The organism is Neobacillus soli NBRC 102451 (assembly GCF_001591665.1).
GTDB classification, from domain to species: domain Bacteria; phylum Bacillota; class Bacilli; order Bacillales; family Cytobacillaceae; genus Neobacillus; species Neobacillus soli.
The window spans coordinates 1-48,447 of the sequence record NZ_BCVI01000046.1 but is presented as its reverse complement, the minus strand read 5'-3'; the positions used below and the strand labels follow the sequence as shown (position 1 = coordinate 48,447).

Below are 48,447 nucleotides of genomic sequence, written 5' to 3'. Positions count from 1 at the left end.
CCGTGTTTCCTTTATCTCAGTCGAAGCGCTCCAGTCCATACGCCGCTAAACGGACGCTTCCGCTTTTCTATATTAAGATTTTTGTAAGATTAGATTAATAAAAAAGAAAAGTCTGCTGACTAGAATAAGAGTAGTTAGAGACGAAGGGGAGCTGAAAGTTATGAGCTACATTATCAAAACAAACCAACTGACCAAGACCTACAAAGGCAAGGAAGTTGTTTCGAATGTCAATATGAAGGTGAAAAAGGGTGGAATTTACGGATTTCTTGGACCGAACGGTGCCGGTAAAACAACCATCATGAAGATGCTGACAAATCTAGTGAAGCCGACGAGCGGTGAAATTGAGATCTTTGGTGAAAAACTGACGAATACCTCCTATGAAGTGTTAAAGCGGATGGGCAGTATTATCGAATATCCTGTTTTCTATGACCGGCTAACGGCACGCGAAAATCTAGAGCTGCACTGTGAGTATATGGGCTATTACGATAAAAAGGCAATTGATGCAGCCCTGGATTTAGTCAAATTAAAAAATATCGATGATAAGTCAGTAAAAGACTTCTCACTCGGGATGAAGCAGCGTCTTGGGATTGCCCGCGCCATCATTACTAAGCCTGAACTATTAATTCTTGATGAACCAATTAACGGCCTCGATCCAGTCGGGATTAAAGAACTGCGCGACCTCTTTCATATGCTCTGCCGTGAATATGGAATAACTATGCTAATTTCGTCCCATATCCTTGGTGAAATGGAGCAAATTGCCGATACGATTGGTGTTATCAGTGAGGGAAAATTAATCAAAGAGGTTTCGATGGACGAAATCAGTGAGCAAAATACGGAGTACGTTGAACTCACAGTCGACGATGTGAAAAAGGCCTTCTATGTCCTTGATGAAATACTCCACCTGACGAATTTTAAAGTGGTCGACACAGCACGCTTTAGAATTTATGATACTGGAGTATCACAGTCAGAAATTTCTAAGACTCTTATTCTAAACGGTGTCATGATTGAGGGAATCAATAAAAAGAACCATTCACTTGAAGATTATTTCTTAACATTAATCAATGGGGGCGGAATCAGTGCGTAAATTAATCAGTCTGGAAATAAAGAAATTTAAACTATTTTCCTATTTAAAAGGTGTGGGCATCGCGAATGTAGTCATCATGGGGTTCCTTTGCTTGATTTATTTTGCGGAAAAAAGTGAAGGTACAATTGCCTATGGCAGCTATGAAATGGTATTTGCTGCGTTTGGAAGTATCATCCGGCCGACATTTATCATCTTTGCAGCAGTGTTGATTTCCAGACTGATCATTGATGAGTATAAAAGCAATTCAATCATGCTGATGTTTATGTATCCAATTAGCCGTAAAAAGATAATGGTTTCGAAGGTAATAATTGTAGCAAGCTTTACTTTTTTAACTATCTTCCTTTCCAATCTCTTGATTGGCAGTGTGTTTTATGTAGTCGATTCTTATTTACACTTTGTACCTAAGGCGTTAACAGCAGAGGTCCTGAGGGACGGTTTGCTTAGCATGACCCTTGAAGCGATTGCATCTGCTGGCATGGCATTGATCCCGTTATATTTTGGCATGAGGAAAAAGTCGGTTCCGGCCACTATCGTTTCCGCGATTGTCATGGTTTCGTTAATATCATCGGCAATAGATGGCGTTTCTCTTTCTGCCTTAATTGTAATACCGATTGCTCTCGCCGCGATTGGCTGCTTAATCGCTTATTTTTCGATTAGGAATATTGAGAAAGTGGATGTTAACTAACAAAAGGGCTGCCCATTAAATTTGGAGTAGCCCTTATTGTTAGTTTTTCTCAAGCAGCTTAAGCAATAAATCCGGGCGATTGGTCAGAATTCCATCCGCGCCTGCATCAAGCAATTTCTTCATGGTCTTTGGGTCATCAATTGTCCAATAATGCATTTGCATACCGCGGCGGTGCGCTCCGTCAATCAGCTTTTTATCGGTCAAATCAAAGCCGCTGTCTTCTGTCGGAAGTTGAAAGGAATCCGTATACGGTTGATAAAGGTCCCGTAAAAAGAATTTATGGAAGACAACAAACTTTGTTACTTCTTGTTTTCCACCACTAGTGGCAACTCTGTCTTTTGAAAAGTTGTTAAAGGTATCAAGGATATCCTGATCAAAAGAGGCAACCAAGATCTTATCCTCCATCTGATATTTTTTAATAAGAGTCCATAGTTTTGAGGACATCTCATCAACCCGTTCAGGGGGATTATCATCCTTAATCTCCATCTCAATTCTCATATCCCCAAACGTTTGAAAAATCTCTTCAGCAGTAGGGATATAAACGCCTTTCCCGCGATAACTATCATTCCCTTGTAAGTCTTTAAAATGGTAGCCGGCATCAAGCTTTTGGATTTCCTTCAGTGTCATGTCGGCAACTCTGCCATGGCCATTGGTTGTCCGGTCCACAGTAGGATCATGAATGGCAACCAAGTGCCCATCTTTTGTAATATGAAGGTCTGTCTCTAAAACATCCACGCCCATGTTCGCGGCGTTCGTAAACGCCGCCATCGTATTCGATGGAGCAAGTAGCTCGCCGCCTTGATGGGCAATGACCAGAGGCCGGTCATTTTTGAAAAAACTCTTTTCGTTGATTTGTTTAACAGGAACAAAATTAATGGCCGCTAGGGAAATAAGAATGGCTGAAATCAGATAGATGAATACTTGTAAACCTCGCTTCTTTTTCAGCGGTTTTTCAATTGTAACTTGCTGCATAGTAGTACTCCTTTATTAATATCCTTTTGAAAAATCAACAAGATTAATCAAAGGGTTCCCACTAGAAATATATTCTTTTAGGTTAGGAATTAAGATATTTTCAATCAGACGCTTATTATAATTTTCAGTTGAGCCAGAGGTGTGCGGGGTAATAATGACGGTTTCCAGTTCCCATAACGGACTTTCCGTGCTTAACGGTTCTTTTTCAAATACATCCAGCCCCGCACCAGCTATCGTTCCATCCTTTAATGCCTGAACGAGGTCTGCCTCAGCCACAAGCTCACCACGGCCAATATTAATGAAAAAGGCAGAAGACTTCATTTGCCTAAATTGTTCTGACCCAAATAATCGATGGGTTTCCTTTGTATGCGGTAACGTAACAACCACATAATCACACTTTGGCAGCAGTAAAGATAATTGGTCTAGAGTGTACATTTCATCTACATTGTCAACAGGCTCCCCTGAGTTTCTTACACCAATTACGTTCATTCCGAAGGCTTTGGCGATTTTGGCTGTTTCTTTGCCGATGGCTCCAACGCCAATAATCCCAACCGTTTTTTCATGCATTTCTAGTCCCATATGTGCATGATGCCATATTTTCGCTTGTTGGTTTCTTACGTATGTATGGATTTTTCTGGTTAAGCCGAGCATTAATGCAAAAATGGTTTCGGAAATTGGATAAGCGTGCACACCATTGGCACTTGTTAAGGTGATATTTCTCGCTTCCACCTGCTCAAGCGGTAAGCTGTCCACTCCAGCACTCCATGTTTGCAGCCATTTAAGCTGTGCCTGCGAGCCAAGGCAATATTCTTCCAACCCGTTATTCCAACCGGCAATGATTTCAGCATCCTTGGCATGCTCCTGCCATATGTCCTTATCTTTGCTAACAATCAATTCCCAATCAGGAATGACGTTCTTTATTTGCTCAATTTGATCCTGTTCCAATTTACGTGTGATGACCATTTTCCTTTTTTTCATACAATTACTCCTCTCAAACGGTGTTTATCTACATTAATGATAACAAAAATAGTACCCTTTTTGGAAAAACCTTCTGATTTTCCTTTTTCCGACTTCTGTGCTATTATTTAGTGATACGAAATAGGTTAAATTGAAGCGAATCTTCTTGACGAGGATTCTTTTTTATTGGACTGAGGAGGAGGAATTTCATTGAAGGAGCCATTATGGACAAAGTCCTTTATCATGCTCATGGTGGGAAACTTGTTTGTGTTTATGTCATTTCAGATGCTTATTCCCACTCTGCCGCCATATATCAAATCAATTGGAGCATCCGGTTTAGAAATTGGCTTAGTGACCGCATTGTTTTCCATAGGCGCCGTACTCAGCCGGCCATTTATTGGCTTTATGCTCGAATACAAGCCAAGGAAGTCGCTTGTAATAACTGGAGCTATCATGCTCTTGCTCATTACCATTCTTTATCCAATATCACAAATAGTTGTCATTTTTCTATTATTCCGCTTCGTCCATGGCCTGGTTTGGGGCTGGTCAACAACGGTTAATGGCACAGCTGCCGTTGACGTCATACCCAACACTCGTCTTGGTGAAGGGATGGGCTATTATGGACTTTCGATTACAATCGGGATGATTATTGCCCCAAGTCTAGGAATCTTTTTATATAAAATTACTTCTTTCACTAATCTAATTTACATTTCAGCCTTATTAGGGGTCATCGCAGTTATTTTGCTTACTACTGTACACTATCAAACACCTAAAGTTGTAATAAATACACGAAAAGAAGATCTTAAATTTTCCTATTTCGGGTCACTGGTTGAAAAATCGAGTTGGTTCCCGGCTTTGATCACGATCATTATCAATCTTGGTTATGGATCGATTGTTACGTTTATTATCATTTTTGGTGAGGAACGGGGAATTGAACAAATCTTTCTATTTTATATTTTTAATGCGATTATGGCCACAATTGCGCGACCAATCGCAGGTAAATGGTTTGATGAGAAAGGCCCGAAAGGACTTGTACTGTTCTGTACATTCGCTACTTTTGTGGGAATGTGGGTACTTTCTTTTGCGCATTCGGGACTACTTATTGCGATTGCCGGCGTATTGTTTGGTGTTGGTTTCGGTTGCTTGATACCAACACTTCAATCATGGGCATTAGTAATGACACCTACACATCGGCGCGGTGTCGCCAATGGGATGATTTTCTCCTCCATCGATTTGGGAATTGGACTAAGTGGTATTATCTTTGGTGTACTTGCACAATTTGTTAATACGGCATCCATCTTCCGGATTGCGAGCCTTTTTCTGATTGTCGCCATTGTCCTAGTGGTAATAATGGAAAGAAAGAAACGGGTAGCTTCGCATGAAAGCGGGGTTGCGAAGAAAAAGGTCAGGACCTCATTTTAGTGAAGTCCTGACCTTTCTATATTTCTTATGCTTTTTGTCTTCTTCGATACTGTTGAATTTGCATGACAGCAAATCCAGCTAAAATTAAGCCAAGACCTGCAGCCATATAGTTATAGGTTGTTGATGCCGTGACAGGTAATTCATTGCCAGTATCGGTATTTTGGTTGTCCGTTGTTGGTGCTGGGCTGTCTGTTTCAGTAGGATTAGGAGCTGGATTGTCTCCATTGCCCCCTGGATCGGTACTAGAATCGCCTGGATCGGTATTGGTATCTCCAGGGGTAGGATCCGGATTATTTCCGGTGTCTCCAGGATTAGGATCTGGATTATTACCATCGTCTCCAGGGTTAGGTGTTGGATCTTCATCTTTAATGTTATCAATCTTTATGGTTCCAACCGCTTTAGCACCTTTGCTATCTCGGACATAAACAGTGTATGTCCCATTTTCGGTTACTTGGAATTTGTTATCTGTGATGTCGGTTCCTGCTGTTGCAAAATCAGCAATCGTCTTTTCTCCATCAAGCCGCTGCATAGCTAGAACTTTTTTTGCAGTTGTGGTAACAGTGATAGTCACAGGTTCCTTTGTTGTCTCAGTTGTTGAAGGAGTTAAATCAACGGTAATATCCCCAGGAACTTGTGCCGCTAATAGTTCTGTTGACAAGTTAGCAAGCACTTTTTGGCCTTCTTCGTTCGGATGAACGTCTCCATTTGGAAAAATTAAGTCTGATTGTTTACCTTTAAAGGCAGCATAGGAGTCAGATAAAAGGGATTGAGTTTGAGCAGCAAAACCCTGGATTCCTGTGTTAACTAATGGAAGAAATTGCTCCCCAAGCGGATAAAGAGCTGCAAGGGTATCGGAAAATGGATTGTAAATATTGTATACGATAATATGAGCATCATTATTTTGAGCTCTGATTGTGCCCATTATCAGACCTAGGTTGTTAAATAAATCAGTAGAAATTTGCGGAATCAATGCATTAAGTTGATTCAGCAATGTAGGACCTACTATAGGGTCATTAAGTAGTGCTGGGTTACTACGAATCTGTTGAATCGCAGGATTCTGTAAAAAATCATTACTGCCAATATTTAGTGTGATAACATCAGCATTTTTAATGGCTTCAAGATTTTCAGGTTTACTTATTTCTGCTAACAAATTGGCTGAAGTCCAGCCCCCGCCACTGATATTTTTAGCAACACTGTAATTCCCATTCCCGATAAGATAGGGATACGCTTTCAAGGATTGTTGTGAGTTAGTAGGATCACTATCCTTTTCAAGATTCCATCCGTATGTAATTGAATCCCCAAGTGCTACAAGATTTGGCTTGACGTTACTTTCTGCAAAAGCAAACGAAGAGAAGAATGTGCAAAACATCAGCATTAGTGCAAATAGAACGGATAATCGTTTAAACCTCAAAAAAATTCCCCCTTATTATGAAACTATTTCTACCAAATTCTATTATAATCCTATGTTTTTTGAATATTTAATAAATATAATTCTACAAAATACGCAAAAAGTCCTATGATGTATTTGGAAGGAAGGTAGTTTGGGATTTTCTTAATCTGTTCATTATCTGGGCACTTTTCTATATTGAATGTCCAAACTGGAAACACATTTGGTTTTAGTTCTATCTGCAACATACTAACTATAGTGAATTTCCTTTGGCATCATACTTGCAAGGTACTTTAATAGGATTTCATTTTAGGAGGTAAATCGAATGGAAATTAAAGTATGTCATGCAATTGTTACGGGCGGGGCATCTGGGTTAGGAGAGGCAACAGTTCGTAACATCGTTGGAAACGGCGGAAAGGCAGTCATTTTTGACCAATCAGAAGAAAATGGGAAGCGCCTTGAACGTGAATTAGGAGAAGCCGTTTTATTTTTAAAAGCAGATGTAACGAAGGAAGGAGACATCCAAGATGCAGTCAATAAAGCGGCGGAATTTATGGGCGGGGTAAATACGGTCGTGAACTGTGCTGGGATTGGAATAGCGGAGAAGGTGCTCGGACGAAATGGTGCCCATAACCTATCCCTTTTTTCAAGAGTTATTAATGTTAATTTAATCGGCACCTTCAATGTGATTCGGATAGCGGCTGAAATAATGAGCAGCAACGAAGTGAATGATCAAAACGAACGAGGCGTCATTATTAATACCGCCTCGGTTGCAGCCTACGACGGACAAATTGGCCAGGCTGCATATAGTGCCTCCAAAGGTGGAATTGTTGGAATGACCCTGCCGATTGCCAGGGAGCTTGCCCGCCATGGGATTCGGGTAATGACGATCGCCCCAGGACTTTTCCATACACCAATGTTCGATACACTGCCGAAAGAAGCAAGGGATTCACTTGGAAAAATGGTACCGTTCCCTTCAAGACTCGGATATCCAAGCGAATACGCCCAGCTCGTCCAAAGCATTATCGAAAATCCAATGCTGAATGGGGAAACGATTCGGCTCGATGGGGCGATTCGGATGCAGCCGAAATAATGCGATAGAAAGGGAAGGTGCAGGCCTTCTCTTTCTTTTAAGGGCTTTTTTCTAATGGATTGTTGCTTTTTTCGATTCGCTGATAAAATTGAAAATTCGCTGTTCTACAGCAACGTAGACAGAATACGATCGCAGAGTGCCATTGTATTTACATTATCACGTCCATTTGATGTTGGCGTTTCACCACTATTACAACAGTCAATAAAATGAATCATTTCTCCAACGAAACCTCGTAAATAAAGGTCTCTGTAAGCTCCAGACATAGGTGTAGCAGAGGGTGTAAATACCATGCCTGCCTCTTTAAGCGATTTCCATGGTAAATCATCAAATGTTTGTGACTCATGAACTGTAAGCGTATTAATTTCGTCAGCCAAGGCAAATCCATTATCAAACGTCACAAGTAAATTTTCACTTTCACGCGACCAAGCCGTCATCCCTGCCAAATAAAGGCTACCAACGACGCCATTTTCAAACTTTAAAGAAATACTATGAGAAACAAACTCATTGTCACTATTTTTAAAACCAGTAACTTGTATAACTTCTCCAAATAAATAGCGTACTAGATCAATAATATGTATAGCGGCAAACTTCATAAATTGTTCTTCATTTTTGCAAAATGGTGTGCTATCCACTGCAAATCTTGCTTGAAAGGAACGCACAGTACCTAGTTTACTGCTCGTAATTAGTTCTTTTAACTTTGTATAGCAAGGAGCATAACGTTTCATAAATCCAACCATTAATGTTACACCCGCTTGTTCAGCAGCATCAGCAATTTCTGCCGCTTGCTCAGCACTCATCCCGAGAGGCTTATCCACATACACATTTTTACCAGCTTTGATACAATCTAGCACTAGAGAAGGATGATCTTCAGCTTGAGCAACCACAACAACTCCGTCACAATCTTCATTTTGTAACATCTTTTTATAGTCATCGTAAGGTGTCCCACTGCTTCCAAAGCGTTGAAGAGCAGCTTTGGAACGATCGATATTTCGTGTAGAAATCGCTTTTATATTTGCCCCTGCTTCAATAACAGAAGGGTAAATGTTTGTTGATGCATGAAATCCTGCACCGATAAAACAGAGATTGGCTTTTTTCACTATCATCGCTCCTATGTGTTTAATCGAATAATGGATACTTCTTTGTATCAAATCAAAAATAGCATGAATTTGAAATATTTGTCCATTAAAGCAAGAATTTATGAACATCTGAAAATTTTTCTAGTAGGTAAAAATTTCAAAATATCAAAGTTGAAAATTACAGACTTTTCCGAACGGGAAAGCCCATGCAGGGCATTAGCCCGTCTTTAAACATGGGATGAGAGTGAGGTCAAATGCGGAGTACCATTAGAAACCGAAAGATTTGTGTACTTCAAGCATTTGAAAATATCACAATCTTTATTTCCGAATAATTGTTGTAGAAATTTATTAAAGTTGATACAATTAAGGTATAGCGAATATATGTTCCTATCTCGTATTCGCTACTGGAAATGTGTCGAGCATTACGATAAAGTGACGTTAAAAATCAGAAAAAGAGTAACTAGAAAGGAGCTGGTACCGATGGCAAGAAGGTCAACACCAACCTATACAATCGAATTTCCGCTACATATTCCTGATTGGCAAAAACACCGATTAGAGAAAAAATTCAAGATTGCACGCTCAGTCTACAACTCTTGCCTGGGTGAAGCTATTAAACGTCATAAACGTGTGAAAGCCGATAAGGAATATCGCGTGTTGCTGAATGAATCCAAGACCAACGAAAGAAGGCTATCCACCAACAAAACGGAATCGAAAAGCTGCAAATGATGAAACCAAACGTGTAGGGATCGACATTGGTTCCTCTACTATTGCAGTTTGTAGCGAAACTTCTGTTGAACTTCGTGAACTCGCACACCAGAGTGTAATGTAAATCACTCAAAAGTAAGACGTATTCAGCGAGCAATGGATCGGTCTAAGCGAGCGACGAATAACGACAATTTCAAAAAAGATGGCACGATTAAGAAAGGCCGCTTGCAATGGAACTACTCCAACCAATACAAAAAACTTCGTACGATACGGAAAGAACTGTATCGGAAAATCGCTGTCCAGCGAAAAATATCGCATGAGAAACTAGCGAACGATATCCTTGCATTAGGTTCGGATGTGCGAGTAGAAACGATGAGGTTTCAATCGCTTCAAAAGCGAACAAAGAAAACAACCCGCAACAAGAAGAATGGGAAGATCAACCACAAGAAACGGTTTGGAAAATCAATCGCAAACCATGCCCCAGCCATGCTCCTCACAATTATTGACCGAAAACTAGGCTATCAAGGACGCTTCGTTAAGAAGATAGATACCTACGTCACAAAAGCAAGCCAGTTTAATCATATCACTTGTGAATACACCAAGAAGCAGCTTTCGGAACGATGGAATGACTTTGGAACATTTCGTATCCAGCGTGATTTATATAGCGCTTTTTTGATAGGAAACACCACTGAAACGCTAAACTCCGTTGATGTAAACTTATGCAGCGCCGGGTGGAATAACTTCGTTAAATTGCATAATCATGAAATAGAACGATTAAAACATTCGCCAAATAAAACATTGCGTTGGTTTGTAGCTTAAACACAAACCTGATTGGTCGTGACAATGCCCAAAAGAAGTCGGAATGATAAACACACAAGGAGTCCAAAAGGGCTTGCTTGGAGAAGTGTCTTGCATACGCAATACGTCCGTTAATGTTCTAGGAGAACGTGCACCAGTGCTCCGATAGAAACTCTATCCGCAAGGAAAGATAAGGGTATCGTTGAGAAGTGTACTAGGTAGCAAGTTTGCCGCTATACCCTAGAACCCCACTGCTTTAGCTGTGGGAGTTGTCAGTAGATGAATGAGAGTACCGTAACCGGGGAATCATTTCGGGAATTCCCCAGTTACTACAACCAATCACCCGCCAAAGAACAGGTCTGCGATATTGGAAGCTGTGGATGTTTTCTTATTATAAAACTCGGAATACCCACATTTTTTGCAAAAAATGACCGTGAAGGTGTTATGTTGAACATCAAACATTTTTGATAGACCCGTGCCCGTCATTGCCACATCCTTCGTTCCAGTCTCTGTACCTCCACATTTAATACAGCCTTTTTCACTCATAAAAATCACTCCTCTAAATTGATTACTCTAATAATTACGATTTTAAACTATAAAAGTTCCCACAGATGTTTCAATACTGTTTAAATATTCAAAAATGTTGCTTATTTTTGCTATAATATAGGTATGTAAATAGTTAGGAGTGACGAGATGCTCCAATTTAAGGATATCATTACACTAGTGGACTGTATAGTTACCGAGGAAACGACTTTAAAAGAAGCAATTGGGCTCATGTACCGAAAGAAGTGGAACCTGCTGCCTGTATCGGACTCCGCCGGTAAACTGGTTGGTGTTTTTACTCGAAGCAGCTTGTCACACATGGTTTTAGACGAGTGTCCCCTCACAAGCCCAATCAAAAAATACATAAAAAAACAGGTTGAAACGCTGCCAATTGATACACCATACGAAAAAATTGAAATGATCGTGAAAAACAGCCCTGTCGGAACCGGTGTGATCATCGATGAACAGGACCTAGTCGTCGGCATTCTAACGAAAACAGATATGGTGATGTCATTGCTGCAAACGTCCCAGGAATTACAAACGATAAAAATCTTAAAAAGAACGCTGGAAACAGTTTTAGACCATGCCTTTGATGGGATTGTTATGACGGATGAAAAGAAAAACATCCAGATGGTCAGCCCTCCACTGCTTGAATTATTCAATCTTCAATTAGAGACAGTTTTATATCAACCTGCCTCAAAAGTATTGCCGCAGCTTCACTTAGAAAATGTTTATGAATCAGAAACAGCTGAGGTGAGCGGCTTTCTAGAAATCAATGGCATAAAGTATATTGTCCACCGAATTCCTATTATGGAGGATGGAAAAGTCATCGGAGCGATTGGTAAGGTGGTGTTCCGGCAACTAAATGAGGTGAGCGAACTATTTAAAAAGCTGCAGAAAGCGGAAAATAAGGCGGACTTTTATCATCGGCAATTTCAGAAGTCGGAATCTGCCAGGTTCACCTGGGACCATCTTTCAACCGTCGACCCCTATATGGAAAAATTGAAGAAAAGTGCTGCCAAAGCCGCAAAAGGCAGGTCGACCATCCTTATCCGCGGCGAGAGTGGAACAGGGAAAGAGTTATTTGCTCATGCGATTCATAACAGCAGCGCAAGAAACCTTGGGAAGTTTATTGTCGTGAATTGCGCGGCAATACCAGAGGATTTGCTAGAATCAGAGTTTTTCGGCTACGATGAAGGGGCCTTTACCGGAGCGAGACAAAAAGGGAAGCTTGGCAAGTTTGATTTGGCCAATGGAGGCACGCTTTTTCTAGATGAAATTGGCGATATGTCCCTTGCGCTTCAAGCAAAGCTGCTGCGGGTTCTTCAAGAGAGGGAGTTTTACCGGGTAGGTGGAACGGTAAGAATTCAGGTTGATGTGAGGATTATCGCTGCCACCAATCGAAACCTTGAAGAAATGGTTAAAGGGGGATTATTTAGGGAGGATTTATATTACCGCCTGAATGTAATTTCGTTAAACATACCGCCGCTCCGGGAACGAATCTATGATATAGATCATTTAGTTGGACAGTTCATGATTGAAATGAACAAAATTTTAGGAACAAGCATCACTGGGATTGAGGACCTTGCACGAGAAATATTACTAGATTATAATTGGCCCGGTAACGTCCGCGAACTAAGAAATGTCATGGAACGAGCGATGACATTTGCAGAAAGTGGAAAAATCAAATTCGAAGATCTTCCCGATTATTTATTGAAGCAGGTTACCAGTAAGGAGCCAGCTCATAATGTATCCCTTGTAGAAACTGCTGAACGTGAAGCAATCAAAAAGGTACTCGTTCAAGTGCAAGGGAATAAAGTAAGGGCAGCAAAACTACTAGGAATCAGCCGGTCGGGTTTATATGAAAAAATAAAAAAATATAAACTGTCGATTTAGGATAGAAGGTGTCCAATTACTGGACACCTTATTGGTCTTTGTGTGTAATTGAAAAACATACAGTGGCTTAATAGAGTAGCTTTACACCCAACAAAACTTATATAACCTCTTTTCTGAATATTGGCATAAAAATTGCATATTAAAAGATGGAGATCATTTTTTATTAAGGGGGTCCTTGAATGAATATCGGAAGTCTCTTGTCGCAAAGTGCCCGTAAGTTTCCCGAATTATTAGCTATCGAATGTGAAGGCAGAAGCTACACGTACCGTGGGTTTAATGAAGAAGTAAACAAGCTTGCCCATGGCCTGTTAGAGCACGGTGTTAGCAAAGGTGACAAACTTGCCTTGATGATGAAAAACTCAGACCACTTTGTGTTTGCTTTTTTTGCCGCTGCCAAAATTGGTGCGATTGCCGTCCCCGTAAACTTCCGATTAACTGCAACTGAGGTTCATTATATATTAGAACAATCAGACGCAGCCATTGTTGTCTGTGATAAAGAATTTGAACAAACGATTGCTGAGGCGAAACAAGGTACGGGGGTCGGGTTGGTGATTACCGTTGGTGAACCTGAAACAACGGGCTACTATTCATACCAAACGATTTTGTCGGAAAACATAAATGAGCCTGCCGTTGAGGTTTCCGAGCTGGATGATTTAGAAATCCTGTACACCTCCGGGACAACGGGCCAGCCTAAAGGAGCACTTTTTAATCATAGTCAAATTTTTAAAGTGGGTATCTCCGTTGTAATTAATATGGAGATTAGTCAGCATGAACGTATTCTTCACCTCGCACCGCTGTTTCACTCGGCCCAGTTGAACCTTTTCCTTATTTCCGGTGTGGCACTAGGTGCCACCCATATTATCCATCGTGATTTTCATCCAGTTAAAACACTCCAAGCGATTCAAGAGCATAAAATTACCCATCTTTTTGCTGTTCCCGCCATGTATAACTTTCTTCTCCAAGTGCCGAATGCAGGCGATTACGATTTATCTTCTATTAGGAGAGTCGGTTACGGCGCAGCACCAATGGCTCCTGAGCTTGTCAAAAAAAGCATACAGCTCTTTAAAACCGACCAGTTTTACAACTTGTGCGGCTTGACTGAGGCAGGCCCTGGCGGAATTCTTCTTGATCCGGAGGGACATAAACAACATCTCGGCAAGGGTGGAAAACCAATTTTCATGACAGAAACAAGGGTTGTCAATGAAGAAGGGATCGATGTGTTGCCAGGTGTGATTGGGGAATTTATCCTGCGCAGCCCGATGGTGATGAAGGAATATTATAAAAAGCCAGAGGAGACCAGGAACACGTTGAAGGGCGGCTGGCTTTATACCGGTGATTTAGCGACGATTGATGAGGAAGGCTATATCACACTTGTTGATCGAAAAAAGGACATGATTATCTCAGGCGGGGAAAATGTTTACTCCGTTGAGGTTGAAGGTGTTCTTTTCGAGCATCCGGATGTACTCGATGCCGCTATTATTGGGATACCTGATGAAGTTTGGGGCGAGGCCGTCTGTGCAATCATCGTCCCAAAAGAAGGTGCAGTGATTGACGAGCAGGAATTGCGGAACTTCTGCCGGCAAAAGCTAGCAGGCTATAAGGTGCCAAGACGAATCTTTATTGAGGAGCAGCTGCCAAGGAATGCCTCTGGGAAAATACTAAAATATCAACTGCGGCAGAGGATGAGGGAAGTGGGAAGTAGTAAATTGGACTAAGGAATTAGTTTTGGAAATTGGCTTCCAGGAAATGTCGTAAAAGTTGAGATATATGTAGTAAGTAACTGAATATATGTAGTAAGTCCTAGACGATAGGTCGTAAGTACCCGAAAGTGTTGTAAACATTAGAAGTTTTCGGAAGAGACTCTCAAAGCAGCAGAAATAGACCAAGTAGCCTTTTAAAATACTATTTTCGAAAGCGTCTCCATTAAAAAGTGAGGTAATGTAACATGAAACATCCATACCTAAACGAAGACCACGAAATTTTTCGCCAGTCACTAAGAAAGTTTTTGGAAAAAGAAGCATATCCCTTTTATGATCAGTGGGAGGAGCAACGGATGATTCCCCGCTCCTTTTGGAAGAAGATGGGGGAACAAGGCTTTCTATGTCCGGATATCGATGAGAAATATGGCGGAAGTGAAGTAGATTGGGGATTTGCTGTTGTTATCAATGAGGAGCTGGAACGGGTGGGCTCGGGGTTAATTGGAATTGGGCTTCACAATGATATCGTTGTTCCTTACATCACCTCTTACGGGACAGACGAACAGAAACATCGTTGGCTGCCAAAGTGTGTCACGGGTGAAATCATTACCGCCATCGCGATGACGGAACCTGGTACAGGCTCCGACCTCGCCAACATTAAGACAACCGCCAAGCTGGAAGGCAGCCACTATATTGTCAATGGGGCAAAGACATTCATCACAAATGGCATCCAATCCGACCTTGTCCTTGTCGCAGTTAAGACGGACACAAATGCCGTACCGAAGCATAAAGGTGTCAGTCTGCTCGTCATCGAAAGAGACACTCCCGGATTTTCCAGAGGAAGAAAGCTAAACAAGGTCGGTCTTCATTGCCAGGATACAGCCGAATTGATTTTTGAAGATTGCAAGGTTCCGAAAGAAAACTTACTTGGAGAGGAAGGCAAAGGCTTTCTTTATTTAATGGAAAAACTCCAACAGGAACGGCTCCTTGTTGCGATTGGGGCGCAAACGGCGTCGGAAGTGATGCTGAAAATGACTCTTGACTATGTAAAAAGCCGGGAAGCGTTTGGAAAACCTATCGGTCAATTCCAAAATACCCAATTTAAAATTGTCGAAATGGCTACCGACATTGAAATGGGCAGAGTATTCTTGGACCAATTAATTGCCGAGCATATGGAAGGGAAAAATGTCGTTACGAAAGTCTCGATGGCAAAATGGAAACTGACTGATATTGCAAAAAGAATCGCGGCGGAATGTATGCAGCTTCATGGCGGCTACGGCTATATGGAAGAATACGAGATTGCCAGACGCTTCAGGGATATACCTGTTTCCAGCATTTACGCCGGAACCAATGAAATTATGAAAACCATTATTGCAAAAAATCTAGGTTTATAGAAAGTAGGGAAAATTAATATGCGTGAGGTAGTAATTGTCGAGGGTGTTCGTACCCCAGTAGGAAGAAGAAATGGCGTATTAAAGGATATCCGTCCCGATGACTTGGCAGCTCTGACATTAAAAGAATTGGTTAACCGCGCCGGGATTGACCCCGCGGTTGTTGAGGATGTTATTTTAGGCTGCGTTACCCAAGCGGGCGAACAGGCAGGAGATATTGCCAGGGTTGCGGCGTTAATTGCCGGCTTCCCAATTGAAGTTCCGGGGACTACGATTGACCGCCAATGCGGCTCCAGCCAGCAGGCGGTTCATTTTGCTGCCCAAGCGATTCTTGCCGGTGATATGGACGTGGTGATTGCCGGTGGTGTGGAAAGCATGTCCCGTGTTCCAATGGGATCAAACTATAAAGGCGCAGAAGAACCTTTTAGTCCAAATTTAAGGTCGAAGTACGAAATGATTCATCAAGGACTATCGGCTGAGCGGATTGCTGAAAACTACGGCTTTACCCGTGAAGAGCTCGATCAATTTTCACTAGAAAGCCATCAAAAGGCATTAAAGGCACAAGAGGAAGGTTACTTTGCGAGAGAGATTTTTCCACTGGAAGTAACACTGACTGATGGAACAACTGCTGTTATCAAGGATGATTCCGGTCCAAGAAAAGGGACATCGTTGGAAGCGTTGTCAGCCCTAAAGCCCCCTTTTAAAGAAGACGGAATCATTCATGCCGGAAACTCCAGCCAAATAAGTGATGGGGCAGGAGCATTATTACTCATGTCCCGCGAGAAAGCAGAGGAGCTTGGTCTTAAGCCGCGCTTCCGTGTCCATACCCGCGTAGTCGTTGGCTCAGATCCAACCTTAATGCTGACAGGACCGATTCCGGCGACACAAAAGGCGTTGGCAAAATCAGGTCTCTCTATGGACGATATCGATGTATTCGAAGTCAATGAAGCTTTTGCACCTGTCCCGCTTGCCTGGTTGAAAGAGACTGGTGCTGACCCTTCAAAGCTCAATCCGAACGGCGGGGCGATTGCACTCGGTCACCCATTAGGCGGCAGCGGCGCGCGGTTAATGGTAACAATGATGCACGAACTTGAACGCACCGGCGGACGTTACGGATTGCAAACGATGTGCGAAGGCCACGGCATGGCAAACGCGACGATTATTGAGCGTTTGGACTAATATTGTTTACCCACTTAGATTGGGTTGCCTGCCTGATAAAAACGGATTCGCGAATAAAATGCTGAAATTCGCGAGTAAAATGGTGAAATTCGCGAGTAAAGAGTTCAAATTCGCGGGTAAACCGAAAAAATTCGCGAGTAAACCGGAATATGGCTGAAAACTATCAGAAATTGGTACGGATTAGCGGTTCCAATCGGGTTTGGCCGTAAAAAGAAACAAATTCCTAATAAGTGAGTTTATTTTAAGCAAAACTCGTTCTTTTGCTCGAGTTTTTTCTAAAAATACTCTTCGGAATTAATGAAGGCATTCGACCACCACCGATTGCCCTCAAATCAAAAATTGGAGGCGATTCAATGACCACGACAATCGGTAAAATCTTTGATTTAACGGTGAAAAAACATCCAAACAAGGAAGCCATCTATGACGTACGAAAAAATGTCCGCTATACGTACAAAGAGTGGAGCGAACAGGTCAACCGGCTTGCCAATGCCCTTTTAAATGAGGGCGTGAAAAAAGGCGACCGCGTTTCCACATTTATGTTTAACACCGAAGAATTAGGGACTGCCTTCTTTGCCTGTGCAAAAATCGGTGCTGTCTTCAATCCGATTAATTTTCGCTTAATGCCTGAGGAGGTAGCCTATATTTTATCTGATGCCGGCCCAAAGGTGGTTCTTTTTGAAAAAGCATTGGAGCCCGTCATCGCGGCGATAGAAAAGCGCTTTGATAAAATCGCCTTCTGGTTCATTGATGAGGAAAAACCGGAATACGCCGCCAGCTATCAGGCAAATGTCACTGCCGCATCAACTGATGATTTGAAAATTGAAGTTCATGAGAACGATATCTACGCGTTTATCTATACAAGCGGGACAACAGGAAGGCCAAAAGGAGTCATGCATAGCCATCGCAATATGGTGGACCAAAGTGTCCTTTGTATTGCTGCTGAAAAGCTAGAAGCAGAAGACGTTGGTCTTGTGACGGCACCAATGTTCCATTGTGCAGAACTTCATTGTGCCTTTCTGCCACGGGTGCATGCAGGTGCGAGCAATGTCATTTTGCATCAATTTAACCCAAAAGCCATCCTCCAATTATTTGAACAAGAGAGAATCACAAAATTATTTGCAGCACCAACGATGTGGAATATGATTCTTCAAGAGGACCTAGGTCAGTATGATCTTTCCAGTCTGAAGCTTGGTTTATACGGAGCAGCACCCATGGCACCATCGCTCGTTCATGCTCTCCATGACCGCCTAGGCATCTCCTTGATTCAAGCCTATGGGATGACGGAAATGGGTCCAGCGATTACCTTTCTTTCGGAAACTGATCAGCTGAGAAAAGCAGGCTCCGCTGGTCAGGCAGCTTTAAGTCATGATATCCGGGTTGTTCGCACAAGGGAAGATGGTCCATCGGAGCCCGACGATGTTGTCGCAACCGGGGAAACGGGAGAAATCATCGTTCAAGGCCCATGTATGATGATTGGTTATTTCAATCGCGAAGAAGCAACGGAAAAAGCACTCTATAAAGGCTGGTACCATTCTGGGGACATTGGTTACCTCGATGAAGATGGTTATCTTTTTGTCAATGATCGTGTCGACGATATGATTATTAGCGGAGGGGAGAACATTTACCCAAGGGAAGTCGAAGACATTTTGCATGGCCATGAAGGTGTCCTAGATGTTGCTATTGTTGGTCAGCCTGATGATCGCTGGGGCGAAACCGTGACAGCATTTGTTGTGAAAAAGGACCCGAAAATAACGGAACAAGATTTGGATGAATACTGCAAAGACAGTGATAAGCTTGCAAATTATAAACGTCCGCGGAAATACGTTTTCTGTGAGGCATTGCCGCGTAATGCGAGTGGGAAAATTATGAAATTTGTCCTAAGGAAACAACTCGAGGAGCTTTTTACCCCAGGCTCAACCAATGCGTAAGGAAGGGTTTTGATTATGTTAAAAGGTGTTAAAGTCATTGATTTTACAAACTATCTTCCCGGTCCGTATGCCACGTTACGACTAGCAGAGTTGGGTGCGGAAATCATCAAGGTTGAGCCGCCCAGCGGGGACCCAGCCAGGAATACAGGGATTTCAAAAGCGGGAACAGGGCTTGTCTTTCTAGCAAACAATCGCCAGAAAAATAGCATTGCTCTAAATTTGAAGGAAAAAGAAGACTTAGAAATAGCGCTAAAACTAATTGCCACTGCCGATGTGGTCCTTGAAAGCTTCAGACCAGGTGTCATGGAGAAACTGGGACTGGGATATGAGGCGGTTCGAAAAGTTAAGTACGATATCGTCTACTGTTCCATTTCCGGCTATGGCCAGACGGGGTCTTTAAGTAAGCTTGGCAATCATGACCTCAATTATATGGCTTTAAGCGGAGTTTTGGCACAACTCAAAGATAATCTAGGAAAACCAATTCATCCATCAATTACAATGGCAGATTATCTGGGTGGGTTTGCTGCTAATGAACGGATTCTTGCGGGGCTTGTTTCCCGATTTTTGACCGGACAAGGAAGCTATCATTCTATTTCTATCACAGATCAGTTGGTATCATTGCTTGGTAATCACGTTATGGTTGAAAAAGAAACTGGCGAGGGGACCGGCATTAATGTCCTAAACGGAAGCATTATTTCATACGCCATCTATGAATCAATGGAAGGCAGATATATTAGCTTGGGAGCACTGGAGCCAAAATTCTGGCAAAATTTTTGTATGGCACACGGACGCGAAGATTGGATAGAGGCTCATTTTTCCAAAACAGCAGAGTCCAACCCTGTTTTTCAAGAAGTAACAGCCCTTTTTAAAAGTAAAAGCTTCTATGAGTGGACTGAGTTTGCGCAAAAGGTAGATTGCTGCATGGCGCCAGTGCTTGAAGTAGGGGAACTAAACGAGAATCCCTATTTTAAAGAGAAGGAGCTTATATTTGCTTCTTCCTGGGGTGATTACCAAGTCAAAATGCACAGTGACCTAGAACTGCAATCAATGGCAGCCCCGCCCAAAAAAGACGAGCATAAAGATGAGATATTAAATAATATCCTGATATAATAGAGAGATCAGACTGCCGAGGAGAAATCGGCAGTCTACTTTTTGGGTGGCGCTTTTTCCGGGTTTTAATTTATCTGTTTAAAGCTAAAATCACCAAATGTTTCAGACCGAATTGTTTTTTCATGAAAGTTTAAAAAGGCTGTCACTTGATTCGGGATAACGATGCATTTGATCCCCGCATCAATCGCTGCGGCTGCTCCATTTAGCGAATCTTCGATAGCTAAGGCCTCATGCGGTTCAACTTGTAATGCTTCCAAAGCCTTTAGATAAAGAGTAGGATCCGGTTTAACCTTATCCACATCTTCGCTTGTTTTAATCACGGAGAAATAATCCCAAAGTTCAAATTGTCTAAGGAACCCTTCTACCCACTCCCTAGATGAACTTGAAGCAAGCCCAATCTTATATCCAAGGTCCTTAGCTTCATCCAATTTTTCCTTTACTCCCTCACGAATCTCTAAAATGCCTCTTTTTTCTAAAAAGCGTTCATTTGCTAATTGATTTATTTCTTGAGGATCTATTTTCATTCCAGTTTGTATTTCAATGTATTGAAAAAAAACTTCATCAGTCGTGCCGATACTCTTCGCAAATTCCTCTAGAGGCAAATCTATTTCGAATTCCTCCTTTACCAATTCCTTAAAAACGTGGAACCAAATTGTTTCTGTATCAATAATGGTTCCATCGAAATCAAATATCACTGCCTTAATCGCCATAATTACCTCTATTCTATAACTTTTTTGATTTCGTAGCCATTTTTCTCAAAGAGGGCGAGTATGCCATGTTCACCCTCTAAGTGTCCAAACCCGACGGCCACAAAATAAATATTACCGCTGCTTATATAGGCTTCAAACTTTTTCATCCAAGTTTTATTTCTATCCTCAACAAGAATTTTATTTTGCTTCTTTTCAAAGTCATCTGCTGATTCATCATTAATTATTTTTCCTCGGACATAATCCATATATAATTCCGAAAGCTGCCGTTTGGATTCTTTTAATGAGGGAATTTGCTTGATCACCTTATCTGCTTCATTCTCGGAATAAACCCGTTGTAATGCTTCAATTTGGAATTTTGGTGTTTCAAGATATTTGTTTGTTAAATAATTGGTATTCGCTAACTCAGTTATTTTTTGATCAACACCATTAGCTGCTGATAAATCATCAATACCTGCGTTTAAAAATAAACTTACCACAAACCACAACTTATATTCCTGTAGTGATTGATAATCAAGGTTATACTCTTTTGCTCTCTTTTTCAAAACAGCCTGTGCATCCTTAGATAAATAATCATTTAAGCTTTCATTATCTTTTAGAAAATACATATCTTTATTGACTGATTGTTGATATTCTCCATCGTTTAAGCCAATGGCATCCGTTTCTGTTACCAGAAACTCTGATTCCTTGACAGCCTGCTCAATTTTTTTAGAAAAGGGGTACATTTCATTTTTTCCAATATGAATGGTACCTAGCAAATACATATAGTGATGGTTTTTTTCGATTTTGTAAAAGGGCCACTTCACATCAATCGTTGCTTCTTTTCTTGCTTGATTTGCTGTAATGGAACAACTAACAAGAAATAAACATGTACAGACCGTAAACGTGGTGATTAATAAACGTTTCAAGGCAAAATGCACACTCCTTTATTCCTTCAATATTTCCTCGAAATAATTCTATTATACTTCTTTTGTTTTCAAACAATAGAATGAAAAGAGGTATAATAGAGGTAAGTTTTGAAATTGAAAGGAGGAAGTATCTTGTTTGAAAAAGCACTGCCATTATTAGAATCACATTTCGGTTATAGCACCTTTCGTACCGGTCAAGAGCAGGCGATCCGTTCCGTTTTATCCGGAGAAAACACAATCACCGTCATGCCGACCGGCGGGGGGAAGTCTATCTGCTATCAAATTCCTGCGCTGGTTCTTCCAGGTACCACAATTGTTATTTCCCCATTAATTTCTTTAATGAAGGACCAGGTAGATGCCCTCAATCAAGTTGGTATTCCAGCAACATTTATCAATAGTTCGCTAACTTTCAGCGAGGCAAATCAGCGCATGCATGAAGCGATGGAGGGAAAGTACAAGCTTTTATACATAGCGCCGGAACGATTGGAATCACGCGAATTTCTTGAAGACCTTTATAACATGGATATCCCTTTAGTTGCTGTCGACGAGGCGCACTGTATTTCGCAGTGGGGGCATGATTTCCGGCCAAGCTATCGGCATATTAAACAATTAGTTACCAGTCTGCCGCAAAAGCCGACTGTTCTGGCCTTGACAGCCACTGCCACACCAAGGGTGCGCGAGGATATTTGCGATTCCTTAGACATTGATGAAGAGAATACAATTATCACCGGGTTTGAGCGCGTTAATCTAACCTTTTCTGTCGTTAAAGGACAGGACCGGCTCAAGTTTTTAAATGATTATCTCAAAAAGAATGATAAAGAAGCAGGCATTATTTATGCTGCTACAAGGAAGAATGTCGATCAGCTTTATGAAAGATTGATGAAAGCTAACATCAAGGTCGCTCGGTATCATGCCGGGATGGGAGATGTAGAGCGGAATCGTGAGCAGGAACGGTTTTTAGAAGATAAAGCGACAGTAATGGTCGCAACCTCTGCCTTCGGGATGGGTATCGACAAATCAAATATCCGCTACGTCGTTCACTTTCAGCAGCCCAAAAATATGGAGAGTTATTATCAAGAAGCAGGCCGTGCGGGACGGGATGGTCTTCCTAGTGAGTGTATTCTTATCCATTCCTCCCAGGATGTTCAAGTTCAGCGCTTTTTAATTGACCAGTCGAGCGATCGAAGCCGGATTACACAAGAGTTAGAGAAGCTCCAGCAAATGGTCGATTACTGTCATACAGAAGGATGCCTGCAAGAGTATATTTTAAAATATTTTGGTGAAACAGAGACAGAAGCCTGCGGCAGGTGTGGCAATTGCTTGGATTCCCGGGCAAGCATTGACGTAACAAAGGAAGCACAAATGGTGATGTCCTGTGTGATTCGGATGGGGCAGCGGTTTGGAAAAACAATCACGGCCCAGGTGTTAACGGGTTCAAAAAATAAAAAAGTAACAGAAATGCATTTTGATAGGCTCCCAACCTATGGAATCATGAAGGATAGGAGTTCAAAAGATGTCAGTGACTTTATCGAATTCTTGATTTCACAGGAATTAATTGCGATTGAGCAGGGGCAGTTTCCAACTCTATTTGTTTCTCCAAAAGGAAAGGATATTTTGTTAGGCAAAGCTCAGGTTCACCGCAAAGAAACTGTCCAGGTCAAGCAAGTTTCCAAGGATGACCCATTGTTTGAGGAATTAAGAGAAGTACGGAAACGGGCAGCAGAAAGTGAAAAAGTACCGCCGTTTGTGATTTTTTCCGATGCTGCCTTAAAGGATATGTGCGCAAAGCTGCCAAGGTCGAGCGAGGAATTTTTGCAGGTTAGCGGTGTGGGAGAACTTAAGCTAAAAAAATATGGCCTTGAATTTATACATGCCATTCGTGAATTCTGCGAAACCAATCCGGACTATCAAAGCGAGCAGGTAACTGTTGAGAAAGCGGCAAAGAAGCCAGCCAAGAAAACTGGGGTCACCGATTCGCATATGGAAACATTGAAACTGCACCAAAACAATTTTTCGATAAACGAAATGGCCACCGAGCGAGATTTGGCGGTCAGCACGGTGGAAGGTCATCTAATTCAATGTGCCCAGCAGGGGTTAGAAGTTGATTTTTCAAAGCATATTCCTGCTGAATTCATGCCGCTATTAGCCCAGGCTGTAGAAGAGGCTGGCCGTGATCGCCTAAAGCCAATTAAGGAGCTCCTTCCTGATGAAGTTAGCTATTTCATGATTAAAGCCTATTTGTATTTTGTGAGTAAAAGTAAATAAAAGAATGACTGGCTTTAGGGGAAACCACATTCGTCAGCCATACTTTTAATAGAAATATAGGAAGAATATGTTAATATAAAATTACTAATTGTGATAGAAGGTGACCATCATTGAATCAAATGAAGAAGTTGTATTGCGCATTAAGGATTTAGAAAAGCACTATGGTATGAAAAACGTCCTCAAGGGTATTGATTTAACAGTCTATCGTGGGCAAATTATCGGCTATATTGGACCGAATGGCGCCGGTAAAAGTACGACGATTAAGATTTTGCTTGGGCTTGAAGGTGATTATTATGGTAAGGTTGAGGTTTTTGGCGAAGAAGTGACCGAGAAGAATATCGATTATAAGAGAAGGATTGGCTATGTACCGGAAATTGCTGAACTCTATGATAATCTCACTGCCTGTGAATACTTAACCTTTGTTGGAGAATTATATGGAATGGACATTAAGAGGACGGATGAAAAGGCGCAAAGGTTGATGAAGGTATTTGGCTTGGAAGAGGTTTACCACGCTAGAATTGCATCCTACTCGAAAGGAATGCGCCAAAAAGTACTAATTATCTCAAGCTTGCTGCATAACCCGGACCTATTATTTTTAGATGAGCCGTTAAGCGGTTTGGATGCCAATAGTGTGATGGTCTTTAAGGAGATATTAGCGATTCTGGCGGCACAAGGGAAAACGATTTTTTATTCGTCACACATTATGGATGTGGTCGAGAAAATTAGTAACCGGATTATTCTTATTAATGATGGAAAAATTGTCGCAGATGGCAGTTTTAATGAGTTGAAGGAGCAAAATAAAGAAGGGACACTGGAGCAGATTTTTAATCAACTGACAGGTTTTAATGAATATAAGGGCTTGGCAGAGGAATTCGTGTCCATCGTCGAAGAGGGTTGAGCGATGAAAAACTTTCAAACGCTGAGATTCCTAGATCTGTTTCGCGGCCTTTTTGAGTGCTTCGGCATCAATTATCCCGTCATGAGAAGAATATTGACGGTCAAATTAACAATGGATGGGCGGAGGACCCCGACCATCTTTAATCAAAATGCAAAAAAGAAGAAAAAGCCAGAAGAAAATGGCTTTATCAAGTCGTTAGGGATGTACGTATTATTAAGCGTCATGCTCATTCCTTTGGTGATTTTTGGAGAGAACTATCTTTATCAAATGAGTATCTTTTATGGTATCGTGATGTTTTTAGTGATGACATCAATGATCTCTGACTTTTCCAATGTGCTTCTTGATGTCAGGGATAAGGGAATTCTACTGACAAAACCAGTCGAAAAAAAGACACTTAATGCCGCCAAAACGGTTCATATTTGTATTTACTTGTTCTTTCTGACCGGTGCACTCACGGTAGCACCGGTAGTGATTGGAGCATTTAGACATGGGATTTTATTCTTACTTCTTTCCTTGATTGGGCTAATTTTAGTCAACCTATTTATTGTCGTTTTAACGGCGATTATCTACTATTTTATTTTGCGCTTCTTTGATGGTGAAAAACTAAAGGATATTATCAATTATGTTCAAATCGGCTTATCCGTTTCGATAGCGATTGGATATCAGGTTTTGGCAAGGGCCTTTAGTATCGTCGATATGAAAATTTCCTTTTCACCGAGTTGGTGGCAATTCTTTATACCACCAATTTGGTTCGGCGCGCCCTTTGAGTTGTTCCTATCACACCATTCAAACGTTTATCTTATCGGGTTTTCACTTTTGGCCTTGCTCGTACCGATTATTGCCATTGTGATTTATAGCCGGATGATGCCTGCTTTTGAAAGAAACCTGCAAAAACTAACCAATAATAGCGGGGCTGGAAAACGGAAGGAGCGTCAATGGAAAAACGGGCTAATCAATATTATTTGTAGAAGTAACGAGGAAAAGGTATTTTTTCGCTTTGCCGATAACATGATGCGAAACGAAAGGGAATTCCGTTTGAAGGTGTATCCATCATTAGGAATGTCACTCATTTTACCTTTTGTTTTTATGTTTAATGAAATTCAAATGAATTCCTTTGCTCATTTGGTGTCGAGTAAATGGTATTTAGCGATTTACATGTGTAATTTGATGATTCCGAATGCAGTGACAATGCTGAAATACTCAGGCAAATATAAAGGGGCATGGATTTATAAAACCGCACCTATACAAAGCCTAGCACCATTATATAGTGCCGCGTTAAAGGTGTTTATTGTCAACCTTTTTTTACCTGTTTATATTATCTTAAGTGCAATTTTTATCGGGATATTCGGAATGAAAATCATCGACGATTTATTGGTCATGTTTGTGACCGCTATTTTATACACAGTAATTTGTTCGAATTATCTTAAGGGAACACTGCCATTTTCCGAATCATTTGAGGATGCCCAGCAGAGCGGGGGATTAAAAATTATCCTTGCATTACTGCTGATGGTTGTTTTTGCGGGTATCCATCTTGCCGCTACCTTTATTCCATTTGGTGTGGTGATTTACTTTATCCTGCTCATTATTGGCACTATTTTTGCATGGAAACTGGCCAATAGGACGGTGTGGAATTTTTCATGAAAATCAGTAGGTATTTTTTGAATATTCATAATAGTTGTCGATATCCCGCTAATATTGTTGGTATTTCCCCGGGAATTTGTCGATAAAAAAAGAACAGGGCGTATCTGAAATTAGCTGCCCTGTTCTTGTTCATACTCATCCAAGAATAGCTTATTGCATATTGGCGATGCTGTTAGGCCGTTTTTTTTACCAGCTTGGGATGCCGGTGCATTGAAACAAACAAGATGATCCCGCTTATGATGAGAAGGGCACTTGTGCTGATAAAAACAGCGGAAAAACCGTAGTAACCGGAAATGAATCCGCCCAACATCGGACCGATAATATTCCCAAGGAACCGTAAACTTGTATTGTAGCCCAGTACCTCGCCCTGCATCGCAATCGGTGCTTCTTGACGGATATAGGCAATTCGGACAGGAATAATCCCCCCAATTGTGACACCGAGCGCGAAACGGATGATGACCAGCTGCCAGAAATTTGTAACGGCTGCCCCGGGGAGGTAAACAATGCCTGCAAAGAAAAGAAGGACGACTAATATTTTGATATAGCCGTATTTATCAGCAATTTTTCCCCAATTCCTTGACATCATCAAATTCCCAAGTCCGGCTGCGGAAAAAGCAATGCCTGAATAAAAAGCGACATTTATGGGTCCGTGTAGGTTACTAACAAATAAAGACAAAATCGGTTGGATACTAAAATGAGCAATTTGGACAAGAGCAGAGATTAGGAGAACGGTTAATAATACGGGATTACGAATGATATGATTAAGCACTTCTTTGCTTGAATAATGTGTTTTTGTGCCTTTTTTAACTTCAATCACAAATTCCTTCGTGGCGATGACAAGCAGGGCTGAAATGAATATGGAAATAGCTGTCCACTTAAAGGTGGTGGAATAACCAAGCGAATCTGCTAATATTCCGCCTAACATTGGCCCAAGCAATGAACCTGTAATACTGCCTGTTTGCAATGTGCCAAGGACACGGCCGGCAATCTGCTTTGGGGTTTGTGTAGAGATAAAAGCTTGTGACATTGGGATAAAGCCTGAGAAGAATCCCATGAAAAAGCGCAGCAACAATAGTTGCCAGACGGAATGGACAAAGCCCATTAGAAAAATGGAGAAGGCCATCCCTAATCCTGAAAAGATGAGAATTTTCTTCCTTCCATAGCGATCGCCAATTCTGCCCCAGATAGGCGAGAAAAGGAAGGCGGAAACAAACGTAATTGCAAACGTTAATCCAGACCAATGCTGGACATATTTTTCAGAAAAGTCCCCAAACGTCTCAATGTATAACGAAATAAACGGCATAACCATCGTCATACTCCCGGCAACAAAGAAGTTGGCAAACCACATAATCAGTAAATTACGTTTTGCACTTTCCTGCTGATTCACGGTAAATTACACTTCTTTCTATAACTTATTTCGTATTACTAAATATTATCATACCGAAAATTCATAAGTTAATAAAGTCAAATCCTTTTAATTACATTTTTTTATCTTTCCAGGGTTTTGCAGGTAGAGAATAAAATATTTATTAATAATATTCGAAACACTATTGACAACTTGTTAATGGAAGTTTAAATTAAGTTTAATACTTTAAATGAATAATATGTTCTCTTATCAAGAGTGGCAGAGGGACTGGCCCGATGACGCCCAGCAACCGTTCCGACAAGGAATTGGTGCTAAATCCTGCAAAACAAGTATTTGTTTTGAAAGATAAGAGAGGAGTAATCCTTCTATTTGTGATGAAACCTCTCTTTTCTGGAGAGGTTTTTTATTTTACATAAAAAAGAACCTTTCCGATGGGAATAACATGAATTGGTAAGAATCAAAAGGGGGAGCGTCAAAAATGAAAAGAAATATCTTTAAAAGCACACTCATATCAGCATTAGCGGCAACACTTTTACTATCAGGCTGTGCATCCGGGGGAGAAACGAAACAAGCAAGCGGTAATAAAAAGGTTTCCCTTGAAGGAGTACCGGAACAATTTGCGAAAGGTGACCAGTTAAAAATCAAGGTCATTCGTAAAATTGGCGGGGATGATCATACCGCTCAATTCCTAGCAGGTGCAAAAGAAGAAGGTGAAGCATTAGGGGTAAAAGTAGATGTGTTTACTGCAAATGGAGACACGGCGAAATTTCATGATGCCATCAATCAGGCTCTAGATCAAAACTATGATGGATTTATCATTTCCCATGGTGACGATGATGCCACTGTAAATGATGTAAAGAAAATCGTTGAAAAGGGAAAATTTGCTGTTGCCTTTGATTCCAATCCAAATCTAGCCAATGTGGAGGGAGTGACGCTTACTTCTCAGGATGACGAAGCGTTAGCAACGTTAGCACTTGACCAGCTTGTGAAAGAGACGGGAGGTAAGGCCAATATTGCTTACCTTTGGGTTGATGGGTTCCCGCCAATGGTTCGCCGTAACAAAGTCTATCAAGATGTACTTGCGAAAAATCCTGGGCTAAAAGAAGTGGAACGGTTTGGCGTTGCCGCTGCAGATACCAGCGTTCAAACGCAAAATGCCGTAGCCGCGATGTTGAATAAATACCCGAAAGGTAAATTAGATGCCATTTTTGCTACTTGGGATGCCTTTGCTATTGGCGCCGCCCGTGCTTTGAAAGAGGCTGGACGTGAAGAAGTGAAAATCTATGGTATTGATGTATCTAATGCGGATCTTCAGGAAATTCAAAGAAAAGGCAGTGCGTGGAAATATACAGCCGCGGTCGATCCTAAATTAATCGGTGCTGTCGACATGAGATTGCTTGCGAAAAAACTAGCTGGTGAAGATACACCAAAGACCTATGATTTAGAAGCGTCTCTTGTTTCGCAAAAAAATCTTCAGGATTCAAAGGATCCAGTGAATATGGTTAATCTTGCAAAAATCACTCCGGGCTGGGGGGAGTCCACGGCATTTGAAGAAGATTGGATAAAAACGTTAAAGAAACATTATAAGAAATAATCGGCTTGTAACGCGGCACTCTCTTTTTCAAAAGATTAAGAGAGTGTCGTTTTGATAGGGGGGAGCAATTTGACGAGTTCAACATTAGAAATGAAAAATATCTCCATTGAATTTCCGGGTGTAAAAGCATTAAATCAGGTCAATTTTTCAATGGAAACGGGAAAAATTCATGCATTAATTGGAGCAAATGGTGCGGGGAAATCAACGTTAATGAAGGTGCTCTCCGGGGCCTATAACCACTATACCGGTGAGATATCGATGGAAGGAAGAAGCCTGAAAATTCGTTCCCCGAAAAATGCTCAGGACTTTGGAATTCAAATTGTTTACCAGGAGGTAGATACGGCCCTCATCCCGTATTTAACTGTAGCAGAAAATATTATGCTGATGGACACCGTCCATAACATGGGAAAAAGGCAATGGATGAAATGGAAGGAGCTACATCTAAAAGCGGCTCAAATATTGACGAAGATGAATATTACGGTTTCAACGAAGAAACTTGTCAGCGAATTGTCACTCGCAGAAAAACAAATGATTTTAATCGCAAGAGCTGTTTCAAATCAGTGTAAATTTCTTATTTTAGATGAACCAACTGCTCCATTGAGCCATACCGAAACGAGCGAACTTTTTCGGATTGTGCGAGATTTACAAAAGCAAAATGTAGGGATTATCTTTATTTCCCATCGTCTGCCGGAAATTTTCGACGTTTGTGACGAAATAACCATCATGCGAAATGGTGAATTTGTTGTCAAAGAAAACATTGCTGAGATTACCCAAAACAAAGTGGTTGAGCATATGCTTGGGCAAAAGCTAGAAGAGCAGTTTCCAGAGAAAAATGCGACGATTGGAAACACAGTCCTTGAAGTGAAAGGACTTTCAGATAAAGAAAAAATTAAAGATTTACATATACATGTGAACGCAGGAGAAATCGTTGGGATTGCGGGGCTTGTTGGTGCGGGGAAAACAGAATTGTGTAAAGCGTTATTTGGTGCTGAGAAACTTACTGGAGGAGAAGTCCTTCTTAATGGAAAGAAAATAACATTAAAGAGCCCATATGATGCCGTTATGAAGGGGATTGCCTTAGTTCCAGAGGAAAGGCGCAAGGAAGGGATTCTTGTCCTTGAATCAGTAGAATCCAATTTGACAGCCGCGAACCTAGGGAGCTTTTCAAAGGTGTTTAGCTTTTTAGATCGAAAAAGAGAAAAAGAGACGGCAAAGCACTTGATTAACCGTCTTGGAATTAAAACACCTTCAGAAGAAACGAAGGTCCAAAATCTATCGGGGGGAAATCAGCAAAAGGTAGCCATTGGGAAGTGGCTTGTTGCTGAAGCGGATATCTACATCTTTGATGAACCGACCAAAGGCGTCGATGTGGGGGCAAAGAAGGATATTTTTGAATTGATTGCTGAATTGGCGAGCCGGGGGAAAGCAATCATCTATGCCTCGTCGGAGCTTTCGGAGATTATCGGGATTACAGACCGGGTCTATGTTTTATATGATGGGGAATCTGTGAGAGAACTAGAAACAAAGAACACGAATGAAGAAGAACTATTATTTTATTCAGCAGGGGGCAGGTAATATGGAGGCAAAGATTTCAGCGAAGAATCAGGGAGCCCCGGCGAAAAAGGCATTTGAACTATTTCAATTTTTATACAAATACGGGACGATTATCACCATTCTTGTCCTTATCATTGTATTTGCAGCAGCCAATCCGGTATTTATTCAGGGGAGTAACATCGTAAATATTTTACGCTCAATCTCGATTGTGACGATTATTGCGATTGGCATCACGATTTCGTTGTCAGTGGATGGCTTCGATCTTTCGGTCGGCTCGGTGGCATCGCTCTCTAACGCAATTGTCATTTCAATGTTTGTTTGGTTTTCACAAAATACGTTGTTGGCGATTATTTCCGCAATTGCGGCATCTTTAGTGGTTGGAGCATTAAACTCGTTCATGATTGTGAAGCTTAGAATCCCCGATATGCTGATGACGTTAGCAACAATGTTTATCATTCAGGGGACGGCACTTACCTATACAAAAGGGGCAACCGTTTCGCAAAACATGGTCATGCCTGATGGCTCGATGGCCAATGGTCTAATTAGTCCATTTTTTGCAAAAATCGGCGAGGTGCCATGGATTATCCTTATTATGATAGTGGCTGTTGTGTTTGTGCATATCTTTTTGACGTACACAAAGCATGGACGTTATATGTATGTGATTGGCGGCAATAAAGAAGCGGCGAGACTTTCTGGAATTCCTGTGAATAAATATAAGGTAGCAGCTTATTTGCTTTCGGCTCTATTTGCAGCGATTGGCGGGATTGTGTTAGCTTCAAGGGTCATGACTTCAGAAATCAATTCAGGTGCGCCTTATTTAATGGATTCAGTTGCTGCTGCATTTATTGGCTTTTCTGTCCTAGGAGCTGGCAAGGCTAATGCGTTTGGAACATTTGTCGGGGCAGTGTTGATCGGAATTTTGCAAAACGGTCTCGTGATGATGTCTGTACCTTACTATGCAATGGATATTGTCAAAGGGGCAGTACTGGCCTTTGCGCTGGCGATAACGTATTACAAGCAAAAATAAATTATTATAGGATGAAACCTATTCACATTGTGGATAGGTTTATTTTTTTGCTTATTTAATTACTCCAGAGGGTCAATAGTTAATTCGCAAATAAACTGTCACGATTCGCAAATAAAACCTATATTTTCGCAAATAAACTGTCATGATTCGCAAATAAATCCCTATTTTTCGCAAATAAACTTCTTAAAGTTGGAGTTTTAATGAAAGATTATTAAAAAAAACATTGTTTATATCCTTGTAATTGGACCCTAAAGTTTGCATGTTGTGTTTTATCAGCGGATTTCAGCTATTTTTCGGCGAATCCAGCCTGTTTATCAGCGAATTGCCCCATTTATCAGTGGAAATCGTGATTTTATCAGCGAATCAAAAAAGTGAGTAGTTGGGGGTTACACTTACTTAAAAATGAACGGAAAAAATATCCATTTTACATATTGACAACATATATATTATCATTGATAATATAAACATAAATAATATGGAGTTGAAACGAAATGAACATACAAGACGTAATCCTTGGCTTTATCTATGAGGAACCGATGAGCGGCTATGATATCAAGCAAATGATGGAGAATTCCGTCTCATACTTTTTTGATGCATCATATGGAGCAATTTATCCGGCATTAAGGAAGATGGAAAAGGAAGGACTGGTGGAAAAACAGGTGATCCTGCAAGAGGGAAAACCGAACAAGAATTTATTCGCGATTACAGAAAGTGGGAAGGAACAATTTCAGCAGTATCTTAGCAGTCCCATCACCCCAACCATTACAAGGTCAGATGTCCTCATCCGTATCTTTTTTGGACGATTTACTACCAAGGAAAAAATTCAGGAATGGCTGCTGGAGGAACGTGAAAAAAGCCAGGCAATGTATGACAACTTAATAGGAATTGCTGATTTGTATCCAGACATGGAACCGCACAAAAGGTTCACACTCGAGTTTGGCATCCGCCAGGCAGAGATGATATTGGGCATGGTCAACGAAGAACTAAAAAAATTGAATGAACAACAAGGGGAGTAATCAAAATGAAGGGTACGGGTGGAATGAAGGTTGTTTTGCTCATGTGTTTAGGGATATTTGTTTGTATGCTTGATTCAACAATTATGAACATCACACTGCCGGCTATTCAGGACAGCCTCCATACGACATTGGAAACGAGCTCGTGGATGCTGAATGTCTACACGATGACGATTGCCGTTCTAGCGATTCCGATGGCAAGGTTTGCAGAGATGTTTGGCAGACATAAATTTTACATTGCGGGGCTATTTGTTTTCGGGTTAGGTTCGGCCTTATGCGGACTTGCAAGCAACGGGGATTTCTTAATCGCTGCCCGGTTCATTCAAAGCTTTGGTGCCGCGATTTTAATTCCCTGCAGCATGGTCATCGGGATTGCTGCCATGCCGATTGAAAAACGGACGCTCCCACTAACCTTGCTAGGTGCTACACAAGGTTTAGCAACCGCGTTAGGGCCGACGGTTGGCGGAATCATTACTGAAAAGTTAAGCTGGCATTGGGTCTTTTATGTTAACGTTCCAATCTGTTTCATTGCCATTGTCGGTGCATTCCTTATACTGAAATTAAAGAAAGAAAGTCGTGTAAAGTCAAAAATAGACTGGTTTGGATTGCTGTTCTCTGTTACGGCTATTTTTCCGCTTAATCTCGTGTTAATCAAAGGAAATGCTTGGGGCTGGGATAGCACTCAAGCGATTCTTTGCTACATTGTTACCGTCGTTTCGATTGCGCTCTTCATATTTGTCGAGAAAAAGTCTAAGGCCCCGATGGTTAATCTAAATCTTTTTAAAGACCGCTTGTTTACAGGCTCAGTTGTAACAGTGACAACCGGTTTTATCTTCCTTATCGGTGTCATGGTCCTCCTGCCTCAGTTCTTAACTAACTTCCAGCATAAGACGGAGCTTCAAGCCGCACTTCTCGTCACACCTGTATCTGCCTCCATCTTTGTATTTTCCAACTTCGCCGGTTTGCTTACCAAAAAGATTGGCTATACAATTCCCGTCATTTTTGGGTTTGGAATAATGGCTATCGCCTATTATTTGTTACACAATTTAAATATCGATAGTACCTCAAAAGAAATTATCCTGCTTTGCAGTTTGCTTGGCTTAGGGTTTAGCTTTGTTATTTCTTCAGCCACCATTGCGAGCACATCTTCGTTTGAAGGAGAATTACTCACAGCCTCCCAGGGAGTTTTTTCGATGCTAAGGCAAGTAGGGGTAGTGTTAGCCGTCGCTATCTTTGTTGCTGGACTAACGAATAATATTCAGGCTAAAAAAAGGGATGTTGTCCATTTTGCCGCCCAAACACTTGGAAAACTGGAAGTACCGCAAACGGAAAAAGAGAAAATTTCAAGTGAAACGAGAAAATCAATTAATGCTGGCGAAACTTCCCGCCAAACGAATCCGAACTTAGTGTCGGCAGCGGAACGTCAACAAATCATTAATCTGAACGTCCAAAAAACCCTAGCTTCTATTCCCGAAGGACAAAGACCAAAGGCAAAGGGACAGATTTATCAAAAGGTTGAAAAACAGGTGGATGAGGACATTGCCAAAAAGGGAAAATTGGTAAAGGTTTATGAAAACCAGGTGGCAGGTTATGCTCAAAAAACGATCGCCTCCAGCTTTGCTGACTTGTATAAGGCAAGTATTCCATTTGTATTACTTTCCTGCTTAACTGGAATTATCTTTTTAGAAAGAAAGAGGAAGTCCGCTGCTCCTTTTGCGAATACTCCTGCAATAGAGTAAATAAATAATATAGACCTAGTTCCTATAAAGCTGGTTATAAAAAAGGGAGTGGAGCCAATGGAGGCATTAAAATTAATGAACCTAGGGGTACGGTTTCTGTTAGAAATCATCGCATTAGTGATAGTAGGATATTGGGGATTTCATATCACACAGGGAACAATCATGAAGTTCCTGTTGGGAATCGGGTCACCACTAGTAGTAGCCGTAATTTGGGGAATGTTTGGAGCACCCAAGGCTCCGTTTGTATTAAGTGGCTTCCCCTTTCTTTTATTAGAAATTGTCATTTTTGGATTGCTTGCCGCTGCCTTGTTTTTTATCGGGAAACCAACGCTGGCCTCTATTTGCGGGCTGATTGTAGTGATAAATCTAATTTTCATGAAGATTTGGCACCAGTAATTAAAAATAGACAGCATTCAATAGTTACTGGCTGGTTTGTTTAATATTGCTTCCATGGCTTGTTTTGATTTACACTAAGTAACAAATGTAGAAATAATGTGGTGAAATAGATGGAAAACCAGGTAGAAGCAACATACGAAATTATGGAAGTGTGTTTACTTGCGGGGAAAATCATGCTCCAAAGCGGTGCAGAGACATATCGGGTGGAAGATACCATGATGCGAATAGCCTCATCCTTTGGCATTGAGAAAACACATAGTTATGTCACCCCAACCGGAATTATTTTTTCCGCTGAAGGGACGGAGCCGACGAAGACTAAGCTGATTAGAATTTCGGAGCGATCCACCGACTTGAAAAAGGTTGCCATGGTAAATAGCATTTCTAGAAGAATCAGCAGCGGCGATGCCAATCTTAAGGAGGCCTTGGAACAACTGGAGGAAGTGGACTCTTTAGATGTGACCTTTCCCTTTAGAATTCAAGTGGCTGCTGCATCATTAGCCAGCGGCTGTTTCATGATTATGTTTAGGGGCGGGTGGAATGATTTTATTCCGGCGATGATTTCGGGGGGGATAGGTTATCTTAGCTTTGTATACTTCCACCGTTTTGTCCCAATTAAGTTTTTCTCGGAGTTTTTGGCATCGTTTATGATTGGCCTTCTTTCCTTCCTATTTGTAAAAATAGGCGTCGGGCACCAATTGGATAAAATCGTTATTGGCTCGGTTATGACCTTAGTTCCCGGCTTATTAGTAACCAATGCAATCAGGGATTTGATGGCAGGACATCTGGTTTCGGGATTATCAAAAGGAGCGGAAGCGTTTCTGACAGCCTTTGCGATTGGGGCAGGAATTGCGGTCGTATTATCATTCTTGTGAAGTAGAGGTGGATAAGGTGGCTATTTTAGCACAGTTAGTTACAAGTTTTATTGCTACTAGTGCCTTTGGTATTATCTTTAATGCCCCGAAACAAACGTTAGTTAAATGCGGTCTGATTGGAATGGGCGGCTGGTTAATTTATTTTCTCCTCGAAGATTATTCGGATAATGCCATTCTTGCAACATTGGCTGCGACTATCTTTATCGCTGTCATCAGTCAAGTGTTAGCCAAATATTATAAAACACCAGTGATAATTTTTAGTGTTGCAGGAGTTATTCCGTTAGTACCAGGCGGTTTATCTTATGATGCGATGCGGAATTTTGTTGAGAATGATTATAATACCGCGATAGGATTGGCAGCAAAAGTCCTCATGCTTGCCGGAGCAATCGCTTTCGGCTTAGTCTTTTCTGAGGTAATTAACCAGGTGATACAAAAGATTAATCGTTATAGGGCACGAATATAAATCCCCTTTTAGCGGACGGCGCTAAAAGGGGATTTCATTAAGGAACACTTAAGGAAAAAATAGGACATTAGGGGAGTGGGAGTAGATACTTACCAAAAACTTGTGAATAATCTATTTGGAAAGGAATTCCCTTTATCATTCTAGAATTATTTGGTATGGTAATATAGTAGTATATTACTATAACTTACTTTTCAGCAATGTCAATGATAAGGAATGAATATTTTCTATGAAAAAGATGTTAATGGTCATTATTATTCTCGCAATATTGCTAATTAGTGCAAATACAATTTTTGCTGATAAGTTTAATTGGTCTGCTGTCGTTCAACTGAAAGATGCTGCATTAATGAAGACTCGTGAAGTCGCACTTCAAAAAGATGTCGAAGCATTAAAAAAACGAGAAGCAATACTAATAAAAGAAGGGTCAATTTTACCAGATAGTAAATTGCTTGATGTACCATTATTAAATCAAATGGACCAACCATTGCTTTACAATGGCTGTGAGGTAACAAGCTTGGCAATGATTCTTAACTATCACGGGGTGAAGGTAACGAAGAACGAGTTGGCTGAAAATATTAAGACTGTTCCGTTTACCTATAGTAATGGAAAAAAGGGAAATCCAAATGCTGGGTTTGTAGGGGATATGGTCCATGGTCCAGGATTAGGTGTTTATAATGGACCAATGCTGGAACTAGCCAAGAAATACGTCGGTAAAAGGGCAGTCAATTTAACAAACAAACCGTTTACTGAATTATTAAAAGAAGTTAGCAAGGGTCATCCAGTATGGATCATTACAACGTCGAGCTTTGCTCCAGTTTCCGTTTTTCAAACGTGGGATACCCCTCAAGGGAAAATCAAGATTACTTATAGTGAACATAGCGTTGCGATTACGGGATACGACGAAAATCATATTTACATTAATGATCCGTATGGGGAAAAAAATAAGAAATTAAATCGAGCCAATTTTATTAAAGCGTGGGAGCAAATGGGCAAACAAGCAATTGTGATTGAAAAATAAATGGGCGAAGGCAGAGGAATGAAATATCCCTCTGCCTTCTTTGTTTTTTGCTTCATTTAAAGAATTCTAATTGTAACTTGTGAATGGTTGTATCTTTATCTATTATCAGCCATCGCAAGGTAAAAACTTATATAATAATCATTGTTTATAAAAACAAGTTGCCGCGGTTATTCTTCCACCTGAAGGTTTTATACCTAAACGACGTAAGCCCTACCTCTCTTACATCCTAACGGCTCCGAAGCCGATCCAGTGTGAATAAGTTTTTATTTTAAAACATAAGCAGAATGCCAGAAAAAATTCTTACATTGCGTTTTCTCATCTATTACAAGTTACTTAAATGCTAAGCACAAAATCTAATACTACATGAATTAACTCATTTTGTCAATGTCCTTCGGGAATTAAATTACAATTTGTAAAATGTATATTAAATGTAGAAGGGATTTTTAGTATGTTTCGCTAATTAAAACATTAACTTTAAAAAAGGTGGTAAATGGAATGAACCCATTTGTATTTGCTTGTATTACCCCACATGGCGGCGAAATCATACCTGAGCTAAAAGGAGAATTCCCGGAAAGAATGGCACAAACAAGAAGCAATATGGAGAAGCTAGGGGGACTTATGTGCGAGGCCAATCCAGATTGCTTAATTGTCCTGACACCACACGGGACCAGAATTAATGGGCAATTCTCAATCACGGATTCGGAAAGAATGGCTGGTTCGGTCGAAGAAAATCATGCAACATTTTATTTTGAAAGACAAATAGATAGAGAATTAGCCAGAAAGATTTGCGAATGTGTCCAAAATGATGGCATTCCCGCCGCAGCGATTAATTTTGGAACAGCTGCTGGTCCAATTTCCTGCTTGCCGTTAGATTGGGGGGCGATTGTACCACTCAGGTTTATGCCAAATGTGCCAATTGTGGTAATCAACCCGACAAGAGAACTTTCTTTTCAGGAGCATATTGAATTTGGAAAGTTACTCCGCAGGGCCGTTCAGCAATCCAATAAACGTGTCGGCCTAATAGCTAGCTGCGATTGGGCTCATGCCCATGATGAATCCGGTCCATATGGCTTCGACCCGGCAGCAAAATCATTTGACGAACAAGTGGTAACGTTGATCAAAACCAATCAGTTAGAAAAAATGGCAGATTTCCAGCTAGATTTTATCGAAGCTGCGAAACCGGATGGAATATGGCAAACGTTAATTCTTGCAGGCGCCATTCCGCCAGAAGAACGTAATGTTGAATTTTTATCATACGAAGCTCCAACCTACTTTGGTTTACTATGTGCAGGCTATATTTAAAAGATCAAACCGCTGTATTTTTAAAATGCAATCGAAGCGACTCCCGAAGCAGGAACTGTAACAATTCTCTCTATGTCTGACAGTAAAATGCTTCTATTCTAATCACTGATATCAGGAAAGGAATGACGCATGAACAATTAGCGCGGATTGGGACGCTTTTTTATTCGACAAAGTATAAAGGAACAGGACTTGGTACTACTGTTTCATTAAGAATCATCGAAACCATGAATGGCAAGGTTACGTATCAAAGTAAACCAGGTTTTGGATTCAAAGGTAACAATGATTCTTCCTGCAGGGAAAAAAGTGATATGGAGTGCTTAAATTGGGAATGGATATAAAGTGTAAGGATTTGCCTTAGGCAAGTCCTTTTTTGCTGTTTTTATCGAAAAATGTCGAAAAACGCGTTTTTTTAATATTTGTTGTCAATTTTTTTGATAAAAGATGGTAAGATAGTAGGAGGATAAGACTTTTTAATATTTTCCGATAATTCACAAAAGAACTGGGTCAAGGGAGCCACTTACATGAACGATAGCAACATTAGTCCTAAACTAATATTTGAAGAGAAAAAGGCAATTAAATTATTTTTGTGGTTGTTTTATATCTTTTTTACAACATACGACATATTTTGGCACTTTGTTTTACCAAAATATACCATTTACGGAAATCCTAAATTTCCCGATGATGGGCTGGGTATTTGGCTTTATATATTGATTTTCAGCTTATTCCCCGTAGCACTTTATTATATAAGGAAGGGTAATCCCTATATTGTTAAATATTTTATTCTATTAAGCTATGTTTTTATTGATATCATAGATAATCTCATGAAGTATTATGGAACAACTAAGGATTTTGGTTCAGGAAATATTGTAGAGCTTTTATTTATATTTTTTTCACCAGTATTTGTAAATAAAAAGTACTTTTGGTCTATGTTTTTAGGGATTACCGGAAAGTACGTCTTATTAGGAATAATCTTGCAAGATACGAATGTTCTGCCACCTGTTGTAATAACATTCATATTATCTGCAATTGCATCGATTCTTCTAATACGATTTTATTCATATATAAATTCCTTAAATTCAGTTCATGAAGAACTTCGCCAAAAAGAGAAACTTGCTGTCATTGGTCAAATGGCTACGGCGATTGGTCATGAAATTCGTAACCCCCTTTCCTCATTAAAAGGGTTTACACAGCTGCAACAGGAAAGATACCCGAATACAAACGATTTTTATCCAATCATGATTCAGGAAATTGATCGGATCAATTCAATCGTTAATGATTTGATGTACCTTGGAAAACCAAAGGGGATCAAATTTAAAAAAGCGAGTATCGAAGAGATAATTAACTATACATTATCGATTACACAACAACAGATAGAGAGACAGGGTGTAATCGTTGAAACGGTATTAGGGGGAGTTTTACCACCTCTCGATTGTGATGATAAACAACTAAAACAAGTCTTTCTCAATTTAATTATTAATGCAATAGAATCTATGCCCGCAGGTGGAAGGATTAAAATAAATATCAAGGCTATCGAGGACCTAAAAATGTATATATCAATTCAGGATGAAGGGTACGGAATTGCCGATGAAAACATCCTGAATATAGTAGAACCATTTTTTACTACGAAAAAGGATGGAACCGGTCTTGGCCTGATGGTTACCAACCAAATTATCAAGGATCACAATGGCGAGTTGAAAATAGAGAGCGAGATTGGCAAAGGAACAAAGGTTAATGTCATTCTGCCAATAGCACAAACAAATAATTACAATTAATAGTTCTATAATTATACAAAAATCAACAAAATAAAGTGTTTCAAGGGGTTTCCCAATGATATATAATGTAGAGGACTACTGAATTTTAATAGATTTTGTAAATTTATCGATTTTATTATCGAAAATTAAAAATATATGTAAGATATGTGTATGAGATACACTTGGAGGTTTACATGCTACCAAACGAAGAACAGCGAACCGTCAAATGGTTTCTATTATTTTTCTATATTATATTGATAGGATATGACTTTTTTAGTTATTACCTTTTTCCGATTTTCATAGCACATAAGGATATTGTCCCGCCAAAGTTTCTGTATGTAACCTATATAGTGGTAATGTTATTAATTCCATTCGCCTATTATTTAAATAAATTGAAAAAGCAATTTTGGATAAAATACGTTCTTTCTATTACCTACATAATAACCACTTTTTCCGTTGAACTCATAACTTCTTACGGTAAAGATGACTACACATATAGTGGAAATATAGTAGAAGTGTTTTTGATTTTATCCTTACCTCTTTTCATTAATAAAAGATATTTTTGGTTTGTGAGTCTAGGACTTACTGCAAAATATCTATTATTAGGCATTATTTTAAATTCTTCCTATGTGATTATCGCAATTATTTTAATTACAGTTTTATCTATTATGTCTTTCTTTTTATTGGTTCGGTTTCAAGGTTATGTTCATGCAATTAGTACTTCGTATGATAATCAATTGCAGGGTATTGTAAAAGGGGTAATTGCTACACTCGAACTTAAAGACCCATATACAAGAGGACATAGTGAACGCGTAGCCAGCTATGCTTTGTTGTTTGCTCAAAAAATCGGTGATTTTTCGAAAGAGGACCAAAAATCCTTTTATTATGCCTGCTTACTACATGACATAGGCAAAGTTCATATTCCTGATTCAATATTAATGAAACCAGGGAAGCTCACAAAGGAAGAATTTGAAACTATTAAATTGCATCCTGGTGTCGGTGCTGAAGCTGTTAAGAATGTTGAGGGGATAAAGGATTGTATCTGTGTCATTCGCTCGCATCACGAGCGTTGGGATGGTAAAGGCTACCCTGATCAATTAAAAGGGGAAGAAATTCCTTTGCTTGCAAGAGTGACTTCCCTTGCGGACGCTTTTGATGCTATGACATCTTCACGGTCTTACCGGGCAGCAATGCCGGTTGAAGAGGCTTATCAACGTATTATTGAAGGTAAAGGTTCCCAATTCGATCCAATGTTAGTGGAAGAATTCAAAAAGGTTTTCCCAGCTTGGGTTGAATTTCATGAAAAATATCAGTGGACGAAGCAATGGGAATTACCCAAGGAGGTGGAGTTATGAAGATCCGTAAACTAAAGGAAGTAAAAACAACATGCTGGTGGTGTCCTTTCATACCTGGATACAAACCATGAGAAAAAGGGATGCTAGCAAAGGCTAGCATCCTTCTTTAATAAAATTGTTAGGTAGGTTGTAAAAATGAGCCTTACACTCGTTTCACGTTTATTACTGGTTCCTATCGAGATTCGCAAGGATAAAAAAAATTACATCGTAGAAGATAAATCTTCAGGTGAATTTTTCGAGATGCCCGAGGTTTGCATCGATGCCATCAATTTTATTAACAATGGCGAAACATTAGGAGAAATAGAACAGCAACTTAAAGAGAAGTACCCCGGAGAAGAAGTTAGCTTGATTGATTTTGCCGAGCAACTTTTAGAGTTGCACCTTGTTGCTGAAATTGATGGTGTCAAAGTTGAGGTTAATAAAGTAAAAAAGGAAACTTTAGGTTTTTTGTGGCTTTCACCGCAAATCGGAAAATTCTTTTTTAATAAGTTCTCCAATTTTGTGTATGCGGCGTTATTCATAGGCAATGTGTTCCTTTTCATCGCAAAACCGTCATTATTTCCACACTATAAGGACTTGTTTATCTTTGATTTAATGGTTCTCAATATCCCGGCTTGGATGATTTTGACTTTTGTTCTAGTCTTGATTCATGAATTTGGCCACATTTTAGCTATGAGAGCGCAAAATCTGCCAACGAAATTAGGAGTTAGTCATCGTTTATTTCTTGTAGTCCTTGAAACCGATATGTCATCCGTATGGAAACTGCCATCAGGGAATCGCAATGTTTTATTTTTAGCCGGGCTTTGTTTTGATACAGTAATCCTGTCGCTGGCCTTAGTTAGTCAGCTATTCTACGCAAATGGGCCAGAGATATTTATGAGTATCATGAATGTCGTAGTTTTAGATACATTTATTCGCATGGTGTACCAATGCTGCGTTTATATGAAGACTGATTTATATTATGTTTTTGAAAATGTTTCCGGTTGTTATAACTTGATGGAAAATGCCCAGCAAGCGATCAGAAAAAAACTTCCCTTCCTAAATTCTAAAGCAACAGAGGAAGTCGTTTTCGCTGGTGAAAGAAGTACCGTCTTCGTCTATTCTATTTTCTATTTTATCGGTGTAGCTTTGACTGTTTCATTATTTGCAATCTATTATATCCCGCAGTTATTTTTTGCTTTAAAAAAGGTTTTGCCAGGATTTTTATTAGGTCCGGATTCCCTCCCATTTTGGGACGCATTGGTCTTCTCCTTGCAAATTCTAATTGGAATGTTGCTCTTGCTTTATTCGTGGCGGAAAAAATACGTCAGAAAATAGCTTTGTGACAGAACTTTGTCTAAAATAGAATATCTAAGGGTTTTTCCCACGCATTATGGGGGAACTCCCTGATATTTATAACACTACTGTTTTTCTTACAATTAAGTTAAGAAAACGGAAGTGTTATTTTTTTTGGAGGAGGTTCAAGAAAATGGAATCAACTATTTCAACGACTAAAAAACCGGGGCTTACTGTCAATGATGCCTTTGCTTCCCATTTTGCGAAATCAATGTTTTTAACGGTTGCCGGACTTGCCATTTTAACTTTTATTGGCACAAGAATGTTTACACATATCGACTTAAACCTTTATGGATATATGGTAGGAACCATCGTTTTTATTGGCGGCTTTTTCTACCGCTTCATTGCTTGGGGTGAAAGACCGCCAACCAAGATTTTTATTAAAAAAGGGCTAAAGTTATTATTTAGAAAATCAACACCTAAAACAACCACAGAACAATTGGTTACTTATAGATTCATTTGGGAACGCGGCGTTTATCGCTGGATGCAGCATATTTTAATCGGCTGGGGCTGCGTTCTAGCATGCCTTGTCACTTTCCCGCTCGTGTTCAGCTGGATGTACTTTACAATGAAAGAAAATGGCTATTATACAATCGTGCTATTTGGAATGAATGTAATGAATGTAAAAGCAGAAGGAATCATTGCCTGGTTCTCTTATAATGCATTAAATATTGCAGCTATAATGGTCATTGCAGGTGTTTGTATGGTACTTTATCGCCGCTTGAAAAATATGCAGGCACGTGCGGAACAAACATTCATGTACGATTTCCTGCCGCTTTACCTGTTGTTATTTATTTCGATCACTGGCTTGTTATTAACTTTCCAAAACATGGTCCTACATGGTTGGATGCAGCCGCAAATGTCACTAATCCATCAATTTTCCGTGATTGTGACATTAATCTATCTGCCATTTGGAAAGCTTGCTCATATTCCATTCCGGCCAATGAGCGTATTCGCAAGAAACTACCGTGAACATTATAGCGAACAACATATGAAAGAGTGTAAAGTATGTGGCGATCAGTTTGTATCCGTCGAACAGTCTAGCGATGTCATTCAGGTATTGGGTGTTAATGATATCGAGTTCAATATGAATGATGGCTTTAATCTTGCTGAATTATGCCTGCCATGCCGCAGGAAATATCGAATTTCAAGATTCTCAGGAGTCGCGACGCATCAAGTGAAGGTCAAGGAGGCAAATCAGAATGCAAATGGATAATTTTAGAAATGAACGAGATCAATATTTTAAAGAAATCGACAACTTAAATCATCCAAATGAAACATTAGTCAAGACACATTGCAGCTATTGCGCGATGCAGTGCGGGATGAACTTAAGGGTAAAAACAAAAACAAACAAAATCATTGGGGTTGAGCCTCGATATGATTGGCCGGTAACTTTAGGAAAGATGTGCCCGAAAGGAGTTACAGCTTACCAGCAAGTAAACAATAAAGATCGTTTATTAAAACCATTAATTCGTGATGATCAATCATTAAAAGGGACGACAAATGGCTTCCGTGAAGCAAGCTGGGATGAGGCATACGATCTTATTGTGAAAAAATTCACCGAGCTTCAAGAGAATTATGGAAAAGATTCACTCTCCGTGTATAGCGGTGTTTCCATGACAAATGAAAAGTGTTATTTAACCGGGAAATTTGCTCGTGTCGGACTTCAAACGCGCTATATTGATTATAATGGCCGATTCTGTATGGCTAGTGCTGCAGGTGGTTTAAATCGCTCATTAGGTATTGATAGAGGTTCAACAATTCCCTGGACAGATATACAGGATACCGATTGTATATTTCTTGCCGGCAGTAATACCGCCGAATGTCATCCGACGATGATGTTCCGGGTTTGGGCAATTCAAGAACGGGGCGGCTATGTCATTGTTGCAGATCCACGAGAAACACCGGTTGCGAGAAGAGCAGATCTTCATCTTGATTTAAGACCTGGGACAGACCTTGCACTAGCCAATGGGATTGTCAATTTATTAATCCAAAAAGGACATATTGACGAAGAATTTATCAAAAATCATTCAAATGGCTTTGAAGACACGAAAGAACTTGTTAAACAATTCACACCGGAATATACAAGCGCGATAACAGGTGTGGCACCAGAGAAAATTATTCGCGCGGCTGAAATTTACGGTAAAGCTCCAAACGCGATTGTCATGTTTGCTAGAGGGATTGAGCAACAAATTAAAGGGGTAGATAACGTTTCTGGCTATACGAATATGGCCCTTGTAACCGGGAAAATTGGTCGTGCCAAATCAGGTGTTGCAACCATAACAGGACAAGGAAATGGCCAAGGTGGACGTGAACATGGGCAAAAAGCCGATGCACTGCCTGGCTATCGAAAAATTGCCAACCCTGATCACGTCAAATATATTTCAAAGGTGTGGGGCATTGAACCGGAAGAAATGCCTAAAGAGGGTGTTTCCGCTTTTGAAATGTTTGGCTTAATGGAACAGAAGACCATTCGTGCGTTATACCTATTATGTTCGAATCCTGCCGTTTCAGCACCAGATCAAAATTATGTTCGGGAGCAGTTGAAAAACCTAGACTTCATGGTATGTGTTGATTTCTTTCTTTCAGAATCTGCTGAATTTGCTGACGTCGTACTGCCTACAACAACTTGGGCAGAGGATGAAGGGACAACTACAAATGTTGAAGGACGGATTATCAAGATTAATCAAGCACAAATGCCTCTGGGCGAATCAAAGCCAGATTGGCAGATTCAGGTAGAACTTACCGAGCGAATGGGCCGTGGTAAATATTTTTCTCACTTAAAAACCTCTGAAGACATATTTAATGAACTTCGTGTCGCTTCTAAAGGTGGAACCGCTGATTACTATGGCGTTACATGGGAAAAGATCGACAAGCAAGATGGCGTGTTCTGGCCATGTAAAGATGAAAACGATCCTGGAACACCACGTTTATTTTTAGATAAAAAGTTTAATCATCCAGATGGAAGAGCTAAAATTTTTGCATTGCCATACAGACCTTCCGCAGAAGAACCGGATGAGGAATACCCATTGCGATTAACAACAGGACGTGTTGTCTATCATTATTTATCAGGGAATCAGACGAGAAGAATTCAATTCCTTCGTGATATGTGCCCTGAACCATTTGTAGAAGTACATCCAGAAACAGCAGCAAAATACAATATTGATCACGAAGAACTTGTCCGTCTCTATACACGTAGAGGAGAAACAACCTATCAAGTGAAAATCACAGAGGCCATTCGGAAGGATACCGTGTTTGTTCCGTATCACTGGGGCCATGAAAAATCTATTAATCTATTGACAATCGGTGCACTTGATCCATATTCACGGATGCCGGAATTCAAGACTTGTGCCGCGCAGATTGAAAAACTGAAAATAAAGAAGGTGCAGTAAATGAAAAAGAGGCTATATCTAGAACTTGAAAACTGTATAGGGTGCCGCTCTTGTTTGGCGGCTTGTACACAGTGCGGCGGGCATGAGGAACGGAACCGTAACTATGTTTACGACGTGAACCCGCTTGTTAACCGTCAAACGATGCCTCTTATGTGCCTTCACTGCGTGAATCCGGCATGTGCGAGAAGCTGTCCGGCTCAGGCAATCCAAATACACGAAACTGGAGCCGTACTTTCCGCACTTGTAGAAAAATGTATTGGCTGCCAAAACTGTACGATTGCCTGTCCGTATGGTATACCAAAGTTTGATACAGAACAAAATCTCATGTATAAATGTGATTTGTGTATCGACCGGTCAAAGGATGGCATCCCGCCGATGTGTGCGAGTGTATGTCCAACAAATACATTACAATGGTTAACAGATGAAGAAATTGAAGCAAAACAAAAACAATTTAATTTAGATAATGGTAAATGGGTAACAAGCATGCCTTATTTAGAAGGCGAAACAAATGTCAGAGTGAATCTTCCTGGTATCCTACAGGGCGTCACTAAATTGTTTTAGGAGGGATTAACATGAGCGATAAAAATAATAAAATCCCGTTCAATGAAGATAACTATACACATAACATAAATCGTAATAATGAAAGAAAATTAGACCGCCGCGGCTTCATGAAAACACTAGTGGGTGCGGCCGGAGTGTTTGCTGTATCATCTCTACCATGGGGAGCATTGGCGGCAAAGGAACTGTCGGGACTTGGGGACAAAAAATATCCAAAACAAAAAATCGCCAAGGTCGATTCATTGGCTATCGGTGATTCGGTAGACTTCGCATTCCCAGGTGAACATGATAGTGCCATTTTAATCAGGCTTTCGGAAAAGAAGTATGTCGCCTACCAAAATGCCTGTACCCATTTACGCTGCCCAGTGTTTTGGAAAAAGGATGAAGGCGAAATGATTTGTCCATGTCATCATGGAAAATTTGATGTCAATTCCGGTGAACCGACTGCTGGGCCGCCAAGACGGCCGCTGCCTGAAATTCAAGTGAAAGAAGAAAACGGTGCCGTATATGCCGTGGGGGTGAAACGTTATGAAGCGTAGTTACGTACCTGTTACCCTCCTTCTTGTAGTATTAATGTTGAATATTATCTTTACTCAATACATGGTCCACCAATACTTTTATGAAAATTATTCGAATACAATTATTGCCGCTGTCATCAACGTGATCTTATTTCCAATAGCATTCATCATTTATAAAAAAGGTGTGAAAGTCAATGACTAGTGAGACCTATATTGATTTTTGCTTTGTGCGTCCAGAATCTGGCGAATTTGCTGCCGAAATTGATGAGTTATTAAAAAACACCTTTGTAAAAAAACGTCTGAATTGGTTTCTTGAAGAAAAGTCAATCGATGGTGCCGAGATGGTAGTAGCTGAGATCAAAGGGATGAGTGATTGGTCTTCTGAAGAAGAAACGATTCTATTCCTCGAAGAACATGCCGGTGATAAGTTTTGGGAGTATCTGCAGGGTTATAAAATGTTCATTTATCCTGCTACGAGAGGATGTAATAGCTGTGGAACTCACTAAATTAGATGATGTGAAGCGATTTGTCGGTGTGCCGGTGGAAATTGTGATTCATGATGAGGATGGCGGGGACCAGGCTCCAGTCGTCAAGAAGACAATTAAAAAAGTGCAGCTTTGTCCTGAGGGCACCCATATTCGTTTCTATTTTGATGATTTTTATTTTCTCGCTGTTCCTCTTACAAGCCGGGTGAACCAATCCGAAGAACAATGGTCAGCTTTTGATTCAGAAAGCGGCTTAACTTATACAGTAAAAAAGGTAAAGGTCTTTTAATTAAGTGCCTGCCTTTTTTTTAAAAGGTAAAGTATATAATTTTCGACTTTGAGAAATGTCTAGCTCCAGCGCCCTAGCGTC

At 40.5% G+C, this 48,447-nt stretch carries 44 protein-coding genes and 1 riboswitch; of the genes, 36 read left to right on the top strand and 8 right to left on the bottom strand.

The genetic code is table 11. The annotated features are described in order from the left end of the window. The first annotated feature begins 160 nt into the window (after positions 1-160). Both BSO02S_RS16395 and BSO02S_RS16390 read left to right on the top strand, forming a co-directional pair. Complete coding sequence (locus tag BSO02S_RS16395) at positions 161-1,084, top strand: ABC transporter ATP-binding protein (protein ID WP_066069621.1); 924 nt, start codon at positions 161-163, stop codon at positions 1,082-1,084. Further along, complete coding sequence (locus tag BSO02S_RS16390; RefSeq protein WP_084375055.1) at positions 1,077-1,769, top strand: ABC transporter permease; 693 nt, start codon at positions 1,077-1,079, stop codon at positions 1,767-1,769. Before BSO02S_RS16395 ends, BSO02S_RS16390 begins: the two co-directional genes overlap by 8 nt. A gap of 39 nt (positions 1,770-1,808) precedes the next feature. Here the strand turns inward: BSO02S_RS16390 and BSO02S_RS16385 are convergent, their stop codons facing one another. After that, the gene (locus BSO02S_RS16385) at positions 1,809-2,741 is read right to left on the bottom strand and encodes a glycerophosphodiester phosphodiesterase family protein (protein WP_066069616.1); all 933 of its coding nucleotides are present in this window, start codon (positions 2,739-2,741) and stop codon (positions 1,809-1,811) included. A 15-nt stretch (positions 2,742-2,756) separates the two neighbouring features. Next, on the bottom strand, positions 2,757-3,719 hold the full coding sequence (locus tag BSO02S_RS16380) for a D-2-hydroxyacid dehydrogenase (protein WP_066069614.1): 963 nt from the start codon (positions 3,717-3,719) through the stop codon (positions 2,757-2,759). Positions 3,720-3,908: 189 nt separating this feature from the next. On the opposite strand from BSO02S_RS16380, the gene BSO02S_RS16375 reads away from it, so the two are divergent. Next, a complete protein-coding gene (locus tag BSO02S_RS16375; protein ID WP_235846936.1) occupies positions 3,909-5,120 on the top strand; it encodes an MFS transporter in 1,212 nt (403 codons plus the stop codon). A 25-nt stretch (positions 5,121-5,145) separates the two neighbouring features. Here BSO02S_RS16375 and BSO02S_RS16370 read toward each other — a convergent pair whose 3' ends face one another. Then, positions 5,146-6,531, bottom strand: coding sequence for a GDSL-type esterase/lipase family protein (locus BSO02S_RS16370; RefSeq protein ID WP_066069611.1), 1,386 nt, complete (start codon positions 6,529-6,531; stop codon positions 5,146-5,148). Between the two features lie 301 nt (positions 6,532-6,832). On the opposite strand from BSO02S_RS16370, the gene BSO02S_RS16365 reads away from it, so the two are divergent. After that, positions 6,833-7,600, top strand: coding sequence for a 3-hydroxyacyl-CoA dehydrogenase (locus BSO02S_RS16365; protein ID WP_066069607.1), 768 nt, complete (start codon positions 6,833-6,835; stop codon positions 7,598-7,600). Between the two features lie 104 nt (positions 7,601-7,704). Here BSO02S_RS16365 and BSO02S_RS16360 read toward each other — a convergent pair whose 3' ends face one another. After that, positions 7,705-8,697 carry a Gfo/Idh/MocA family protein gene (locus tag BSO02S_RS16360; protein ID WP_066069604.1) on the bottom strand — a complete coding sequence of 331 codons (993 nt, stop codon included), beginning with the start codon at positions 8,695-8,697 and terminating at the stop codon, positions 7,705-7,707. 360 nt (positions 8,698-9,057) lie between these two features. Between BSO02S_RS16360 and BSO02S_RS27185 the strand changes: the two genes are divergently transcribed. Both BSO02S_RS27185 and BSO02S_RS27180 read left to right on the top strand, forming a co-directional pair. Continuing rightward, positions 9,058-9,402 carry a hypothetical protein gene (locus BSO02S_RS27185; protein ID WP_169802760.1) on the top strand — a complete coding sequence of 115 codons (345 nt, stop codon included), beginning with the start codon at positions 9,058-9,060 and terminating at the stop codon, positions 9,400-9,402. A 135-nt stretch (positions 9,403-9,537) separates the two neighbouring features. After that, a complete protein-coding gene (locus BSO02S_RS27180; RefSeq protein WP_066069595.1) occupies positions 9,538-10,200 on the top strand; it encodes a hypothetical protein in 663 nt (220 codons plus the stop codon). A gap of 318 nt (positions 10,201-10,518) precedes the next feature. Here BSO02S_RS27180 and BSO02S_RS16345 read toward each other — a convergent pair whose 3' ends face one another. After that, positions 10,519-10,725, bottom strand: coding sequence for a zinc ribbon domain-containing protein (locus BSO02S_RS16345; RefSeq protein WP_066069592.1), 207 nt, complete (start codon positions 10,723-10,725; stop codon positions 10,519-10,521). Positions 10,726-10,872: 147 nt separating this feature from the next. Here BSO02S_RS16345 and BSO02S_RS16340 point away from each other — a divergent pair, with 147 nt between their 5' ends. From BSO02S_RS16340 to BSO02S_RS16315, 6 genes are all read left to right on the top strand, one after another. Beyond that, positions 10,873-12,618: a sigma 54-interacting transcriptional regulator gene (locus BSO02S_RS16340; protein ID WP_066069589.1), complete on the top strand. Its 1,746-nt coding sequence runs from the start codon at positions 10,873-10,875 to the stop codon at positions 12,616-12,618. A gap of 179 nt (positions 12,619-12,797) precedes the next feature. Further along, the gene (locus BSO02S_RS16335; RefSeq protein WP_066069586.1) at positions 12,798-14,333 is read left to right on the top strand and encodes an acyl-CoA synthetase; all 1,536 of its coding nucleotides are present in this window, start codon (positions 12,798-12,800) and stop codon (positions 14,331-14,333) included. Positions 14,334-14,563: 230 nt separating this feature from the next. Then, positions 14,564-15,709: an acyl-CoA dehydrogenase family protein gene (locus BSO02S_RS16330; protein WP_066069583.1), complete on the top strand. Its 1,146-nt coding sequence runs from the start codon at positions 14,564-14,566 to the stop codon at positions 15,707-15,709. Positions 15,710-15,727: 18 nt separating this feature from the next. After that, positions 15,728-16,885 carry a thiolase family protein gene (locus tag BSO02S_RS16325; RefSeq protein ID WP_066069580.1) on the top strand — a complete coding sequence of 386 codons (1,158 nt, stop codon included), beginning with the start codon at positions 15,728-15,730 and terminating at the stop codon, positions 16,883-16,885. Between the two features lie 353 nt (positions 16,886-17,238). Next, positions 17,239-18,813 carry a fatty acid--CoA ligase gene (locus BSO02S_RS16320; RefSeq protein ID WP_066069577.1) on the top strand — a complete coding sequence of 525 codons (1,575 nt, stop codon included), beginning with the start codon at positions 17,239-17,241 and terminating at the stop codon, positions 18,811-18,813. A gap of 15 nt (positions 18,814-18,828) precedes the next feature. Then, a complete protein-coding gene (locus BSO02S_RS16315) occupies positions 18,829-19,923 on the top strand; it encodes a CaiB/BaiF CoA transferase family protein (RefSeq protein WP_066069574.1) in 1,095 nt (364 codons plus the stop codon). A 65-nt stretch (positions 19,924-19,988) separates the two neighbouring features. Here BSO02S_RS16315 and BSO02S_RS16310 read toward each other — a convergent pair whose 3' ends face one another. Continuing rightward, entirely contained in the window at positions 19,989-20,627 is a 639-nt protein-coding gene (locus tag BSO02S_RS16310; RefSeq protein ID WP_066069641.1) for an HAD family hydrolase, read from the bottom strand. Between the two features lie 14 nt (positions 20,628-20,641). After that, positions 20,642-21,538 (bottom strand): TraB/GumN family protein, encoded by an 897-nt coding sequence (locus BSO02S_RS16305; RefSeq protein ID WP_142303747.1) that lies wholly within the window; start codon positions 21,536-21,538, stop codon positions 20,642-20,644. Positions 21,539-21,670: 132 nt separating this feature from the next. Here BSO02S_RS16305 and recQ point away from each other — a divergent pair, with 132 nt between their 5' ends. The 3 genes from recQ (at position 21,671) to BSO02S_RS16290 (ending at position 26,342) form a co-directional block, all read left to right on the top strand. Next, complete coding sequence (gene recQ / locus BSO02S_RS16300) at positions 21,671-23,803, top strand: DNA helicase RecQ (protein WP_066069567.1); 2,133 nt, start codon at positions 21,671-21,673, stop codon at positions 23,801-23,803. A gap of 166 nt (positions 23,804-23,969) precedes the next feature. After that, positions 23,970-24,701, top strand: coding sequence for an ABC transporter ATP-binding protein (locus tag BSO02S_RS16295; RefSeq protein WP_066069636.1), 732 nt, complete (start codon positions 23,970-23,972; stop codon positions 24,699-24,701). Positions 24,702-24,704: 3 nt separating this feature from the next. Beyond that, positions 24,705-26,342: a hypothetical protein gene (locus BSO02S_RS16290; protein ID WP_066069565.1), complete on the top strand. Its 1,638-nt coding sequence runs from the start codon at positions 24,705-24,707 to the stop codon at positions 26,340-26,342. A gap of 172 nt (positions 26,343-26,514) precedes the next feature. On the opposite strand, the gene BSO02S_RS16285 is transcribed toward BSO02S_RS16290, so the two are convergent. After that, complete coding sequence (locus BSO02S_RS16285; protein WP_066069633.1) at positions 26,515-27,690, bottom strand: MFS transporter; 1,176 nt, start codon at positions 27,688-27,690, stop codon at positions 26,515-26,517. Positions 27,691-27,951: 261 nt separating this feature from the next. After that, positions 27,952-28,060: riboswitch (SAM riboswitch) on the top strand. Positions 28,061-28,186: 126 nt separating this feature from the next. Between BSO02S_RS16285 and BSO02S_RS16280 the strand changes: the two genes are divergently transcribed. The 21 genes from BSO02S_RS16280 to BSO02S_RS16180 all read left to right on the top strand — a co-directional run bounded on the left by BSO02S_RS16280 (position 28,187) and on the right by BSO02S_RS16180 (position 48,366). Beyond that, positions 28,187-29,302: a sugar ABC transporter substrate-binding protein gene (locus BSO02S_RS16280; RefSeq protein ID WP_066069562.1), complete on the top strand. Its 1,116-nt coding sequence runs from the start codon at positions 28,187-28,189 to the stop codon at positions 29,300-29,302. A gap of 90 nt (positions 29,303-29,392) precedes the next feature. After that, positions 29,393-30,877: a sugar ABC transporter ATP-binding protein gene (locus BSO02S_RS16275; RefSeq protein ID WP_066069630.1), complete on the top strand. Its 1,485-nt coding sequence runs from the start codon at positions 29,393-29,395 to the stop codon at positions 30,875-30,877. Between the two features lies 1 nt (position 30,878). Further along, positions 30,879-31,883 carry an ABC transporter permease gene (locus BSO02S_RS16270; RefSeq protein WP_066069559.1) on the top strand — a complete coding sequence of 335 codons (1,005 nt, stop codon included), beginning with the start codon at positions 30,879-30,881 and terminating at the stop codon, positions 31,881-31,883. Between the two features lie 491 nt (positions 31,884-32,374). Beyond that, entirely contained in the window at positions 32,375-32,899 is a 525-nt protein-coding gene (locus BSO02S_RS16265; protein WP_066069554.1) for a PadR family transcriptional regulator, read from the top strand. A gap of 5 nt (positions 32,900-32,904) precedes the next feature. Then, the gene (locus BSO02S_RS16260) at positions 32,905-34,635 is read left to right on the top strand and encodes an MFS transporter (protein WP_066069551.1); all 1,731 of its coding nucleotides are present in this window, start codon (positions 32,905-32,907) and stop codon (positions 34,633-34,635) included. 57 nt (positions 34,636-34,692) lie between these two features. Beyond that, positions 34,693-35,031 (top strand): YrdB family protein, encoded by a 339-nt coding sequence (locus tag BSO02S_RS16255; protein ID WP_235846935.1) that lies wholly within the window; start codon positions 34,693-34,695, stop codon positions 35,029-35,031. A gap of 110 nt (positions 35,032-35,141) precedes the next feature. Continuing rightward, the gene (locus BSO02S_RS16250; protein WP_066069549.1) at positions 35,142-35,903 is read left to right on the top strand and encodes a threonine/serine exporter family protein; all 762 of its coding nucleotides are present in this window, start codon (positions 35,142-35,144) and stop codon (positions 35,901-35,903) included. Between the two features lie 16 nt (positions 35,904-35,919). Then, complete coding sequence (locus BSO02S_RS16245) at positions 35,920-36,366, top strand: threonine/serine exporter family protein (RefSeq protein ID WP_066069546.1); 447 nt, start codon at positions 35,920-35,922, stop codon at positions 36,364-36,366. 226 nt (positions 36,367-36,592) lie between these two features. Beyond that, a complete protein-coding gene (locus tag BSO02S_RS16240) occupies positions 36,593-37,381 on the top strand; it encodes a C39 family peptidase (protein ID WP_066069544.1) in 789 nt (262 codons plus the stop codon). 495 nt (positions 37,382-37,876) lie between these two features. Beyond that, positions 37,877-38,683, top strand: a complete 807-nt coding sequence (locus tag BSO02S_RS16235) for a DODA-type extradiol aromatic ring-opening family dioxygenase (protein WP_066069542.1) — start codon at positions 37,877-37,879, stop codon at positions 38,681-38,683. Positions 38,684-38,805: 122 nt separating this feature from the next. Then, positions 38,806-39,021: an ATP-binding protein gene (locus BSO02S_RS16230; RefSeq protein ID WP_066069540.1), complete on the top strand. Its 216-nt coding sequence runs from the start codon at positions 38,806-38,808 to the stop codon at positions 39,019-39,021. Positions 39,022-39,204: 183 nt separating this feature from the next. Then, on the top strand, positions 39,205-40,455 hold the full coding sequence (locus BSO02S_RS16225) for an ATP-binding protein (RefSeq protein ID WP_066069537.1): 1,251 nt from the start codon (positions 39,205-39,207) through the stop codon (positions 40,453-40,455). A 173-nt stretch (positions 40,456-40,628) separates the two neighbouring features. Next, on the top strand, positions 40,629-41,789 hold the full coding sequence (locus BSO02S_RS16220) for an HD-GYP domain-containing protein (RefSeq protein ID WP_066069534.1): 1,161 nt from the start codon (positions 40,629-40,631) through the stop codon (positions 41,787-41,789). Positions 41,790-41,924: 135 nt separating this feature from the next. Next, a complete protein-coding gene (locus BSO02S_RS16215; protein WP_066069532.1) occupies positions 41,925-43,106 on the top strand; it encodes a hypothetical protein in 1,182 nt (393 codons plus the stop codon). A gap of 151 nt (positions 43,107-43,257) precedes the next feature. Further along, positions 43,258-44,340, top strand: coding sequence for a respiratory nitrate reductase subunit gamma (locus tag BSO02S_RS16210; RefSeq protein WP_066069529.1), 1,083 nt, complete (start codon positions 43,258-43,260; stop codon positions 44,338-44,340). Then, positions 44,327-46,516 carry a molybdopterin oxidoreductase family protein gene (locus BSO02S_RS16205; RefSeq protein WP_174524252.1) on the top strand — a complete coding sequence of 730 codons (2,190 nt, stop codon included), beginning with the start codon at positions 44,327-44,329 and terminating at the stop codon, positions 46,514-46,516. Before BSO02S_RS16210 ends, BSO02S_RS16205 begins: the two co-directional genes overlap by 14 nt. After that, on the top strand, positions 46,517-47,077 hold the full coding sequence (locus tag BSO02S_RS16200; protein ID WP_066069527.1) for a 4Fe-4S dicluster domain-containing protein: 561 nt from the start codon (positions 46,517-46,519) through the stop codon (positions 47,075-47,077). It abuts the gene before it with no gap. Between the two features lie 11 nt (positions 47,078-47,088). After that, positions 47,089-47,613, top strand: a complete 525-nt coding sequence (locus tag BSO02S_RS16195; RefSeq protein WP_066069524.1) for a Rieske 2Fe-2S domain-containing protein — start codon at positions 47,089-47,091, stop codon at positions 47,611-47,613. Beyond that, complete coding sequence (locus BSO02S_RS16190; protein WP_066069521.1) at positions 47,603-47,794, top strand: hypothetical protein; 192 nt, start codon at positions 47,603-47,605, stop codon at positions 47,792-47,794. The genes BSO02S_RS16195 and BSO02S_RS16190 overlap by 11 nt, the downstream gene beginning before the upstream one ends. Then, on the top strand, positions 47,787-48,098 hold the full coding sequence (locus BSO02S_RS16185; RefSeq protein ID WP_066069518.1) for a hypothetical protein: 312 nt from the start codon (positions 47,787-47,789) through the stop codon (positions 48,096-48,098). The genes BSO02S_RS16190 and BSO02S_RS16185 overlap by 8 nt, the downstream gene beginning before the upstream one ends. Beyond that, positions 48,085-48,366 (top strand): hypothetical protein, encoded by a 282-nt coding sequence (locus tag BSO02S_RS16180; RefSeq protein WP_066069516.1) that lies wholly within the window; start codon positions 48,085-48,087, stop codon positions 48,364-48,366. Before BSO02S_RS16185 ends, BSO02S_RS16180 begins: the two co-directional genes overlap by 14 nt. The last annotated feature ends 81 nt before the right edge of the window (positions 48,367-48,447 follow it).

Excerpts from the sequence above, each read along its gene's own strand:
- BSO02S_RS16395 (WP_066069621.1), top strand. The coding sequence starts at position 161 with ATGAGCTACATTATCAAAACAAACCAACTGACCAAGACCTACAAAGGC.
- BSO02S_RS16385 (WP_066069616.1), bottom strand. The coding sequence starts at position 2,741 with ATGCAGCAAGTTACAATTGAAAAACCGCTGAAAAAGAAGCGAGGTTTA.
- BSO02S_RS16380 (WP_066069614.1), bottom strand. The coding sequence starts at position 3,719 with ATGAAAAAAAGGAAAATGGTCATCACACGTAAATTGGAACAGGATCAA.
- BSO02S_RS16365 (WP_066069607.1), top strand. The coding sequence starts at position 6,833 with ATGGAAATTAAAGTATGTCATGCAATTGTTACGGGCGGGGCATCTGGG.
- BSO02S_RS27185 (WP_169802760.1), top strand. The coding sequence starts at position 9,058 with ATGTTCCTATCTCGTATTCGCTACTGGAAATGTGTCGAGCATTACGAT.
- BSO02S_RS27180 (WP_066069595.1), top strand. The coding sequence starts at position 9,538 with ATGGATCGGTCTAAGCGAGCGACGAATAACGACAATTTCAAAAAAGAT.
- BSO02S_RS16345 (WP_066069592.1), bottom strand. The coding sequence starts at position 10,725 with ATGAGTGAAAAAGGCTGTATTAAATGTGGAGGTACAGAGACTGGAACG.
- BSO02S_RS16340 (WP_066069589.1), top strand. The coding sequence starts at position 10,873 with ATGCTCCAATTTAAGGATATCATTACACTAGTGGACTGTATAGTTACC.
- BSO02S_RS16335 (WP_066069586.1), top strand. The coding sequence starts at position 12,798 with ATGAATATCGGAAGTCTCTTGTCGCAAAGTGCCCGTAAGTTTCCCGAA.
- BSO02S_RS16330 (WP_066069583.1), top strand. The coding sequence starts at position 14,564 with ATGAAACATCCATACCTAAACGAAGACCACGAAATTTTTCGCCAGTCA.
- BSO02S_RS16325 (WP_066069580.1), top strand. The coding sequence starts at position 15,728 with ATGCGTGAGGTAGTAATTGTCGAGGGTGTTCGTACCCCAGTAGGAAGA.
- BSO02S_RS16320 (WP_066069577.1), top strand. The coding sequence starts at position 17,239 with ATGACCACGACAATCGGTAAAATCTTTGATTTAACGGTGAAAAAACAT.
- BSO02S_RS16315 (WP_066069574.1), top strand. The coding sequence starts at position 18,829 with ATGTTAAAAGGTGTTAAAGTCATTGATTTTACAAACTATCTTCCCGGT.
- BSO02S_RS16295 (WP_066069636.1), top strand. The coding sequence starts at position 23,970 with ATGAAAAACGTCCTCAAGGGTATTGATTTAACAGTCTATCGTGGGCAA.
- BSO02S_RS16290 (WP_066069565.1), top strand. The coding sequence starts at position 24,705 with ATGAAAAACTTTCAAACGCTGAGATTCCTAGATCTGTTTCGCGGCCTT.
- BSO02S_RS16285 (WP_066069633.1), bottom strand. The coding sequence starts at position 27,690 with ATGTGGTTTGCCAACTTCTTTGTTGCCGGGAGTATGACGATGGTTATG.
- BSO02S_RS16280 (WP_066069562.1), top strand. The coding sequence starts at position 28,187 with ATGAAAAGAAATATCTTTAAAAGCACACTCATATCAGCATTAGCGGCA.
- BSO02S_RS16275 (WP_066069630.1), top strand. The coding sequence starts at position 29,393 with ATGAAAAATATCTCCATTGAATTTCCGGGTGTAAAAGCATTAAATCAG.
- BSO02S_RS16270 (WP_066069559.1), top strand. The coding sequence starts at position 30,879 with ATGGAGGCAAAGATTTCAGCGAAGAATCAGGGAGCCCCGGCGAAAAAG.
- BSO02S_RS16265 (WP_066069554.1), top strand. The coding sequence starts at position 32,375 with ATGAACATACAAGACGTAATCCTTGGCTTTATCTATGAGGAACCGATG.
- BSO02S_RS16260 (WP_066069551.1), top strand. The coding sequence starts at position 32,905 with ATGAAGGGTACGGGTGGAATGAAGGTTGTTTTGCTCATGTGTTTAGGG.
- BSO02S_RS16255 (WP_235846935.1), top strand. The coding sequence starts at position 34,693 with ATGGAGGCATTAAAATTAATGAACCTAGGGGTACGGTTTCTGTTAGAA.
- BSO02S_RS16250 (WP_066069549.1), top strand. The coding sequence starts at position 35,142 with ATGGAAAACCAGGTAGAAGCAACATACGAAATTATGGAAGTGTGTTTA.
- BSO02S_RS16240 (WP_066069544.1), top strand. The coding sequence starts at position 36,593 with ATGAAAAAGATGTTAATGGTCATTATTATTCTCGCAATATTGCTAATT.
- BSO02S_RS16235 (WP_066069542.1), top strand. The coding sequence starts at position 37,877 with ATGAACCCATTTGTATTTGCTTGTATTACCCCACATGGCGGCGAAATC.
- BSO02S_RS16230 (WP_066069540.1), top strand. The coding sequence starts at position 38,806 with ATGACGCATGAACAATTAGCGCGGATTGGGACGCTTTTTTATTCGACA.
- BSO02S_RS16225 (WP_066069537.1), top strand. The coding sequence starts at position 39,205 with ATGAACGATAGCAACATTAGTCCTAAACTAATATTTGAAGAGAAAAAG.
- BSO02S_RS16220 (WP_066069534.1), top strand. The coding sequence starts at position 40,629 with ATGCTACCAAACGAAGAACAGCGAACCGTCAAATGGTTTCTATTATTT.
- BSO02S_RS16215 (WP_066069532.1), top strand. The coding sequence starts at position 41,925 with ATGAGCCTTACACTCGTTTCACGTTTATTACTGGTTCCTATCGAGATT.
- BSO02S_RS16210 (WP_066069529.1), top strand. The coding sequence starts at position 43,258 with ATGGAATCAACTATTTCAACGACTAAAAAACCGGGGCTTACTGTCAAT.
- BSO02S_RS16205 (WP_174524252.1), top strand. The coding sequence starts at position 44,327 with ATGCAAATGGATAATTTTAGAAATGAACGAGATCAATATTTTAAAGAA.
- BSO02S_RS16200 (WP_066069527.1), top strand. The coding sequence starts at position 46,517 with ATGAAAAAGAGGCTATATCTAGAACTTGAAAACTGTATAGGGTGCCGC.
- BSO02S_RS16195 (WP_066069524.1), top strand. The coding sequence starts at position 47,089 with ATGAGCGATAAAAATAATAAAATCCCGTTCAATGAAGATAACTATACA.
- BSO02S_RS16190 (WP_066069521.1), top strand. The coding sequence starts at position 47,603 with ATGAAGCGTAGTTACGTACCTGTTACCCTCCTTCTTGTAGTATTAATG.
- BSO02S_RS16185 (WP_066069518.1), top strand. The coding sequence starts at position 47,787 with ATGACTAGTGAGACCTATATTGATTTTTGCTTTGTGCGTCCAGAATCT.